The organism is Cytobacillus sp. Hm23, from assembly GCF_051842895.1.
In the GTDB taxonomy this organism is placed as follows: Bacteria; Bacillota; Bacilli; order Bacillales; family SM2101; genus Nanhaiella.
This window is the reverse complement of the sequence record NZ_JBPXRQ010000029.1, coordinates 1-57,671: the sequence shown is the minus strand read 5'-3', so window position 1 is coordinate 57,671 and position 57,671 is coordinate 1. Positions and strand designations below refer to the sequence as shown.

The following is a 57,671-nucleotide window of genomic DNA, read 5'->3' as shown; positions in this document are numbered from 1 at the left end:
ATATGTTACTTTTTTATTTGGCCCTTCAGTTTTCACGGTAATTTTTTCATTTACTGACATTACTAACGTGCCAGGACAAAGTTTTTCGTTTATTGGCCTAGACAATTATAAGGAAATATTTTTCTCTTCGAACACTCCTGAGAGATATGAAGCAATATGGAGAACAATATATTTCGCAGTTGTTGTAACAATTGTTCAAAATTCAGTTGGTTTACTAATGGCTTTAGTATTAAATCAAAAGTTAAAAGGCGATAAGTTCTTTAGATCAGTATTTTTTGTCCCAGTATTGCTTGGAGTAACAGTTGTTGGACTAATTTGGCAACTAATGTTTAACCCGATTAATGGACCAGTTCAAAAATTATACGGCTTATTCGACTATGCAGACACATTCTTCGGAAGTTTCGAACATGCCTTTGAGTATATTATCTTTGTGCAAATTTGGATGTATATGGGTTATTCGATGCTCATTTTCCTTGCTGGATTACAAACTGTTCCAAAGGATCTATACGAAGCAGCCTATATTGATGGTGCTAATAGCTGGCAGTCATTTAAAAACATTACTTTCCCAATGATCGCTCCAGCATTTACAGTTAATATATTACTTTCAATTATTGGAGCACTTCAAACTTATGACATTATTATCGTTTTAACACGAGGAAACTTTAATACGAGTACGATAGGCTTCGATGTTTATAATGAAACCTTCAGAAGTGATTCTGTAGAATTAGGTTTACCAGCAGCTTTATCGATGATTCAATTTTTAATCGTTCTAATTTTTGTTGTTGTATCGCAACATTATTTACGAAAGAGAGAGGTGGGATAAGTTTATGAAAACATCAAAAACAATTAAATTGTTAAGTTATTCCACAGTATTTATTATGTTAGTTCTGTATCTTGTACCACTTCTCTTAGTTGTAAATACAGCTTTTAAGACAAATGCAGAGTTTATTATTAGTCCGAACTCAATTGCAGAAAACTTTAATTTTCAAAACTTTTTAGATGCATGGGAACAAGGATCCTTTTCGACATACGTATGGAACACCTTACTGTATACAGGTGTCTCGACTGTTATCGTTATCATATTTTCCATATTTGCTGCATTTCCAATTGCAAGAGGTTATGTAAAATGGAGCGGATTATTGTATATTTTCTTTACGATGTCAATGTTCTTACCAAACCCGCTCGTTCCTCAGTTTAGATTGATGGTTGAGACAGGGCTATATAATACTCAACTTGGTTATATCTTAATTCGTTCAACAGGATTTGGAGTCGTTTTCATTCTGTTTGTTGGTTATATTAAATCGATTAGTAAGGAATTAGATGAAGCAGCAAGTATTGATGGATGTGGCTACGGTAGATATATGTTTTCGGTCATCATGCCGTTGATGAAGCCGATTATCGCTACAGGAATCGTATTAACTGCCATTGGAACATGGAATGATTTGCTAGGGCCAATCCTCTACTTATCAGATAGTAAACTTTGGTCAATTTCAGCAGGTTTATTAAATTTCCAAGGACAATATGGTAATAACTGGCCGTTGCTATCATGTGGTATTTTAATTGTAGCAGCACCACTATTAATCTTGTATATCTTCCTTCAAAAATATATTATCGAAGGTACGATGTCTGGAGCTGTAAAATCATAACGTGAGGTAGGAGGGCATCCTACCTTTTTGTATATAAAAGGATGTTTTCGCATAGAAAGTTGTTTTTCATAAAAAAAATAATCACTTATACAAGTAGATTTCGTGCTATCTTTTCTAATTGAAAACGATGACCATCTTTCGAATTTGGTAACTATGGCAACAAAGTTTACGGAAAGAGCCTTAATAATAGCAGGTTTTAATATCTTTTATTACCCTACGTAAATGAAAATAATTATTATGTTGTCCACGCTAGTTCTTCGACTTAAGTGAGTAAAGATAATTTAGCCTTCCAAACATGATACAATTCTAAATAAACACATAACCAAAATAGATAAGTTTGTTATGATAAGGGGATAGCTATTGTTACCCATCTATTTTAGGATGGTTCCGAAAAACATTCGGGAATTTAGTTATATTGGAAAAAGCTGATATATCAATATTTTTTTATAAAAAATTGTATAGAATCCCTTTACATTATCATGAAAACCGTCGATAATTATACTGTGAATCGAAAGCGGTTTCGTTGCTCTGGTAAAGGGGTAATAATTGTAACGAATACGGAAATTGTAATAAATTATGAGACTCTTTTTCGAATACTGAAAACTGCATAAGATGGTGAATAGACAACAAGATGACCTTTTGCTAAAAAGACTTATATTTTATGGGAACAATTGGTCGTTTAATGAAAGAGGAGATGAATATAATGTTAGCACAAAAATCATTCCCTAAAGGCTTTGTGTGGGGAACAGCTACTTCTTCTTATCAAATTGAAGGAGCCACTGAAAAAGACGGACGTTCAGAATCGATTTGGGATACCTTTTGTAGGGTACCTGGCAAGGTTGTAAATGGAGAAAATGGTGACATCGCATGTGATCATTACCATAAAATTGAAGAAGATGTAAAATTACTCGCAGATTTAGGCATCAAACATTACCGATTTTCTGTTGCATGGCCTAGAATATTCCCAGAAAAATCAGTTGTAAATCAAGCTGGTTTAGATTTTTATAAACGCTTATTGGCCGAGTTGAAAAAATACGATATTAAACCTGCATTAACTATTTATCATTGGGATTTGCCTCAATGGCTTCAAGATGAAGGTGGTTGGGTTAATAGAAATATAGTTGATTATTATATGGAGTATGCTACTACTCTATTCAAAGAGTTTGGTAATGAAGTACCAATGTGGTTCACGCACAATGAGCCGTGGTGTGCGGCATTTTTAGGATATGGTGAAGGTGTCCATGCACCTGGACATCAAAATTGGAGAGAGGCGATTATTGCGTCGCATCATATCTTTTTATCACACGGCTTAGCTGTAAATAAATATAAAGAGATGAATCTACCTGGTGAAATAGGGATTGTACTTAATCTTCAGCCTGCTTACGCTGCAACTAATTCAGAAGAGGATATAGCAGCAACAAAAAGACAAGATGGTTATAGTAATCGCTGGTTCTTAGATCCAATTTTTTACGGTAAGTACCCTACTGATATGCTTGAATGGTTTAAAAGTGAAGTTGGTGAATATGACTTCATAAAAGAAAATGATTTAGCTACAATAAATAACCCAGGTGACTTTCTTGCGGTCAATTTTTATAGTCGATCAGTTGTTGCAACTGGAGAAGAGAACCAACTATTAAAGGTAAATCACATCCCGCAAGAGGGTGAGCATACAGATATGGGATGGGAAGTACACCCTGAATCATTATATGTATTACTAAAACGTCTGCAGTCTGAATATACTGAGCTACCAATCTACATCGCTGAAAATGGTGCTGCTATGAAAGATGAATTAGTGGCAGGAGTAGTTGATGATAAGGACCGTATTACTTATGTTCAATCACATCTGGAAGCATGCCACCGCTTCATTGAAGAAGGTGGAAATTTAAAGGGATACTATTTATGGTCATTTATGGACAATTTTGAGTGGGCATTTGGTTATGAAAAACGCTTTGGTATGGTATATGTTGATTATAAAACACAACAGCGTATTCCGAAGGAAAGTGCTAAATGGTTTACAGAAGTTATGAAAGAAAATGCCATCGTACAACCGGTATTAAAATAACTTAACATTATATTATTGATAGAAAGCAGGAACGTATTGAATTTAACAATATGTTTCTGCTTTTTTAGTTGGTTGTGTATTTAAGGTTATTTTGAATGGATTAAAATTTACTTCATTGAATTTTAAGATATACCTGTTCACTTACATAGAAGATATTGTGACAAAGACATAAGCGATTGCAACCATAAAAATAGTACCAACCAAACCTGCAATAAATGCTTTTATTCCATACAAACGGAATGACTGTGTATCAATCATAAGACCGAGGGCTGCCATTGCTGTTCCTATAAGAATATACGCAACCACTACTAGAAAATCACTTATTTGAACAGGTATACTAATAAACGTATTTAATATGCTCATAGATAAAAAGCCTATGACAAACCAAGGAAATGGTAGCTTATTTCCTGCCGGATTGTTATTAGTCATACGATACATGTGACCTATGAAAATTGCTATCGGAATCAATAACATTACACGAGTAAGCTTAATAATGACCGCAATATCCGTGGCGGATTTACCACGAACATCTGCGGCAGCAACTACATGTGCTAACTCATGAAGTGATAAACCAGACAGTATTCCATATTGGATATCTGATAAAGGCAACTTATCTGAAATAAGTACAAATATAAGTGTAAATAAAGTTCCTAATAATGCTATTACAGCAATACTAATCGTAATTTGGTCATTTTTTGCCCTCATCTGTGGAGCAATTGCTACAATTGCGGCTGCCCCGCAAATTCCTGTCCCACACGCAGTTAATAATCCAATATTGTTATCTACATTCACTCTTTTACTAATCACCATTATTACAATAATCGTAAGAACAACAATGATTATTAATCCAGTTAGAACGTTTGCTCCAATCTCAATAATTGATTTTATATTAAGACGAATCCCAAGAAGTATAATACCTAAGCGCAGAAGTTTTTTGCTAGAAAATTCAATTCCATATGAGTAATCTTGTTCAACTCCTAAAACTAAGCGCCACATGATCCCTAATATTAGTGCTATGACTAATGCACCTACCATTTCTAAATATGGTAGAGTCGCTAGAAATTTAGCAACGGTTGCAAGTATAAATGTTAAAAAAACTCCAATAAAAAATGGTCGATTATTTTCCTTTATACGTGATTTTCTGTGAATTTGCGGCTGATTTTCTTGCAGTAATGTCAAAAGGACCACCTCATTTCTTAAACCCATCTTACGTTGATAAAAAGAAAAGGGGAAATGAGATATTATTATGATGGTCATAGGAAATTCTAATAACAGCGTAGCCTTCTTCTACAAGTGTGTACATGATTTAACTACATATGATAAAAGCTGATGTTACATAAATTTTTTTAACTGCTTATTTTTACAAAATCTTGTATAGTTGTAATAAGTTAAATGCTGTTACAATCTTCTAGCATTTTATGCTTTCAGTTCAAAGTAAAGTGAGGACAAGAGATGAATATTGATGCGTTAAAAATTTTTGTTACAGTAGCAAAGTACAAAAACTTTTCTCGAGCTGCTGAACATTTAAACTTTTCACAACCGACTATTAGTTTACATATACGCAATTTAGAAGAAGAATTTAACGAACAGCTTCTTTATCGTTCTCCAAAATATGTTGAATTAACAAAGGCTGGTAAAGTGTTGTATAGAAACGCAAATAAAATTTTAACGTTGTATAGCAATACGAAAGATGAGATTAATCATTTAAGTAATATTGTAAGTGGAAGCATAAAGATCGGAGCAAGTTATACAATTGGAGAATATTTATTACCAAAGTATTTAGCGCAGTTTACATCTGCACACCCAGATGTTGATATTGAAGTTATGATTAAAAATACAGAAGAAATAACAGAGTTAATAAGACAAGCTCGTTTAGATATAGGACTGATAGAAGGTAAGATCGTAAACAATGATCTTGTTGTAAAGCCCTTTTTAGAGGATGAAATGGTTCTTGTTACATCTCCTTCATCACCAATCGCTTCAAAAGATGATATTTTACCAGCTCAGCTTAATAATCAAACTTGGATATTTCGAGAGATTGGCTCTGGAACTCGAGCATATAGTGATTATTTAATCAAGGAATGGAATTTATCTATTATGCGCTCTTATATATTTAATTCAAGTCAAGGGATTAAGGAAGCGGTTCTGAATAATCTTGGCATTGCTATTCTGTCACATATTATAGTGGAAAAAGAATTAGAACGTGGTGAACTCGTAGCGATTTCAATAAATAAAGCACATTTCACAAGAACGCTATCATTTATTCATCAAACCAGTCATTCATTTTCTATGGCTGAACGAGTTTTTGTGAACGAGATTTTAGAAAAATAGGATATGATCATTGTTCATATGAAAGATATATCGGATTATCTAGTAGAAATGAAGATATATCTTTATTTTTTTATAGTGTGTCTTTATAATGTTTAACAAATACTAAACATTTAGTATTAAATGTTTAGTTAAATAGAGGAGTGATTAAATGACACGAACAATGGTACTTGGGCTTCTTAAAGCTAATGGACCAATGTCAGGTTACGAAATTCAACGAATGATGGAATCATCGAATACAGAAATGTGGGCAAATGTGAAGCCTGCTTCCATTTACCATGCATTGAAAAAACTAGAAAAAGAAGAAAAGGTTGAATTAGAGACAGTTGAACAAACAGGCTTAAGAACGAAGTCAATTTTTAGAATTACAACGAAAGGAGAAGCTGAATTAAATCGTTTACTCATTGAGTCATTGACAACATCTTCAGTCGTATTTCCGACAGCTTTATATACAGCGTTAACGTTTATAGAAAATATTTCAAATGATGAAATATTATTATCATTGGAAAAACAGAAAAACGAAGTCATTTATGTTTATGAAACGATGAAGTCAGGCTATGCAGAGAAAGAAAAAATGATTGGGTCTATACCACATCAAGTGAAAATAATATTTGAAAATATGTATAGCCAATGTGAATTGCAACTGAAATGTATTAATGACATGATCGAGTTTGCGAGGGGAGGAGAAAAGAGTGGTAAAGAACAAGCAAAAAACATCAAATAAAACTGTGCTATTCATCGTGTCAATTGCGATATTTACCGATATGTTAATGTATGGTTTAGTTGTACCATTTCTACCGATTTATGCTACTGATCTAGGAGCATCTCAATCTTTCGTAGGTATATTGTTTGCTAGTTATGCTATTGCTTTATTCATAGCTACCCCATTTTCTGGAGCCTTGGCAGATCGAATTGGAAGGAAGAAAATGATTACGATAGGGCTGCTAGGCTTAGGGGTAACTACAATAGTATTTGCAATGTCTACGACTTTGTGGCTCCTTGTTGTAGCACGTGCTTTGCAAGGAGTTGCTGCTTCAATTCCTTGGTCTGCAGGGCTTGCGTTTGTTGCGGATGTTTTCCCAAGTGAAGAACGGGGGAAAGCGATGGGTATAGCTATATCAGGCCAATCAGCTGGCGTATTATTTGGCCCTCTATTTGGCGGCTGGCTTTTTGAATTAGGTGGGTATAAGTTGCCTTTTTTTGTGGCAGGCGGGATCAGCTTATTGACTGCACTTCTTAGCTTATTTTGTCTTCGAAGTATAACAGAGACAAAATCTGAGCGGTTCGTTTCATCTTTTGGCATACTTCGTCAAAGACAAATTCTTATCATCGCAGGAATCGCAGCAATAGGTGCAGCAGTTTTTGCGAGTATTGAGCCAACTTTACCGTTACGCATAACAAATAACTTACAGGCCTCACCAGGAATGATTGGATTACTTTTCGTTATCCCACCACTATTTTATGGAATAATAGCACCTATTATTGGGATTGTGTCTACTAAAATAGGACATGTGAAATCGGTCATGTTAGGTATTGTACTAGTTGCAATTGTATTACCGTTAAATGCCCTGCCACAATCCATCGGGTCTCAAGCGTTCACACTTGCCTTGTTAGGAGTTAGCCTTGGAATCGTTCTCACACCAGCTCTTCCTAAATTGGCTGATATATCAGAACAAGCCGGTGTTACTTCACAAGGTATCATATTCGCAGTCTTCAATACTGCATATTCATTTGGTATGATTGTTGGTCCATTAATGGCTAGCTTATTGACTGCATTCTTTGGACTTACGATCGCATATGCAACGATAAGTATTCTCTTCCTTATATACTTAATTCCTTTATACAAACTTTCAAATACTCATTCTAAAGAGGTTAATACACATGAATAAGAGGGTGGAACGAGTGAGTTATTCAAAGGTATTAAGCGAGTTTAATATAATAGAAGGCGTCCACGAGAATGAACATCGTATTATTATTCAGTTAGCCAAAAAGAATCATCCCTCACATTGTCCGTATTGTCTGTTATTGGCTAACTTATATAAATATGGAACTAGAAAACAAATGATTGTCGATATCCCTATTCGTTCAAAACAAGTAATTTTAGAGATTAACAGGAAAAGGTATAAGTGTAAAGAATGCTTTACAAGCTTTTGGGAACCTTTAGAAAGTGTTGATCAAAAAAGACTGATGACGACAAGGCTTGTGAAATTTATAGAAAGGGAGACTATGAAGAATAAATTTATAGACGTTGCTAGAGCAATAGGAGTGAATGAGAAAACGGTAAGAAACGTCCATAAAGATTATGTGAAAGACAAAGAGACTCATTAGCAAAAAAGAATGAAAGGTGATTCTAGGGATTATATAGTATGTGAAAAAGCCTATTCTTTTTAAGAAGGCTCTTTTTTTTGTTGTTATTGAGCGTACTTTAGATATCACAACTAATATTATGAAATTGACCTCATTTTTTTAAATGTGAGAAATGCCACGAAAGCTTTATTTATAAGTATTTATTTCTTAGTACAATAAAAAGATTACCAATACATCATTCCACAGTGAAAAAATCTACGAGGCTACGAATAGAGCCATAAATATTGCTTTATAGCGCTTGAAATGATAAATGGAAAGGTATAACTACTTAATCCATAGATTATACCTTCTTAGTTTAATAACAAGTATTGATATAAGTAACTAACTTAGATGTACTAAGTTAGTTACCTTCTATAACATCTGAAAAATTTCTAGAAGCGATCCAGGTGATCAAGTAGCTTAATAAACTACTGCTGAAAAAAATGATGAACCCTGGAAAGGTACTTGAAATGAAGTATATGCCAATTACTCCAAGTGCCATCATAATAGTTCTAATCGGATGTAGGATGCCTATAGAAAATGCACGTTGAATATATTGGAATATATTTAATTCATAATGAGCATATATTGGAAATAGATTTAGAATTGTTATGATAAATAATGCAGTTAGTAGCAATGTACTTCCAAGTAAGATAATACCTAAAGCACTATTAAGCGATTTCACGTATACATAATCTACGTATAACCCAAACCCTAAGACAATTAGTAAAAAACCTAACATATTTGCCTTCAAGAAATCACTTCGAAAATAACTCCAAAAAGTTTTAAAAATAGGGATGTCTATATCGCCTTGAATCCACTTTCTGGAGATAGAGAACATCGCGGTTGTCGCAGGGAATATGCCCAAAAAAACTAAACCAACTAATGAAAATAAAATCCAATAAAGATTAAGTAGTATGAATCGTGTAATCCACTCGGTTATCGTATAGATCCTCTCCATGTATGTAACCCTCTTTCTTCAAGGCTGTTAAAATACGTATACTACTTTTCTTCTACAAAGCGATGACAAAAAGCAGTAACCAAATATTCGATAAGAGCCTTCTTTAAATATCAGTCAAAAATTCAATAATTTTTGTACATATTATTTAGTATAGAATTTCAGCCTTTAATCAGTCAATAAACAGAAATTTCAGCATAAAAAAAGAGTTCTCTTACGATAGTCAATATTTAATTGAGATTTCTCTTATAGTAATCAAATAAAGAAAATACTTGAAATAGTAACGTAATTGTAATAACAAATAAAAACCCAGAATAGTATAAAAATAGCGATTGTAGTTACCTAGAGTAGGAAGGTGAAACTATTAATGTCAACGTTATTGGAAGTAAATAATTTAAAGACATACTTTTTTCGTAAAAAGAAAGCTATTCCAGCAGTTGATGGAGTTGATATAAAAATCAATAAAGGAGAAACAGTAGCCTTAGTTGGCGAATCTGGTTCAGGTAAGAGTATAACATCGCTTTCGATTATGAGACTAGTTCCGAGTCCTGGCGGAAAAATAGTGGATGGTCAAATTCTTTATGATGGAAAAGATCTGGTGGAAATACCAGAAAAAGAGATGCTGAAAGTGCGAGGAAATGACATTTCGATGATTTTCCAAGAGCCTATGACATCATTAAATCCTGTGTTGAAAATTGGTGAACAAATAACAGAAGTTTTAATCTACCATCAAAAAATGTCAAAGGCTGAAGCAAGAATTAAGACAATCGAATTATTAGATATGGTTGGTTTTTCCAGAGCAGATGAAATCATAGATGAATACCCTCATAGATTATCAGGAGGGATGAGACAAAGAGTAATGATTGCAATGGCTATGAGCTGTAATCCTAAGTTATTAATAGCGGACGAACCTACAACTGCTTTAGATGTTACTATCCAAGCGCAAATATTGGATTTAATGAGAAATTTAAGCAAAAAATTTAACACTTCAATTCTATTAATTACACATGATTTAGGTGTTGTTTCAGATATAGCAGATAGAGTTGTAGTTATGTATTGCGGCCAAGTTGTTGAGGAAGCAAATGTAGAGGAATTATTTGATAATCCACTTCACCCATATACTGAAGGTCTAATGAATTCTGTACCTTCCATAGATGGTGAAATAACACGCTTACAATCAATTGAAGGGACTGTTCCTTCCCCAGAGCACTTACCGAAAGGCTGTCGTTTTGCACCACGTTGTTCAAAGGCATTTGATCAGTGCTTTAACGAAATACCCTTATTAACGAAAAAGGGTTCCAGGTCTGTACGCTGTTTTTTACATGAAGAAGAGGAGGAAGGAGTATGAGTGTAACATCAGTTGAAAAAAGTGAAGCGGTTCAAAACGATCAAACATCACCAATACTTCAGTTACACAACTTAAAAAAACACTTTCCTATAAAAAGTGGCATTTTACAAAGAACAGCAGGTCACTTAAAAGCAGTTGATGGGATAAGTTTTTCCATTAAAAAGGGAGAAACATTAGGTATAGTCGGCGAATCTGGTTGTGGAAAATCTACAATTGGACGTACAGTAATTAGACTGTATGAACCTACAGATGGGAAAATCATATTTAAAGGTCAAGATATTTCACATATGCGTGAAAATGAATTAAGGCAAAGTGTTCGGAAAGATATCCAAATGATCTTCCAGGACCCATATGCTTCATTAAATCCAAGAAAAACACTTCGTTCAATATTAAGAGAACCTTTGAAAATACACAACTTGTATAGTGGAAAAGAGCGTGATGAATATATTGGTCAATTATTAGAAAAGGTGGGTTTAAATTCTTCCTATATAAATCGTTATCCACATGAATTTTCCGGTGGACAGCGTCAACGTATTGGGATTGCCAGAGCCATTGCATTACATCCAGATTTAATTATCGCTGACGAAGCTGTTTCGGCATTAGATGTATCTGTACAAGCCCAAATCATCAATTTATTAGAGGATTTGCAAGAAGAATTTGGCTTAACATATATTTTTATTTCACATGATCTAAGTGTTGTTAGACATATAAGCGATAGAGTTGGAGTAATGTACTTAGGGAACTTAATGGAACTAGCACCAAAAAACAACTTATATTCAAAACCACTTCATCCATATACACAAGCCTTACTTTCTGCTGTACCCGTAACAAAGAATAAGGGAACTGTTCCAAGAGAAAGAATCGTTCTACAAGGGGATTTACCAAGCCCGGCTAATCCACCGACAGGTTGTGTATTTCATACGAGGTGTCCCGCAGCAAAAGATGAATGTAGCAAGATTGTACCTCAAATAAATGAAGTGAAAAAAGATCATTTTGTTGCTTGCCACTTATATAAATAAATTTAGGGACACAAATTCTTAGAAGGGGGGAGATAAGATTTTATAAATAATTCTAGTCATTACTTTTATTAATTCTTAGGGGGGCGTAAAAACGTGAAATTGAGTAAATCAAGTTGGCTTTTATTAAGTCTAATGTTAGTATTTGCACTATTTTTAGCAGCGTGTGGAAATGAAGCAGATGAGCCATCTAATGCGCAAAAAGATCCTGTAACAACAAGTGATGGTGAAAGTGAAGGTGAAGAGGAAGAGGAAGTGGAAGAAACTGATGATTCAGCAACTACTAATGAACCACAATCTGGTGGAACGTTAATTATGGGCTCTATAGGCGGTCCAACTTTATTTAATTCCATCTACTCTCAAGACGCTTCAAGTGGAGATATTCAAAATCTTATTTTCTCTTCACCAGTTATTGCTAACCCTAACCTTGAAGTGGAATATGACTTAGCAACAGATATTCAAAGCTCTGAAGATGGCTTAACAGTTACTGTAACACTTAGAGATGATGTAAGGTTTCATGATGGTGAGCCACTTACCGCAGATGACTTAGTATTCACATACAGTATTCCTATAAGTGATGAATATATTGGTCCACGAGGTGGAGATTTTGAATCAATAGAAAGCATTACAAAAATTGATGAATATACTGTTGAATTTAAACTAAATGAGGTAAATGTAGGGTTTATTCCAACAACATTAAACTACCAGGTTTTACCTGAACATATATTAAAAGATGTACCTATCGCAGAATTAGGCTCACATGAGTTTAATACGAAAAACCCAATTGGATCAGGACCTTTTATTTTTGATGAGTGGAGAGACGGAGAGTACGTGAAAGTTGTGCGGAACGATGATTACTTTTTAGGCACGCCTTATCTTGAAGAGATCATTTACAAAATAGTTCCTGATCAAAATGCGTTACTAGCACAACTTCAAGCGGGAGATGTGGACTATTACCCTTCTGTTCCAGAAAGTGAAATTGACACGGTAAAGGGATGGGCTGATAGTGCTGGCGTTGTCATTGAAGATGGTCTTGGATTACAGTATAACTTTATTGCTTATAACCAACAAAATGAGATGTTTCAAGACAAAAGAGTTCGTCAAGCACTTACGCATGCTGTAGACCGTGAAGGTATTATTGCAGCAGTTTTGAATGGTGGCGGACAAATAGCACACGTACCGGAAAGTCCTTTATCATGGGCGTATAGTGACGATGTTCCAGTATTTGAGTATGACCCTGAAAAAGCGAAGCAATTATTGGCAGAAGCTGGATGGGAGGATACTGATGGTGATGGATTCTTAGATAAAGACGGTAAAAAGTTTGCATTTGAAGTTAAAACGAACCAAGGTAATAAAATTAGAGAAGATATAACAGTTATTTTAAAACAACAATTAGAAGAAATCGGTATTGAAGTAACGCCAAATATTATGGAATTCAGTGCTTTTGTAACAGCCATTACAGCTCCAAACTGGGATTATGATGCGCTAATATTAGGTTGGCTTCTAAACACATTCCCAGATCTAAATGAAATTTATCACTCAAGTCAAAGAGAACAAGGGATGAACTTTGTTTGGTATTCAAACCCTGAACTGGATATTTTATTAGAAGAAGCAAAATCACTAACTGATAGAGATGAATATAAGGATGCATATGCTGATATTTACAAAATTGTTGCGGAAGACCAACCTTACACATTCTTGTATTATCCTACAAGATATCAAGCCATTCCTTCAAACTTACAAGATTATACTTTCCACTCAAGGCTTGATGTATACCATCCATATAAATGGTGGTTAAAACAGGAATAGCAAGTTATTACGTTTTGAAGAGGGGTGGGCTTCCCTCCCCTTCATTGTTATTGAAGGCAAAGTATTATACAAATTGTAAAATTTCATAATACTTTAATGATAGATATAGCGATTATGTATGAAAAGGAGAGGGAGGTGCAACTTGTTAGCATATATCGTCCGAAGGCTCTTCATGACTATTCCCTTATTGTTAGGTATAACAATTATTTCTTTTGTCATTATCCAAATGGCTCCTGGAGACCCAACTGCCTTGTTAATAGACCCAAGTATTAGCCCGGCTGATAAAGAAAAAATGATAGAAAATTACGGTTTAAACGACCCTATTCATGTCCAATATTTAAAGTGGGTTGGAAATATGTTGCAAGGTGACTTCGGAACATCTTTACTAAAAAAAGGAACTCCAGTATCTGAAATGATCATGAACAGGCTACCTAATACTCTATTGTTAATGCTTGTAGCTACAGTGTTAGCGTTTTTAATATCAATCCCATTAGGTGTTTACTCAGCTACGAGGCCTTATTCAAAATTAGATTATGGAATTACAGTAACTTCTTTTTTAGGACTTGCTACTCCAAATTTCTGGTTAGGACTTATTTTGATTATGTTTTTTTCGGTAAAACTTGGCTGGTTTCCTACAGGTGGTGTTGCGAACCTCACAGGCCCGTCAGGTTTATGGGACCGCATTCATCATTTAATATTACCTGCATTTGTGTTAGCTTCAGCAGATATGGCTAGCTTAACGAGGTATACACGTTCAAGTATGATTGATGTAACGAAACAAGATTATATGAGAACTGCACGGGCAAAAGGGTTAAAGAGAGGTACGGTTATATATAAACACGGTTTAAGGAACGGCTTAACACCAGTTATTACTATTTTTGGAGTTATGCTGCCGACATTTATCGGTGGATCAGTTATAGTTGAACAAGTTTTTGCTTGGCCTGGTCTTGGTCGTTTATTTTTTGAATCAGCATTTAAAAGGGACTATCCAGTTATTATGGCATTAACTGTTTTATCTGCAGTATTAGTAATTATTGGTAATATGATAGCAGACATATTATATGCGGTCTTTGATCCACGGATTGAGTATAAATAGGGGGGATTATCGTGTCACAAATGAACAATATGCCTGAACCGACTAGAGAACAGCTATTGAACCCCATTCTTAACGAAAAGCCGGATACGTATACGAAGATTTTCGTGCGAAAATTTTTAAAAAATAAACTTGCAGTATTTGGAGCAGTTGTGCTAACGACCATCATACTTGCAGCAATATTTGCACCACTTTTAACACCATATTCTCCAAATGAACAGAGCTTAATAGATAAGCTTAAACCGCCGAGTAGTGAGAATCTATTAGGGACTGATAAATTTGGCAGAGATATATTTACGAGAGTATTGTATGGAGGTAGAGTTTCATTACTTGTTGGCTTTTCATCAATTGCAGGGGCGATAACAATTGGAACGTTTATAGGGGCGATTGCTGGTTATTTTGGTAGACGTATTGATTCATTTCTTATGAGGTTTGTTGATATACTTCTTTCAATTCCTACGATTTTCTTATTAATTACTTTGGTTACGATTTTTCAACCAGGTGTAGATAAATTAATTCTCATATTTATTTTTACTGGGTGGATGACGACTGCACGTTTAGTCAGAGGTGAGTTTCTTTCACTTAGAACTCGTGAATTTGTACTTTCTGCTAAAACGATTGGTGCAAAATCGTGGTCTATTATCTTTACACATATATTACCTAACGCACTAGGGCCAATTATTGTTGTGGCAACCTTAAACATTGGGCAGGTTATATTAATCGAAGCGGCATTAAGCTACTTGGGCTTGGGGATACAACCTCCGAGGGCGAGCTGGGGTAATATGCTACAAGATGCCCAAAACTATACGATCATGTTAAAAGCATGGTGGTATCCATTATTTCCTGGGTTAATGATACTAATAACGGTATTATGTTTTAATTTTGTAGGAGATGGATTACGAGATGCCTTCGATCCCAAAAACGAATAAATAAAAGCCAAGGTGATTTGCCTGGCTTTTTTTAGTTCTATACAAAGTAATACACTTAAGCTTTGTTGTTTATAAATTATTGACAAAAAGATGAATAACTGACAACTAGTTTACTAGCAAATTAACATATATAAAATAGGTTCAATAAGTTGAACTGTTTTTTTTGAAGGTTGTTATAGCAGTTGTGTTCTAAGAAATAAACAGAGCATGGACTTAGCACACCTTTTCTTATTAAAGCCGATGACAATCGCATAAAAACACCTTTAGCTGCTCACATTAACAACAAAGTTTCTGTAAGCTGTTTTTGTATTTATTATTGCGCATTTACTAACTAACGCCCTTGACAACTTTTCATCTCTCTAAAAAGTAAAAGTTGTATTGTTTTATCTTACGATTCAAACGTATACAAAAGGCTGTGTTCACATTGAATGTTGCTTTGTATTCAAAGATATAAGCACGTAAAGTTCTAATGTTCGTGTTTTCTTCTTTTACAATTGTTGAGTTCTTATAAAACTCATCTAACTGTCCATTTTGAGTGAAAATAGGGACAAAGTATACGAAAAGTCCCAATAAAAAATACTTGAATTGATTAATTTCCTGGAACAGTATTGATATTGTTATAACATTTATACTGCGTAATGAGGTGTGTTAATACCGTGCGAGCTCAAATTATATCAGAACTGGAACATATAGAGAGGGATGAACAAATTAAAATAATTTTTGCTTGTGAAGCAGGTAGCAGGGCGTGGGGGCTTCAATCGAATGATAGTGATTTCGATGTGAGGTTTTTTTATATACATCATACAGATTGGTATTTGTCCATTGAACATAAGAGAGATGTCATTAACAAGCCTATATCCGATTTATTAGATATTAGTGGCTGGGATATTCGGAAGGCATTAAAGCTTTATAAAAAATCAAATCCTTCCATATTTGAGTGGTTACAATCGTCGATTATTTATGCTGAACATGACCAAGTAATGAAAGATTTTCGAAAAATGATTCCATATGCATTTTCTGAAAAAAAATGTATGTATCATTATTTACATATGGCGAAAAGAAATTATCATAACATATTGTCCGAAGAAAGTGTCACTGCAAAACAATACCTTCAAATTATACAACCTCTCTTATGCTGTAAGTGGATTGAAATGTATCACTCGCCACCATCTGGCCAATTTCGAAAGATTATGTATGCGACAATTTCAAAAGAAGGTTTAATTGAAGAAATAGCTAATTTAATTAATATGAAGCGAAAAGGTATCATTGATGTAGGGAATTCCAAAACGCTCGTAAAATTTATTGAACAACAATTAATTACAATCGAAAGAGTTGTTCATACCCAGCCAGCATCGAAATGTGAAAAATATGAACCCTTTAACCAAATTTTTCTCAATGCACTTCAAGAAATTTGGGGATATGATAAAAATAACTCTTTTTACAGTAATTAATTACATACATTGGCTAACAACCTGCTATGGTGGTTATCTAATTGTAAATAAAGTAAAATAATAAATAGTATACAAGATTACTAGGAGGGGAGATTTTTATGTCTCTTCGTTTTGTTATTGGAAGAAGTGGTTCTGGAAAGACACAGACATGTATAAATGAGGTTCATCAACTGTTGATTAACGATCCAATGGGAGATCCGATCATTTATTTAGTACCGGATCAAATGACGTTTCAATCGGAGTATGAATTAATTAATAGACCAGGGATTAAAGGCATGATTCGTGCTCAAGTGTATAGTTTTTCAAGACTTGCATGGCGTGTACTTCAAGAGACGGGAGGGATTAGTAGATACCATTTATCAACTGTAGGTGTATCCATGCTGCTTAGAAAGATCATTGAGCATAGGAAGAACGAACTTAAGGTGTTCTCAAAGGCAGCAGAAAAATCAGGCTTTATTACTCATGTTGAAGGAATGCTCACAGAGTTAAAGCGTTATTGTATAGATGCAAATGAACTTAAACAAACACATGAACAGTTGATTGTAAATGAAGATCAACCTAATAAACAAGTACTAGCTGACAAATTATACGATTTACACATGATTTATCAAGATTTAGAAGCGCATCTATTAATGAAATATATTGATTCAGAAGATTATTTGAGGTTATTAGCTGAAAAAATGAAACTATCATCATACTTACAAAATGCACATATTTATGTGGATGGTTTTCATAGCTATACACCCCAAGAGCTAGATGTCCTAGTACAAATGATGAAAACGAGCAAGCGGGTTTCTATTACATTGACTACAGATGAACAATATGACGACTATCCTCCTCATGATTTACATCTATTTAGAATGACAGGGAGGACATATCAAACTATTACTCGATTAGCAAAAGAGGCTTCCATCGACATTGAGTCACCTGTTCACTTGGTCGAAAATATGAGACATGCATTACAACCTTCATTACGGCATCTAGAGCAATCGCTAGAGTCTCGGCCTTCAATACCATTTCAACAGCGTTCAAATATTACATTATATCAAGCTGTTAATCGTCGAGCAGAGGTGGAAGGGGTCGCTAGAGAAATTACTAGACTCGTAAGAGATGAGGGGTATCGTTATCGTGATATAGCGCTCTTCATTCGTAATTCAAATGATTATTATGATTTAATAGATACGCTATTCACAGATCACCAAATCCCATTTTTTATTGATCAAAAACGTTCAATGCTCCATCATCCGTTGATTGAATTAATTCGCTCGAGCTTAGAGGTAGTGACAGCTAATTGGCGCTATGATGCAGTTTTTCGGTGTGTAAAAACAGATTTATTATTTCCTCAGGATGTCAATATCAATACGTTACGTGAAGAAATGGACTATCTAGAAAACTATGTGTTAGCGTACGGAATTCATGGGGATAAATGGACGAATAAGAAACGTTGGGAGTATCGCCGCTTTCAGGGGCTTGATTTAGATTCATATGTGAAGACAGATGAAGATGTATTAATTGAAAATAGAGTAAATGATTTACGAAATATGATTGTACCATCGTTGAATAGCCTGCAAAAAAGACTTACCAAAGCGAAATGTGGTCGAGAGATGTGTGAAGCAATTTATACCTTTTTAGAAGAGCTTCACATTCCTGCTAAGCTTACAGCGATGAGAGATCAAGCTGAAGCTAATGGTCACTTAGTAGAAGGTAGTGAACATAGTCAGGTTTGGAAAGCTGTAATAGATTTACTTGACCAGTATGTAGAGGTATTAGGGGAAGAAGCATTACCATTACATGTATTTACGAGTATTATCGAGACGGGATTAGAAAGTATGCAGTTTGCTCTAGTGCCACCAGCGATAGACCAGGTCCTCATCGCACATTTTGATCGTTCTCGCTATATTAATATTAAAGCGTCCTTTATCCTTGGGGTAAATGAAGGTGTCATCCCTTTAAAGCCTACAGAAGAGGGTGTTTTATCAGAGATTGAAAGAGGGATGCTTTATGAAATAGGAGTAGAGCTAGCTCCTGGTGGTCGAGAACAGCTCTTAGACGAATCTTTTCAAATATATATGGCATTGTCATCTCCAAATGAATATTTGTATATTTCCTATCCTTTGGCGAATGATGAAGGGAAATCACTCATCTCTTCCAGTTTAATTAATAGAATAAAAGATTTATATCCAGAGTTAGAAGAAAAAGTGCTTGTGGGTGATACGAGTGAGCTAACAACTGCTGAAGAGCAGCTAACTTTTGTAACTAGTCCAACAGTCACGCTATCTCATGTTGCTACTCAATTACAAGCATGGAAGAAAGGATATCCTGTAGAACCACTTTGGTGGGATGTATACAACTTTATTGTTAGTGATGCCTACTGGAAAACAAGAGGAAATAGAGTATTTCAAAGTCTTTTTTATGAGAACAAAGAACAGCCATTAAAGATTGAAACAACGAAAAAGCTCTATGGTGACACAATTAAAGCAAGCGTATCTCGAATGGAACGCTTCAAAAGTTGTCCGTTTTCGCACTTTGCCTCACACGGTTTAAAATTGAAGGAGAGACAGTTATTTCGTTTAGACGCACCTGATATAGGACAATTATTTCATTCAGCGTTAAAAATGATTTCTGATAAGCTTCGAAATCAACACGTAGATTGGTCAGAATTGTCACAAGAACAATGTCAGCTGTTAGCTATTGAAGCTGTCGAAAAACTAGCTCCTCGATTACAAAATGAAATTTTATTGAGTTCGAATCGACATCATTATGTGAAGCGTAAATTGCAGCATGTGCTCATTCGTGCTTCGATCGTATTAAGTGAGCACGCAAGAGCAAGTGGATTTACACCAGTTGGCTTAGAGCTACCATTTGGAGCAGGTGAAGAATTGCCTGCTATTACATTTCAGTTACCGAATGAAACAAAAATGGAATTAGTCGGAAGGATTGACCGTGTTGATAAAGCGGTTGGCTCACAAGGAGTATTACTCCGAATAGTTGATTATAAATCCAGTGCAAAGGAGTTAAATTTAGCTGAAGTTTATTATGGTTTAGCTCTACAAATGCTCACATATTTAGATATTGTTATTACCCATTCAACAAAGTGGATAGGACAGCAGGCGAACCCGGCTGGTGTTCTCTACTTTCATGTGCATAATCCAATGCTTCAAACAAAAGGTAAGCTAGCTGCTAATGATATTGAGAAAGAGTTATTGAAACAATTTAAAATGAAGGGCTTGCTTCTAGGGGATGAAGAGTCCATACGTTTAATGGATCAATCGTTAGAAGTCGGTCGTTCCGATATTGTAAGTGCTGGTATTAAAAGGGGTGGTGGCTTCTATGCTGGTTCATCAATAGCTTCAGCAGAGGAGTTCTCAAACTTACGTAAACATGTGAAAAACATATTTACTGATATAGGAACCCATATTATGGACGGTGACGTATCAATTTCTCCTTATAAGTTAAAGGAGAAAACCCCTTGTACATTTTGTTCTTATAAACCGTTCTGTCAGTTTGATGAGTCATTTAAAGATAATCAATATCGAATATTATCAGATGAAAAAGATCATCGTATTTTAGAAAAAATTAGTAAGGAGGTTGAAGAGAATGACTAATCATCTCCCTCCAAAACCAACTGGAAGTCAATGGACAGATGAGCAATGGCAAGCAATTGTTGCGAAAGGGCAAAGTACATTGGTTGCTGCGGCAGCGGGATCTGGGAAAACAGCAGTATTAGTTGAGAGGATCATAAAAAAAATCACTTCTATTGAAGACTCGATTGATGTTGATCGATTACTCGTTGTTACATTCACCAATGCGTCAGCCGCTGAGATGCGTAGTAGGATTGGTGAAGCTATTGAGCAGGCGATCAAGGAAGATCCTAGTTCACTCCACTTACGAAAACAACTAAGTTTGTTAAATCGTGCATCTATATCAACATTACACTCATTTTGTTTAGAAGTGATTCGTAAATACTATTACTTAATTGATATTGACCCAAGCTTTCGCATTGCTGATGAAGTGGAAGGCGAGCTCATAAGAGAAGAAGTTATTGAGGATATGTTTGAAGAGTATTACGGGATGGAAAACAATGACCAATTTTTTCAATTAGTCGATTGTTATTCAAATGATCGAAATGATGCTGATGTGCAAGTATTAATAAAAAAAATGTATGATTTTTCTCGGTCACATCCGTCACCTAATGATTGGCTAAACTCAGTCATTAAAATGTACGAAATTCCCGAAAATACCTCTATAGAAGATTTGCCATACCATAACTATTTATTAGCAGATATTAATATTCAGCTTGAAGGAGCAAGAGGTTTGCTTGAACAAGCGTTAACAATTACAAAACAACCGTCAGGGCCTGCACCTCGAGCAACAAATATTGAAGATGACTTAGAGCAGCTTAGTCGCATTAATAGTGCTAAGAATCGTTCGTGGAATGAACTATATGAAGAAATGCAAGGTTTATCGTTTTCTCGAGCTAAAGTTTGTCGTGGTGATCAGTTTGATGACATACTCATAGAAAAAGTGACTAAGCTTCGAAAGAAAGCTAGAGATATCATTGAAAAACTTCATGATGAATTGTTTAGGCGTAAGCAAGAATTGTTATTAAATGATATACGTGAAATGGAGCCTACGGTAAAAACGCTCGTTACTTTAGTTAAGGAATTTGCAATAAGATTTGAGAGTGTCAAACAAGGAAAAGGTCTTGTAGATTTTGCAGATTTAGAACATTATTGTTTGCAAATTTTACGCAAAACAAACACCGCTGTGGAAGAATTCATACCATCTGAAGCTGCTCTCGTCTATCGTGAGCAATTTCAAGAAGTTTTAGTGGATGAATACCAAGATACTAACATGGTTCAAGAATCAATTATTCAATTTGTTACAACAAATGAAGAACATGTCGGTAACTTGTTTATGGTAGGTGATGTGAAGCAATCCATTTATCGCTTCCGTCTTGCGGAACCGTTACTATTTTTAAGTAAATACAAACGGTTCAGTACGGTAGGAAAAGAAAGTGGGCTACGAATCGATTTAGCGAAAAATTTCCGAAGTCGTTCCGAAGTATTAAATGCTACAAATTATATATTTAAGCAATTGATGAATGAATCTGTTGGTGAAATTGATTATAACAGTGATGCGGAATTAAAGCTAGGTGCGCTTGATTATCCACCAAATGATAAAATGGAAACAGAATTTACATTAATTGAGAAAGATCTAGACGATGTGGAACAACCAGCACATCTTAGCGCCAAAGAAGAAGGAGTTCATTCTTTTGATCCGGTTGAGCTAGAGACAGCCCAGTTAGAAGCACGTTTTATGGCTAGTAAAATTAAGGAACTTATTAATGAGCCATTTGAAGTATTTGATCGCAAGACAAAAATGAACCGTCGTGTTGCATACAGAGATATCGTTATATTGCTTCGTTCAATGACATGGGCGCCCCAAATCATGGAAGAGTTTAAGCAACAAGGCATTCCAATATACGCGAATTTATCAACAGGTTATTTCGAAGCGACAGAAGTTGCAATTATGCTATCCTTGCTTAAAGTGATAGACAATCCTTTGCAAGATATTCCACTCGCATCTGTGCTTCGTTCACCTATCGTTCAACTGAATGGGGAGGAACTTGCAAATATTCGCTTGAAAAAGAAGAAAGGTACTTATTATGAAGCACTAACAAGCTTTTTGAAGGGTGCACCTGAAGAACATGAAAAAGAGTTATATGAGAAGATAAGTAATTTTTATGAAGGTCTTCAAATATGGCGCATGAAAGCGAGAAATGGGTCCCTCTCTGAGCTTATTTGGAAAATATACAGAGAAACACAGTATTATGATTATGTAGGTGGTTTACCTGGTGGAAAACAACGTCAAGCAAATTTACGGGCATTGTACGATAGGGCAAGGCAATATGAAGCAACGTCTTTTCGAGGCTTGTTCCGATTTTTACGATTTATTGATCGTATGCAAGACCGTGGAGACGACCTCGGTACGGCAAGAGCTATTGGGGAACAAGAGGATGTTGTTCGTTTAATGACCATTCACAGTAGTAAAGGCTTGGAGTTTCCAATTGTTTTTGTAAGTGGCTTGTCACGACAATTTAATAGACAAGATTTAAACAAATCGTATTTGTTAGATAAAAATTTGGGGTTTGCTTCTAAATATATTAATCCATCGCTTAGGATTAGCTATCCGACACTTCCGCAATTAACATTAAAAATGAAAATGAAAATGGAACTAATTGCTGAAGAAATGAGAGTTTTATATGTCGCGTTAACACGAGCCAAGGAAAAGTTATTCTTGGTCGGAACTGTGAAACAAGCCTCAAAGGTGATTAATGAATGGCAAGGTCAACTTTTAAATCAAGAATGGCTACTTTCAGATTATGATAGAGTATATGCAAAATCATATATAGATTGGATAGGACCAACACTGATACGTCACCGATATAATGAAGCTTTGCGAAACGACGAAAACATCGATAAGTTGCCCGAAGAATTAACTAACTATCCTGCAAAGTTTCGGATAGAGATTAAACGATCAACTGAGTTTTTAGAACAAGATTTGAACAATCCTATAGAAGATGAACAAATTTTATCAGCAATTCGCAACGGACTATCAATAGATTTAGGTAGTTCATATCAGGAGCAAATGATTAACCGTTTAACATGGGATTATCCAAACGGTGATGCTACAAAATATCGATCTAAACAGGCAGTATCAGAAATAAAGCGTATGCGTGAATCAATAGATGAGTTTAGTCATACATCTTTGTTGGCACAAAAACAGTTACCTATTGCTGAACGTCCATTGTTTTTACAAGAAAAATCGATTTCTCCTGCTGAGAGAGGAACAGCGATGCATCTGTTCATGCAGCAAATCAAGCTACATGAGCCTATAACGATTAAAGGGTTGTCAGATCAGCTTGCTAAAATGGTTCTTCAAGAGATCATCACAGAAGAACAATCAACAGCCATTTCTATAGAACATATCTATGACTTTTTTCAAACTGAGTTGGGAGGCCGTCTAGTTAATGCTACGATGGTGAAGAGAGAGTTACCATTTAGTCTTGCGTTGCCAGCGAAGGAAGCTTATCCAAAATGGCAAATACAAGATGAAGAGACTGTTCTTGTTCAAGGAATGATTGATTGTGTATTTGAAGATGATCAAGGAGTAGTATTACTAGATTATAAAACAGATACAATTTCCGGTCGTTTTACAAATGGATTTGAAGAAGCTGAACCAATATTAACTAAGCGTTATCGCACTCAAATAGATTTGTACCGACATGCGCTTGAACAGATATGGCAACGAAAAATAGATGAATGCTACTTGTTTTTCTTTGATGGGTCACACTTATTACGCATGTAAAAATACATAGCAACTCTTCGTAGGAATTCCGGAAGAGTTGCTATGCATTTGCTGTTTGCGGCTGATCTACTAAATCTGGATCACCAGTATTTGTAAAGCTAATTCCGTTTGTTACAATGAAGAAGTTACCTGAAACTGAAGAACCTGAACCAGTATAAGATTTTTCCTGTGTTTTCGGCGATATATAAAAGGAATCTCCAAAGTTTATCACTCCGCCAGAGACAGTGTTAATATTAACGGGTCCAACGATTGAAGGCATAGACTACACCCTTTATTAGAGTATCCAAATTAGTTCAACATGTTGAATGAGTAGTATATATTCCTTATCTTATTTATGTGTGAATGTATAACTTGTCATTTCAATATTTATGTTATGCACTTCGTTTATAAATGTTCATTGATTCTCTTCATTACTTTCCAATTGTCGAATGTTCTTCACACGATCAACAGCATCAATTTCATCAATCGAACCTATTTGAACTAAAGATGAAGCGGCTATCCCGATGATTCTAATGTTACGTACATGTATCGTTGGATTTTCGTTGTGAAAAGCAACAGAAACAGGCTCTCTGTCTGGTGGTTTAGGGATAACCTGTGAGTAAATTTCATCTTCGAAATTACCTTCATTTGAAAAAAATAGCGGATATTCTCTCCTAACTGCAAAAACTCTAGCAAGCGGCGTGAAGGATACAGAATCACCAATATGAAATACAGAGCTTAATGACACATCAACAACTCTTATTTTGTTAACAACAGATACTCTCCGTAGCATCTTATTATCCTCAAAGCGCAGTTGAAGGTGGCGCTGTAGGAACAAATGGAACAAATGGTGCAACTGCGCCGACTATTAAAGATTCTGGTGGGGTATCAAATATGGATGATAAAGTTATTGAATGTGTGTCGCCGACTAAAAAGACTGAAGAACTAGATACACCAATCATTCTAATGTCTCCTACACATAAATTCCGGTTTGTTACAGTAAAATTCATTTATCTTCTCCTCCTATGTTTCTTGGAAAATGTTGAATGAAAGCGAGAAATGAGTTTTCTATATCTTTTTTAACGTATGAAACGATCCTTTCCATACTTCTTTTTGCTTGGGCTGGATTTTGTATATCAGCAGGTGTAAGTTTATTGATGTAATAATTTATCCGAGGGTTAATTTGTTTCTTTACATCTTCAATCATGAATTGTCGATATGAGTCGTCAAGAGCAAAATCTTGCTGTTTTTCAATCTTTTTAATTAAGTCAACGCTATTCCGATCTAAAAATGAATGTACATCATTAAATACTTGTTGTGAAAAACCTTCAGGAAGTTGTTCGATTGGTGGAACTTGGAATTGATCTTGAGTTACTGCAAAATCTTCAATTGCATTAGAATCTTGTGGGTTTAAGCCAATATTTAATGTTCCCGAAAGAGTTTCAACCTTTAATTGATCAAATTTGTATTCTATCTTATCAATCGTCGTGTGTTTTTCGTTTTTTAGCTCTTCCACTTCATTTTGCAATTGATCTATGGTTGACTCCATTTGTTTAATCTTTTCATTTTGAGATTCCACAAATGAATGAAGTTGCCGCATATACTGGTAGAATTCATCTTGAATATACATTCAAACCTTCCTTTCTTTAGGGTATTCACATGATATTGTTAAACTTTGTTGCTATTATTGTTCCGTCAAAGCGGTTTATGCAACTGTTCTGTTTCATTGAATAAAGTGTGATGAATACTACGTGTAGATGCTATTTCAAATAACAACTATCATTGCTTAAACAGACTTTTTTTGTTAAGTACTTCCAAATATGCGGATGCACTAAAAACAAGGTGCATGCACTTTTCTAATTTTCTAACTCTAGCACTGATCCCCTTGGGGTCACTTCACCCAAGCAACCGAAGGATAAGGAGAATCTTCAAAAGTAAGGGTTCCAGTGTTTGCGCTTTGTTATTTATCATATGTGAAAAAAAAAAATAGGTGATTAGCCCATTTTGAATTAAAGAGTTTTTTATGGTCCCTGTAATGGTACAAGTTGACCTGTGCCTGGAAAACCTGTAGGTTGTTGAGCTTCGGGGGCGGGTTCTGTATATGCTCCTGTATTATACAAATTTGATAATGCATTAATACTACCAGCACTTCCTATTTGTAACACAGAGGAGTTTGAAACTCCATCAACTCTTAGTTGGTGAATAATAATACTTTGGTTAATATAAAAGTTCAAAATTCCCACACCTCCTCTCTTTCGTAGAACAAATTTAGCAAATGTACTTTTTAAGCTTTACAACAAGCAATCAGGTGAGACTCAACCCCACCTGATTTGTAAACCCCTAAGATCTTAACCATCTTTTCGAAAACTCGACCTTTTTGAGAATTCATTCAGATTCAATTTCTACAGATTTGCAGCTAGTGGTTGATCAATTACATCAGCATCATACGTATTAGTTACACTTTGTGTGTTGTTAATATATAAATAATCACCTGTATTAAATGAACCTGCTCCAGCAAAGGTTTTCGCTGTGCTTATAGGTGAAATTGAATAAACGTCACCTATATGAAAAACTGCACTCGACCCAATGTCAGTTACATTTACAACACCAACTATAGCAGGCATAAAAAACACCCTTTTACAATCTGTTATAGGCATAGTATGAGTGACCCTAATTTATTGTGAAGGAGAATTAATAATCTTGTTTTGGAAATAAAAAAAAACTTAGCATATGCCAAGTTAAAAATCAACTGAATCTAGTATTTCTTGTTCCACGTTCAATAAATCATCTAATTCCTGACTACATTTTACTGTTTCATCTGCTGTATAACCGAATGTTGCTGCAAGATCAATCATTTGTTGTCTTTTTTCTTCAATTATGAGCTGAATCATTTATCCCACACCATCTTATTTTATTGATAGGACTTAAGTATGTGTATATTATACATGATTTTACATGAATTGGAATACGTTCGCTAAAAGAAGATTTGTTTTTACAAAATAATGCAATATTCTACATATGATTAGTAAGGAAATAATGTAAAATCTTACTTTTCATAACACTTCATGTAATTTTCTTCATTCATTATTTTAGAATTTTGGTCGAAAATATGCTATGATGTTGAAGGAGTGAGCTTGTTCAAGTATACTTGAACATTGCTGTGTCAGGTAAGAGACTATACCGCTACCTGATAGAAAGATTCCAGGTCTAAAAACTATTACAAACTAAGGTGAAAAAAGAAAGGAAGGAATTAAAATGATACATGCACATCTTACCTCTTGGATTGTAGCTCTTATTCTATTCTTCGTTGCATTTTCTATGTACAAAAAGGGAAGTAATAAAGGGGCAAAAATCTCTCATATGAGTTTGCGTCTATTCTATTTAATTATCATCGCAACTGGCGGTATGCTTTATTCGAGTGGAGCAGGAATTCCACCGCTTTATCATGTGAAGGCTACGTTAGGAATTCTTGTTATAGCTGGAATGGAAATGGTGTTAGTTCGTACTTCAAAAGAAAAATCAACAAACATTGCTTGGGCATTATTTATTATCAGCTTTATAGTTGTATTATATTTAGGGTTTAAATTACCACAAGGTTCTCAGTTCTTTTAATTAGGTAAGATCTTTTCTTTAAGCTCTTTTCGTAAACTTTATTACGGTTTTTATTAATAAAAGATCGGTGAAATAGGATTTACTAGGCTGTCAACATTTTTATAAGTAATTTATCTTTGGCACAATCTATTACATAATATTTAAACATGTTATGAACAAAAAGCATCTATATTTTAAAATAGATGCTTTTTAATTTAGGCTCTTTTCGTAAACTTTGTTGCTATAGTTCCTAAAATTGAAAATAAAAACATCGTTATACTCAGCAGTCAGCATTTTATAGTTGCAAAGATGAAACATAGTTTTATTTGTTAATGAATAACAACATTCTATACGTAAGCAGTCGTAATTTATTATATATGCTGTGAAAGTATACGTTTCCCACTACTTGTTGTATATTCAAAACGATCAGTTAAATGAGACCCTCTAAAGAAATGATGCTGTACGTTACATATTGTCTCAAAATTATCGAAGATGAGGAAGTTTACACCTTCAGCATTTGTGTTTTTCAAATCCAAAAAACTTAATACATTATGCGAGTAAATACAATCATACATAGAAAAAGACAATTGGTTTAAGCAATGGATAAATCTAATAAAGCTTTCTTCATTGAGCGATTGTAATAGTTCCGAATAGTTAAGCAGCAGCTTCTTGTTTATCCTTACTTTATCTCCGTGTTGTAAAAAATATGTAAATTTGGATAGTTCAACAACCCCAGACTCAATGATGCTTCCTTTGAGCCAACGGTCCATCAACCAAATTTCGAACTCGTCTTGAACAATATCATCAAAATTTGAAGCTACATCATCTTCATCATCAAAAAATATCCATTCATCACCAATACATTCAATTGATCCATTAATATATGCTCTTTGTTGTTCTTTTATTAATTGCAGTCTATGCTGTATATTCATGTGGAAAATCCTCCAACTATGTGTTAACCATACTTTATTCAATTTAACCCCACCAATACAGAGGAGGTTGTATTTTTTAGATGAGTTACTTTATAACAGGCAGTTGTGCATTGAGAAATAAACACGTATACAACTATGCGATTGTGGTATTTTTCGCTATAAAACGATGACAATCATAGAAAATCTATTTGTGAGATTGTCATTTTGAATAATAGCGACAAAGTTTGTAAACATAACCTTGAAAAAAATCGAGTCATGTTTTTCTTTATCTTGTTTAGACAACTTTCCTTCTCTTTAAACTATGAATCATTGGCTGGAATAAAAATATGTATAATGTTGTTATTTATGTAGGACGATTCATCCAATTCACCATAATTGCATACAATGATAGCATGCTTATACGAAGAATGGTTCATGCTAGTAATGAAGAGGAGTTGGTAAGAAATGTGTGGAATTACAGGTTGGATTGACTATAACCGAGACTTAAGAAACGAACATACCACCTTATCAAAAATGACAGAAACGTTAAGGAAAAGAGGTCCTGATGATACGAATGTTTGGACATCGCTTCATGCTGGGTTTGGTCATAAAAGGTTGGTTGTTGTTGATCCTGAAGGTGGTATTCAACCGATGTCTCGTTCCAATCATTCAAACACATATACTATTTGTTATAATGGAGAGCTATATAATACTGAGGATATTAGAAAACAGTTAGCTTCCTACGGCTATACATTTAAAGGGCACTCAGACACTGAGGTGCTGTTAACTGCTTATATAGAATGGGAGGAGCGATGTGTTGATTATCTAAATGGTATCTATGCGTTTGCTGTTTGGGATGCAAAGAAAGAACAAGTATTTCTTGCTCGTGATCGTTTAGGAGTAAAGCCTTTATTTTACAGGATGGATGAATTTAGTATATTATTTGGGTCAGAATTAAAAGCCATTTTAGCACATCCATCTGTAAAAGCAGAGCTAGGAGTTGAAGGGCTAGCAGAGATTTTTGGTCTTGGTCCATCGCGTTCTCCAGGTCATGGTGTGTTTAATAAAATTAATGAGCTACGACCTGGTCATGCACTTATATTCTCGAAACAAGGTATTAAAATGTGGCGTTATTGGAATGTAAAAAGCAAACCACATACGGACTCATTAGATGAAACGACTGAAAAAGTACACTTTCTCCTCAAAGATGCTGTGACAAGGCAGCTTGTGTCAGATGTACCATTATGCACATTTTTATCTGGAGGGGTAGATTCTAGTGCAATTACTGCTTTTGCTTCATTAGCGTATGCACAAGAGGGAAAAGGAAGCTTGCATACGTATTCAATAGACTATGAAGAGAATGATAAATACTTTCAAGCAAATGATTTCCAACCGAATTCAGATGTGCCCTGGATTGAGAAAATGTCGACTGAATTTAAAACACAACATCACCGATGCGTCATTTCTCAACAGGATTTAGTGAAGTATTTAACAGAAGCAGTCTATGTAAGAGATTTACCTGGAATGGCAGACATAGATTCGTCATTATTATGGTTTTGTAAACAAATTAAAGAACAATTTGTTGTAGGGTTGTCTGGGGAATGTGCAGACGAAATCTTTGGCGGTTACCCTTGGTTCCACAACACGAATATATTACAAAATGGTGGATTTCCATGGATGCGTTCCTTAGATGCAAGAATTGAACTATTGCAAGATTCGTGGAATAAAAAGTTAAAATTAAAAGACTACGTTCAAGATAAGTATGAACAAACTGTAAAAGAAACACCAATGCTTGAAGGCGAAAACCCACTTGAAGCAAAGCGAAGACAGATGTTTTATTTAAACATGATATGGTTTATGACAACATTATTAGATCGTAAAGATCGCATGAGTATGGGTGCTAGTCTTGAAGTTCGTGTACCGTTTGCAGATCATAGGCTTGTTGAATACGTTTGGAATATCCCTTGGGAAATGAAAATGTACGGCAATAGGGAGAAAGGCATCTTACGCAGATCATTAGAAGGGATTTTGCCAAGTGAAGTGCTTTATAGAAAGAAGAGTCCTTATCCTAAAACACACCACCCTCTATACAGTTCACTTGTGAAAAATTGGTTAGAAAATATATTAGAAGATAAATCATCTGTGCTTTATGAGTTTTTTAATAAAGAAAAATTAAAAGAGATTGTTAACTCCGAAGGTAAAGCATTTCGAGTTCCATGGTTCGGCCAATTAATGACTGGACCACAGTTACTCGCATATTTAGCTCAAATCCACGTTTGGTTTAACGAATACGGTATACAAGTAAAAGAGTAGATGAAGGGGTAGTCAAATTAAAAAAATACAGGGGTTTGATGCTTGATTAAAACGAGAATTGACCATAAAATGGTGGATTTGACCTAAAAATCATAGGATTAGACCCGTAAAATACTAAATTAGACCCAAAAAAAACAGAATATAACTCGTAAAGAAAGTTTGAGACTGATAAAACTTAGAATTTGACCTGTAAACAAAGAGTTAGACCACTAAAATAAAGAATTGACCGATAAAGTGCCATATTTGACCCGAAAACTACAGTATTAGATCCGTAAAACATTTACCCGATAAAAACCATTATCATATTAATAAATAAATATAAAGCTCCAGCACCTTTCCTTTGATTTTAATGTTCGGATAGGTGCAAGAGCTGTTTGTTATACCGCATCAGATGAAGGTTTATTTTGGCTGTTTTCCCATTAGTTGTTGCTAAACGTTCTAATATACAAGCACCTATCCATCTAGTGTACCGGGCATCTTTTCTACTTTTACAATTATTAAGCTCTAATAAAACTTATCACATTTTCCATTGTTATTAAAAATAGCAACAAAGTTTACGAAAAGAGCCTTTATTTTTTAAAATAAGTCCAACCATCCTCTTGATATACTTTATCTTCTTTCATTAATTTTCCTAATGCTCGTTTAAATGCTCCTTTACTCATGTGAAATCGTTGTTTTATATCTTCAGGTGCACTTTTATCTGAATAAGGCATAGCTCCTCCGCGGTCGTCCATATACTTACAAATAGTTACCGAATCATCATCCATGCTTTCGTGGCTTCTAGATAATAAAGATACATTAATTGTCCCATCATCCTTAACTGCAATGACTCTACCTTCAACACTTTCACCTAACCTTGGTTCTGACTTTCGCTCTGAATGATGAATAAAGCCTCGGTACCCTTCATCTGTAAGTAAAAATGAGCCGACTTTTAAGGAACGATAAATAGTGCCTTTAATATTTCTGTTGGAAAGTTCCTTTGGAGCAGTGTTCATTATTTCCGCAACGATTTCTTCTGTGGCAAGTTTAGCAAGTAATCGTCCACGATTGTCAGTTTTTAATGAACAATACAATTGATCGCCAATTTCTGGCCAAATATTTTCCAACAGAGGTAAATCGTCACCTGAAACGAGAATATCTTTTTTAATCCCAATATCTATAAATGCTCCGAGGTTTTGTTTTACTTCCACAACTTTTACCCAACCGTACGATTCAGATGTAATGCTAGGTAATGTTGTAGTGGCTGCTATTCGTCCCTGATGGTCAGAATACAAAAATACTTCTACTTCTTGTTGTAACTGAATGTCAGAAGTTATTTCGCTATTATGAAGAAGAATGCTTGTCTCACCATCTGATAAAAAAAATCCAAAATCTGATTCTCTCTCTACAACAAGAGTAACAATGTTGCCTGCTTTTACGTTGTTCATCTTTGTTTCCTTCTTTCTACAAAAATTCTCATATAGTTTACATTATAACCTGTTTCTAGCTTTTGTAAGTGGTATATGATTTTTATTTGCACTAATATACATTATGTCATAAGTTGTCCCAATTGCTTAATTTTACTATAATAGAGACAAAACTCAATAGATATTTTGGAGGTGTTATCGTGGCGAAGGAAAGCTCATTTGATATTGTGTCTAAAGTGGATTTTTCAGAAGTAACGAATGCAATAAATATAGCTATGAAAGAAATTCAAAACCGTTATGATTTTAAAGGAAGTAAAAGTAACATCTCACTTGAAAAAGAAGATCTTGTACTACTGTCTGACGATGATTTCAAGCTAGATCAGTTAAAGGATGTTTTAGTGAGCAAAATGGTTAAAAGGGGTATTCCGATAAAAAATTTAGACTACAGTAAAGTTGAAAGTGCTTCAGGTGGGACTGTAAGACAAAGAGCTAAGCTTATTCAGGGAATAGATAAAGAAAATGCTAAAAAAATTAACACGATTATTAAACAACTAGGTTTGAAAATTAAAACCCAAATTCAAGATGATCAAGTAAGGGTTACTGGGAAGAATAAAGATGATTTGCAAAAGGTGATTGCAGCCATTCGAGAGGCTGATTTAACCGTTGATGTACAGTTTATAAATTACCGTTAAATTTAAATAGTCATTTTAATGGCTATTTAAGAATATTTTCAGCACAAAGCGCCTCGTAGAATAGCCCTTATGATACTTTTAATGGGCGTCGAGGCGCTTGTCTAATCACTAATTTTACTTTATGTCTAGGATATCCTCTTATTTGTTATGAACCTTTTTGTTCACAAATAAAAATAGTAAAAACAAGGTTGGAACAGCAAAGACCATTAGCATAAATGGTAAATTTACACCGGTTTTCTCAGCAAGAACATAAATTTCTGCTTCCTCCCGATCTATTGTTACCTTGTATCCTTGTTCCTCACTTCTAATTAAATCTCCAGCCAATAATCCTCTAAGTTCTTTTCCTTCTTCAAGCGTATTTGTATCTAATTGTACTGTCTTTGTTTCAGAGGTATTGTTGATGACAGCAATAGCTGTTTCTTCTTTATATGTCCGCTTAATGACTAGCATGCCATCTTCCTCATATAACATTTCAAAGTCCCCATAGGTTAATGAAGGTAGTGTGCTTCTAAGTTCACTTAATTTAGTTATATAATCAGATAATTCTTTCTCTGTTCGAAAATTCATTAGTAGTTGATTAGGAATTCCATTACCACCATCTAATGCTATTTCAGATCCATATAATACAACAGGCGCCCCAGGTGTTGTATACAAATGAACCAAAGCTTGTTTGATTCTTGTGACGGGATATTGATCGAGTTCTGTGGCTTTCCTTGTAAATCTATCTGTTTGAGGACTATCGATCATTTTCACTGTCGTTTCGGATTGTTCTTGGTTGTTGTTATTTGTTTGGTTAAATACACTATTAATAGTATCAAGTGGTAGATCAATTGTTACAAATTTATTAGAAGCTTCTTCGTAATAGGAACGACTTACAATTGCATCAAAGCCTATACCGTTATACGTGTCTTCAAGTTGAGATTCTATAGTTAGTTCATCTGCGAGCAAGAATAAATTTTGATTGCTTGATTTGATATCGTTAATAAATTCCTTCCAGAAATCACTAGGGTACAAGCCAATATTTAATATATGATAACCATCAATACCTGTTTCTTCTTGCAAAGATATGTAAGCTTCCGCAATATTATTTGGCATTTCCTTTGTGGTTTCAACATCTACAATTATCTTCATATTCCGTTTATGAGCTTCGTCTACTAACGCTATTAAATCCTCTTTCGTTCCATAGTATTCTTTGATAGCAAGATTTTCATTATCGTTACTAAAGTCGCTGTTAAAAATGGATGATAACAATATAGTACTAAAACCCATTTCTTCAATATAATCGAGTTTTTGTATAACGCCTTGTATGTCACCCCCATAACCGTCATTTGGAACCTCTTGATCATTTGATGTATCGCCATTAAAGAATTTCTCCACTATTACATAATAGATTGTTTCATCCTCCAAAGTTGTAGCCTCATTATTTTCAGCTTGAACTAATACGCCATGTATAAGGATAAATGGTATAAATAGGAAAGTAAGTAACCTTTTTTTCATTAATATTAAACTCCTTTTATTCATTTTTAAATGAGCATACATAAAATATATCCTTTACTAGATTATCTCCACTAGTAGTAGGTAGTCAATATTTTAGCGATATGCTTCACAGAAGAATATGCTTTTATTTGATTAAATTAAGTCATGTTATATTTTCTGACATAAAACACAAAAAAGTTGTTGCTTTTTTCTGAAACTTCACTTAGAATAAGATACATAATATAACAAGGTCACGTTAACTTATGTAACATAGAGTTAGAGGGGGAAATGAAATTGAAAAAAGTTGAAGCGATCTTTCGTCCTGAACACTTTCAGGATCTACGCAATAAATTAGAAACTATCGGTGTCAATGGACTTACTGTTTCAGAGGTTGCTGGATGTGGTAAGCAAAAAGGTCAAAAAGGGGTATTTAGGGGAAGTAAATTCGAGATCACATTAGTACCAAAAATTAAAGTAGAAATGGTCGTTGAAAACGAGAAGGTAGACGAAATCATTAACATCATTCAATCGATATGTCGTACGAACAGTGTAGGGGATGGGAAAATTTTTATCATACCTATCGAAGATGCTGTTAGGATTCGTACAGGTGAAACTGGAAAGCAAGCAATACTATAATTCGATAAAACCAATATTGAAAGGGAGAGATTAAGTTGAGAAGAATGAAAAGAACAGCACTTTTAACACTTATTATTAGTTTATTCATGTCGTCTGTTGCTTTTGCTGAAGGTCCAACCACAACTGCATTACAATCATCGATGGATATGATGTGGATCATGGTTGCAGCGTTGCTTGTATTCTTTATGCATGCTGGTTTTGCAATGGTAGAAAGTGGATTTACACGTTCTAAAAATGCATTAAATATATTAATGAAGAACATGTTGACGATTTCAATCGCTTCAGTGCTTTATTTTCTAGTTGGATATGGAATTATGTTCGGATCAAGTGCAGGTGGATTTATCGGTACAAGTGGATTTGCCTTAAATGGTCATGAGGCTGACGTTGGATTCTTCTTATTCCAGGCAGTTTTCTCAGCAACATGTGCAACGATTATTTCAGGAGCTGTAGCAGAAAGAATTAAGTTATCTAGCTATTTATTAATTACGATTTTAATGACAGGTTTTATTTATCCTGTAGTTGGACATTGGATTTGGAATGGCGGATGGTTAGCTGAATTAGGTTTCGTTGATTTTGCAGGATCAACAGTTGTTCATTTAACAGGTGCACTTGGTGCAGTAGTTGCAGTATTCTTTCTTGGTGCAAGAATTGGCAAATACTCTGAGGGTAAAGTAAATGTCATTCCTGGTCATAATATCCCACTAGGGGCACTAGGTGTATTCATTTTATGGTTTGGTTGGTTTGGTTTTAACGGAGGAAGTACTTTAGCAGCTGATCCAGAATTAATCCCTCATGTTGTAACAACTACCTTATTATCAGCATCGTGTGGTGTTTTAGCATCTGCATTTTACACAAACTTACGCTATAAAAGAATTGATGCTTCATTAACTTTAAATGGTGCTTTAGCTGGATTAGTAGGGATTACAGCTGGTACTGCAAACGTTTCTTTAGTTGGTGCAATCATTATCGGCCTAGTGTCAGGTATCATCTTAGTTGAAGCAGTACAATTTATTGATCGTAAGTTAAAGCTTGATGATCCAGTAGGTGCTATCGCAGTTCACGGAGTTGCTGGAATTTGGGGAACATTAGCAGTTGGCTTCTTCGATACTCAAGCAGGATTAGTTTACGGTGGTGGAATTCAATTACTTGGTATTCAAGCCTTAGGAATTACAGCAGTAATCGTATGGACCGTTGCCACATTAGGTGTTGCACTATTCATTATGACTCGTCTTGGATCAATTAGGGTATCTCGTGAAGAAGAGATCGGCGGCTTAGATTTTGCTGAGCACGGTTCAACAGCTTATGAGTTACGAGAAGGTATTTTATCAGATCAACATAATCCTGTTTCTCCAGAATTTGGTTCTGGATTAATTGAAAGATTAAATCAAGCTGGTTCACCAAGTAGTAAAGCAACTGGTTGATTAACGAAATACTAACATACGAAACAGCCATTTACTCATAGAGTGATGGCTGTTTTTATATTGTAAACACGGATGTTATTGTTATTAAATTAGCAAGCAAGATGAGGTATAAGTAATTTGACAAGCAATGGTACCGGAAACCTCTGACTATATAGAAGATTATTACGAATTACTACTAGCCTTTCTAATCTTAGCAATAATTTAGCTTAAGCAGAAAACCCTCAGAGGACAGTCTCCGAAGGTTGGCTAATTACTCTTTAATCGGAATTAGAAAACGTAAAGTAGTGTTTGTAATGCTTATTTATGATCTGTATCCTGTGAATATTGGCGTTCACCACGTTTGCGGTTTTGTTCTTTCTGTAAATTTTGTTTGTGGTGCAGTGCGTTATTATCTTTTGCTTTTTTGTCATTATCACTCGTATGCGGCATAGAGAGACACTCCTTTTAAATCGGCTGATTTCAAATTGGCTGTTGGTATGTGATATAACTGAATAATTTTTTCTAGTTACAGTCAATAGCAACAACAATGTAAGGAAAAGAGCCTGTAGTTATAATCTATAATAGCTTGTCCGCGTTAGTGAGAATGTATGTAGCTTATTGACTATACTTATCATTCAAGAAAAATAACGCTAGCGTGCCTGGTCCAGCATGTGCTCCAATCGCACAGCCTATTGTATTTATTAAAAATTGATCGGAGCCAAATTCTTCTTTAATTTTTTCTTGTAACAATAGTGCTCCTTCTTCGTTATCTCCGTGACTGATACCGATCGTTTGAGTTGATAAATCAACTCCTCGTTCTCTCATAAGGTCAATCATACGTTTGATTACTTTTTTGTTACCTCTAATTTTTTCTAATGGTATTAACTTTCCTTCCTCAACATGCAATAAAGGCTTAATATTTAGTAAACCTCCTACAAAAGCAGAGGTTCTGCTAACTCTTCCTCCGCGAGCCAAATATTCTAAGTTATCAACTGTAAATATGTGTTCCATATGCTTACAGTGGAATTGGATAGCTTCGATAAGTTCTTGATATGCTAGTGTTTTTGAGAGCTCTACAGCCTTTTCTACAATTAATCCGTATCCTAAAGAAGCACATTTTGAATCAATAATTGTAAGTTCAAAGTTTGGGTATTCTTCTAAAACTTGCTCTCTCATTAACATTGCAGTTTGATATGTACCGGACAGTTCAGAAGAAAAAGCGATATAAATTGAAGATTTTTGCTGTTTTGCTAAGTTTAAGAATAGCTTTCTTAGCTCGCTAGGCTTGGCTTGTGATGTTTTTGCTATCTTTCCTTGTCGCATCGCATCATATACTTGCTTAGGTTTGATCGAGAGTAAATCTTCGTACTCTGTTCCATCAACATTAACACATAAAGGAATTAAATCTACTTTTGAATTGCGATAAAAATCAAGCGGTAGGTCACTGCCGCTGTCTGCAATAATATTTGTATTCATCCAAGCACCTCTTTAAATAAATTGCTACTTTAATAAATTAAAGCCTACTCAATAAGTTTATCATGACAAAAGAAATTATAGTATTGCAAGTTTGGGTAGAATATGTTTAATTTAATACATCACAGCAGTGAAAATAGTTGATAAAGGCACTTTATTCAAAATTTGTAGCTAGTTTACTTATATAGTTGATTGTTTATATTTTACTAAGAATAACAACAAATAAAACGTACAGCCACATAAAATGAACAGTTAGAATGTTCAAGTTTTGGGAGTAGAAATTTAGTTGAAAAGGGGAATCATAGTAATTATGCATGAAGTAAAAAAGTTTGTAATAGTCATCTTAGGTGCATTATTAAATGCATTAGCACTTAATTTCTTTTTAATTCCTGCCAATATTTATGCTGGAGGCTTTGCAGGTCTTTCGCAGTTACTATCGAGCATTACTGGACAATTCACACCATTTCAAATATCAACAGGTATTTTTCTGTTCTTACTAAATGTGCCAGTTGCGATCCTAGGTTGGAAAAAAGTAGGGAAAAGATTTACCCTGTATAGTTTTTTAAGTGTCGCATCGATGTCATTCTTTCTTCAAATTTTACCTATCGTTCATGTTTCTGAAGACATTTTATTGAACGCAGTTTTTGGTGGAGTCATTCAAGCAGTAGGGATTGGTTTCACATTGAAATATGGCGCTTCTACAGGTGGACTTGATATAATAACGCTAGTTTTATCTAAAATCAATGATCGCCCTATCGGTGTATATTTCTTCTCATTAAATGCCGTAATCATTATAACAACTGGTTCTTTATATGGTTGGGAATACGCACTATATACGTTGGTGACCTTATATGTAGCAACAAGAGTTATTGATTCAATACATACTAGACATGAAAAACTAACAGCGATGATCATTACAAAAAAAGCAGATGAGCTAAAAGAGGCAATTCACTCAAAGTTAGTGAGGGGAATTACGACAGTCCCTGCAAAGGGTGGTTTTTCAAATGAAAGTCAAGAAATGATGATAATCGTAATCACGAGGTATGAATTGTATGATTTAGAAAGAATCATCAAAAAAGTCGACGAGAATGCATTTACTAATATTGTTCAAACAGCAGGAATCTTTGGCTTCTTTCGAAAAGAATAATCAATTAGAAAGGGTAGGAAATCAAGAGCTATTTTGTAGCTGATTTCCTACCCTTAATAATTATTCAAACAATTTATTAATGTTGTAAATTGTCTAACCTATTTTGAAGCTCTCTTAATTGCTTTTTTTCGGCAATCGTTGAGTTTGCATATGCTGAGGACAGTGCATTTTTTGCCGCTGACAAGGCATCTTCAGATTCAGCAGCCTGTTCAGCTAATTGAACTGCTTCTCGAGCTTGTTGAAACAATTGATTTCCCATCGTTATGCCCCACCAATTGATGATTCTTTAACATTTGAGATTTTTTGTCTTTCCTCTGCCTCTGCATATGTCGTGTGATAAGGGATCCGTTCATCATGTTTTTCAACAGCGTCAACACCTTGTTGAACGAAGCGTTTGGATTTATTACGTTTACCCATCAGTAGCCCCCCTTAAATCATCCTGAAGAAACTAACTCAATAAAATCTTTCTAGGTGTATATTGAAACATGTTACTTGGTTTATCTTAAGCTACACTCGATTTATTGAGTCAGTATCATTTATATTTTGGCTAACAATTGTTTATATATACATGAATGATTAGGTTAAGACACTTGTTATAAACTTTGTTGTTATTTGTAATAAATATTAATTATCTGAGATTTTGCAAAAGCAAAGTGTTCGAGTAAGTGGTGATAGGCAACAAAGAATGCAAAAATTGCCCTTTGTTATATGGTTGTGAGTGTTAGTTGGAACATTAATTAACCATTATCATTTAGTTATCAAGTTTTAATATACTAGCTAAAGCCTTACCGACTCCATCTTGTTCGTTTGTAGTGGTAATATCTTTAGCAAGGGACTTTAATTCATCAATTCCATTTCCCATAGCAATTCCAAATCCAGCATAATCAATCATTTCTAAATCATTGTCTTCATCGCCAAAAGCTATTATGCGGCTGCGAGGAATTTGATAATAGTCAGCAATTTTTTTCAAACCAACGGCTTTATTTAATCCAGCTTTTACAATCTCTATAATGTGCCATGGTGCTCCCCATTTGCGATGATCAATCATTTCTGCATGTACATCTGATAAATAGGAACGAATTTCTTGTACGTGGCTCTCTTCTGCATGAATTAAAATACTCGTAGGGTCGTGAGTTAAAATTTGCTTTAAGTCACCTGTTTCAATTTTTGGATTGCCAAAGTTAAAGATATTTAAATACTTTTCATCATGATAATGAAAATAAACATCATCCATCACTTCAGCTAAAATATTCTTAATATCATATTGCTCACTAGCTTCTACGATATCCTTCGCTGTATTTAAATGAAGTGGGGTATGATATAATCCCCAATTATGATCGATTGGATGATGAACGAAGGCACCATTAAAATTAACAATGGGTGTTTTTAAATTAAGCTCATTATAATAAATTTCACTAGCCCTGTATGGTCTTCCAGTTGCAATAACAACAATATGACCTGCCATTTGAGCCTTCATGATCATTTCTTTCGTATATGAGGAAATCTTTTTATCATCAGTTAATAAAGTACCGTCTAAATCTAATGCGATTAAATGTTGTTGAAAGCTCATAATGTCTCCTTTGTAAAAATAATTTATCTTACATAATAAAACATTTATTATACTATTTACATAGTAGAAAATAACCATCGATTGTTTTAAGTGTACCTTGAATGGAAAAAATTTGTCCACTATTTTGTAATAAAATGAAAAATAATAAGAGTAAGTATGATTACATTGCCCTATGTTAATTCATTCCGATATAGCTAGTATCTGCGACTATAAATGTAACAAATCGTTCATATTTGCAATAAGAAAATGTACTGAAAAGAAGTAATTTTTTTGCTAATTGGTACATATATGATATAATGAAAATGATTCTCAAGTAGGTCGAAAGGGTGAAAAACATGGATAAAGCTTTAGAAGAAAATATAATGGGCGCACTTGAAAATGTGCTTGATCCAGAGTTAGGTATTGATATTGTTAATTTAGGCTTAGTGTATGGTGTTGATATAGATGATAATGGAACTGCGACTGTTACAATGACTCTCACTTCTATGGGATGTCCATTAGCAGGAACTATTTCAGAGGATGTAAAGAGAAATTTAGCGGATATACCAGAAGTGAAAGAGACAGAAGTTAGTATTGTTTGGAGCCCACCTTGGAGTAAAGATCGCATGTCAAGATATGCAAAAATTGCTTTAGGGGTTCATGGATAAGGAAGTAGTAAAATACATTTGATGTATATATACTGGAAATTATTGTAAAAGAGGTGGAGGCTAAAAAAACTCCATCTCTTTCTCTTTATGTTGCAATAAGTTGATCTTTTTTCATTTCTAGCCGAATAAATGTTTTAACTTTGTTACTTTTATTCCTAATCTATAAGATAAAGCTGATGTTTTACTCCTCGTTAATCATCGTTTTATAGAAGGAGAGATGCAACTTGTTTAGTTCTTATGAAAAAAATTCATAAAAAAAGCCCTTGGCTAAGAGCGAATTGTTTCTTGGGTAATTTTCTGTCATTAACTCAAAAGTAATGTTGTTTGGGTAAATGGTTAGCATCACAGTTTCAATATGATGCTATTCTCAACAAATTTGAACTATAAGAAGTAGCTTTTAAATGTTAGTCATTATGTTACAGAAGAAAAGATCCCCCGAACTCTAGTTTTGTGCGTGTTTAATAAAGACTCTTTTCGTAAACTTAGTTGCTATTTTAATTTAAAATGGACTATATTACGATTTTTATGAGACTCAATAATTGTATAAGTAGAAAAGATGCCACGAAGGCTAGATATATACGTGCTAATATCTTTGAACGAAAAGCAACAATCAATGCGAAAACAGCCTTATTAAAAAAACAATTAATCCGAATAGAGCCTGCTATTAAGGTTCAATAACAACCAATCAGGTGGAAGAGAGTTACCACCTGATTCACCGAGTTCGATTTAACTTACATGGAGTCACTATATTCCTTGTAAAGTTTGCAATGCTCCTTCTGACATACGTTGTGGTGTCCATGCTGGCTCCCATACAAGTTGAACGTTAACTGTATGAACCTCTTCCAGTTCCTCTATAACATGCTTAACACCATTTACAATGCTATCGTGTAAAGGGCAACCAGGAGTAGTTAATGTCATGATAATTGAAACATCATTAGATGTGGATATAGTAACATCATAAATTAAACCGAGGTCAACGATATTTATGTTTAACTCTGGATCAATCACTTCATATAAACGACTGTACACTGTATCTGTTAAGTTCATTAAAATCTCCTCCTTATTTCCGAATGACGTTGCCAATTGAAAAACAAAAGGTGGCAGTAGTTAATAACATTACTAATTGACTGATCGTATATAACGGAACACTCTTTACGATAATAGATAAAGCTATTACAACAATGCTTATTAGAAAAGCAAGAAAAGTAGGTATGCTCATTTTCTCATTAATCATATCTTTTAACGTAGGAACAGATTCTTTACCTATCTCTTTACTATATCGATGGGTCCACCATAAAAACGGAACTATTTTGTATAGGTATCCCATAATACTTAACACAATCCAAGCGATAATATAGAGTAATATAAGTGTTGGAAACCAATGATAGAGACTAGGGAAAAAAGAGATAATCATTGCTACTAAATGTATTAAAAAACCATTTAAAATAGCTAATAATGAAAACATAAAAGGTTTATCAAGCTTTTTCTTAATTCTTTTTGTAAGAATGAAATATATATGCACAGTAAATAGACTAAAGCCAATGAATAATCCACTAACACCAATTGGTAATAAAGCTGAAAGGTCTAGCAAAAAAGAAAATCCTGTTAAAAGTAAGCCACATACATAAACACTATATACCCAAGTGGCTAACTTCATTGAAAATCCGTGTGCAAGAGCAAACATCGGCACCATTTTATAGGAAAAACCAAAAATCAATAAAGTAAACCAGCCTGCGATACCAAATAAAATATGTGTTTTTAAAAGTGGAATATGTTGAAATAATACTGTTCCGAACTGCAAATTATATGCTAACAATATACCTAAAGCCAATGTAAGCAATAAGCAAATGAGTGCACTACCAACAAACAATGTGAGTATATTGAACTTCTCTTGCTTTTTCATGGTCATCAACATTTGAAAGATAAATAATAATATTGAAAATAAAGCAATACTTCCACTGTATAGAATTGTTTTAGGTGCAAATACAAATGATAACGCCAGGCTAGAAACCCCTATAGCACTTAAGAAAAATTGAAAAAAGCCTAAGCGTTCACTCCAAATGGGAGTAAGGAAAACAACAGGAACCAGTTGGTACATTGCCCCCATTGCCACCATCACTGCCCATCCGAGAATAAGCAAATGTGCACTACTCCATAATTCAGGGATTCTATACAAACCTTTTACGATATTCTCGCCTTGAAAAACGAGAATAAATTGACTTGCTAGAAAGGCTAATAAACTAAAAAAAATAAATAAGAATGGAAGCTTTATATTTGTTTCTGTCGTAGCTTGCTGTGGAAACATAAAGTATCACCCGTTTTCATCTTCTAATATCAATTTGATAAGTACCATCGTCTAGTTGTTTAGTATGGTGCGTAAACTCGAGTTCATCCAATTGCTCATATAAGAACATAGGTCGTCTATCATTAATAATTGAAAGAACTTCGTTATCTTGAAGTTTTTCCAATGCTGCAAGTGTTCTCATCATTGGCTGGGGAGGCTCTAGACCTCGATTATCAAGAATCATTTTTCTCACCTCGCACAAAGGTTACTTTCCAATGCTTTGCTGCTACCTTCTCAACGGTATAAGTAAAACCTTTTGTTTTCATAATTGTAAGTAGGGGTGTAGGTTTGATAGGTGCGTGTAATATAAAAATGTCATCATCGTTCAATGACGAAACAGTATTTGTTATTTTTTGAAATGGCTGAAGCTTTTTATTTATATCTTCTCTTACATCTAACTCAACGATGTTTTTTGCTCCTGTATCGTTCACCTTTTATTCCTCCTTGTCATATCCTTTGATTTAATGATAATAATTTTCAATTAAGTTTGGTGTGATTCAGTTCACTTGTTGATAATTTTTTCACTAGTTACCATTCACAATTTGTCCACAAGAATATGTGATACATATCACATACATACCCAAATCAAAATAATTACAATATTTACATGAATGTTGAGGAGGTAGTCCTTATGTTTGATCGAGATTTTAATAAAAATCCATTTATAGTCATTTGGGAATTAACACGTGCTTGTCAATTACACTGCTTGCATTGTCGAGCAAAAGCTCAAACTAGACGGGACCCTAGAGAATTATCCTTTGAGGAAGGGAAACAATTAATAGATCAGATTTATGAAATGGATAACCCAATGTTGGTGTTTACAGGTGGAGACCCATTGATGAGGGAAGATGTATATGATATTGCAGATTATGCGATAAAAAAAGGTGTAAGGGTATCCATGACACCTAGTGCCACTCCAAATGTAACAAAACAAGCGATTGAGAAGGCAAAAGAGGTTGGTTTAGCACGGTGGGCTTTTAGTTTAGACGGTCCAACAGCTGAAGTACATGATCATTTTCGTGGAACGAAAGGATCTTTTGATCTAACAATGAATGCCATAAAATATTTACACGAGTTAGAAATTCCAGTGCAAATTAATACAGTGATTTCTCGCTACAATGTTGATGTGCTTGAAGAAATGGCTAAGGTTGTAGAAGAGTTAAAATGTGTCTTATGGAGTGTGTTTTTTCTCGTTCCTACTGGACGGGGGAAAGAGTCAGATATGGTATCTCCAGTACAGCACGAACAGATTTTTCACTGGTTATATGAATTAAGTAAAAAGGTACCGTTTGATATTAAAACAACAGCTGCACAACATTACCGTCGTGTCGTTATTCAACAGAAAATGAAAGAAGCAAAAGATACAGATCGAGCTATCCGTTATGTAGATGCCTTAAACGAAGGAAAAACGGGTCAAATTGATGGTTTAGGTCGAGCACCAAAAGGTGTCAATGACGGCAATGGTTTTGTCTTTATATCTCATATTGGTGATGTATTTCCGAGTGGCTTACTTCCTGTCAAAGCTGGGAATATTAGAGAGAAGACATTAGCAGATATTTATAGAAATTCCCCTATCTTCAAAGATTTGCGAAATCCAGACAAATTTAAAGGGAAATGCGGTGTATGTGAATTCCGCTTTGTTTGTGGTGGCTCACGTGCAAGGTCGTATGCAGTAACTGGAGATTTTTTAGAAAGTGAACCATTCTGTGTGTATATACCGAAAGCATTGCGGTCAAAATCAGTGAATACTTAATATAACAAGCTGAAGTAGGTGTAGCCTTCATCAATATCTTTGAGTGGGATACACCTTTTTTATGTAGCTATGTTGAAACTTGGCCTCTTAGATTGATGTTTTTCATAACTTGCATTTACTGTAGCTTTTCTTCGTTAACAAAATAGCTATTGCGTACAACCTATAGTGTTTGAATCGTGTCTTTTTAACGAACGTTTTATTTGAACATCTAGAAAAGTATTAGCTATACAAATTGAGTTCTTTACCCCAATTCAAAACTTTATCTAGATAATAGGTAAGCAATACACCTTTTGTACCATCAAACTCCTTTTGTAATTGTACAAGTAAGCCTGTTTCAAGGACGTACTGTAAATAGGACATTTTATATAATATCATAGGGTCACTTTGAAAGGTGATTCCTCTTTTGTTCATTTCAGTAGTATATAATTGAACACAATGGTTACGAATGCTATCATCATTGTTTTTCTCGGAATTACGTAATCCAAGGTATCTTTCAATTAGTAAATTGATATCAAACCAACCTGATGCAAATCTAGACGATTCCCAATCAATCATTCGAATATGACTGTTAGTATTTTGATTTAAATGATTGCAGCAGATATTTTGTAAATGAAGGTCACCGTGTACGATACATTGTCCATCTTTTACTAGTTCAGGAAATGAAAATGAGCTTTCACTTAATATTTGTTGTATTATGCTATGCGTAGGTTCTATTATTTTCTTTAAGCGCTTGTGGTGTAATGCATCAATAAGATACAATTTTGTTTTTTGTATTTTAGCTTGTCTTCTTGCTTTCGCTTTCTTCGGATGAAATGTTGGAAACCAGGGGTTAAACAAATCGATATTATCGTAGAAATGTTGCTCATATGAGTGGGCATGTAATTTTGCAACTGTTGGTATGATATAGTCAAAATGATTTGGAGGATGAATTCGTCCACGCAAAGGCTCAATATATTCTATTAACATCCATGTTTCGTTATCAAATATTTTTGATTTAGTTGCGTATATTGTTGGCATAAACTCTTTTAAAAAGGAGCGAGCTTTTTCATATAAATTTATTTCAACAATATTTCTATTTTTTGACCCTATATAACGTTTAAAAATAATTGGTTGAATACCAAATTCTGTTGAGATGTCTAATTTATAAATTATACTTTTCGGTGATGCTCTTAATTGCTGAATGGAATCAGGAACAAATGACTTATATTTGCCAAACTTATGTTTAATTTGATGATGAAAATCGGTGTTTTGAAAAATCATTTTAATGTTGGCAATATCCATCATGTATTCTCTTCCTGTTTTTTAGTTTTCCAAGAATTATAAAGATGAGAAAATGTACTGCGCAAAAATGGCATCGGGTCATCCCATGCGAATAGTGCATATTGTTTGTTTCCTGTTAGTCCCTTCTTGAAGTCGTTAAAAGTCATTTCACCATGTTCCTTTTTATGGAGGTAGGCAAGGTAATACCGTACAAGATAGATCCATTTAATGTCTTCTATTTGATACAATCTCGGTTCAGGGTCTTGACCAGTTAAGTAAAGGTAGTATAAATAAGCAAAATCTATACCACAAGCCTCTGTTAAACTATGAGAAAGCCATAATCTAGAATTGATCTCAATAAACTTAAGTTCACCGTCACGGGGATCTTTTTTAAATTCGGCCATGGCTACTCCCTTACACTCCAATTCTTTTAGAAACGGTAAGCCAACATTAATGATTTCTTCATCCCTTTTACTAATAATGAGGGCGCCTGTACCCATGTTTGGCGGGAATTGATGAAGCTTTTGTAGTGTGAAAAGAGCCTTTACATTCATATCTTCATCAAGAAAAGTAGCCAGTTTGTAAAAAGTGCTATCATCACCAGGAATAAATTCTTGTAGCATTAACTCACCAAATTGTCGATAGTAAGGAAAAACAGCTTTTAATTGTTCTGCACTATGAACCATGATAATTTTTTTATTAATATGTTGACGAAACTTGTGTCCGTAAACAGGTTTTATGATACACGGAAATGTTAATTTGTTAAGAATACCTTCCAATTCTTCTTCCTTATCTAAAAAAAAGGTTGTCGGGCTTGGTATATTATGCTTTGTAGCTAGTTCATACGTTAAACGTTTATCGATTAATGCATGAACGGTTGAGTGCTCAGGTAATAAAAATAAATAATACATAGACAATATTTCTCTATGCTTAGACATAAAATATAGAAAATCATCTGAACCAGCATATAGGACAGCTTTACAGCAAAATGTCTTACCTAAGTTCAATAGGAAAGTAAGCAAGCTTTCTTCATCTTTAATGGGATCTGGACAACCCTTACATGTTGCATAACATGTTTTCCCGATTTTGTATTTTTTCCCTGTATCAAAGGCATATACATCCACTCCTTTTCTACCTAAACTTCTTACAATCCCAATTCCATTTGCACTTAAATCAAGAACGATTGCAGGATGCTTACGCTCAACCATATTCCAACTACCTTTCTATAATAAAGATTGGTACTCCTGTTCAATTTTTCTTGACATCTCGTTAACTGTTAGCTCAGCCTGTGCAAACTTGCGGGCATTTTCCCCTAGTTCGTTTCTTAAAGAGGGATTTTGAATAAGTAGTAGCAGATGCTTTGAGAGTGTTTCAATGTCACCTGGTGTTGAAAGTAAACCTTCCTTCTGATGATGAATTAATTCGGGGATTCCTCCTACATATGATGAAACGATAGGTAACCCCATATGCATCGCTTCAATGATAGAAATTGGTAGACTATCATTTATAGTAGGTAAAACAAAAATGTCCGTTTCTTTTAATAGCTGAGGGATGTCGTCTCTACTTCCTAAGAACACAACATTTGACAAACGTAAATGTCGTGCTTGTTGTTCTAAATCATCTCTCGTCTTACCGTCACCAATAACCCTAATTTCTACATGATCTAAATGCTCTTTAATCATGTTTAGGGCTTCCAACAAAATATGGTGACCCTTACGTTGAGTAAGACGGGCAATACAAGAAATGATCGTTTGATGGCGATTCTCTTTGGTGTGGTCTATTTCTTCAGTTTCTTCTATTCCTGTATGAACTGTAAGCATTTTTGAATCGTGTGCACCTAATTGCTTAAGCGGTTCACGGAAATGATCTGATAGGATGATAATCTTATCCGCATATTGAACAGCCCTTTTATCAATTTCAATAAAGTACCTTGCTGAAAGTGAATCTTTGTCTACTTCTTTAAATTTTATTCTATTGAGGCTTAAAATCCCGTGAGGAGTATAAAGTAGTGGTTTTTCATAATGTTCATTAAGAATACCTAAAATATTCGCAGTTGCTAAATCCTGAGCGTGTAAAATATCATAACCCTCAAGGTTTTGTTGACTTAAATGTGTTAAATATGTGTAAAAGTTAACATCAAGCTGAAAAAACTTCTTCTTATCTTTACCGTAGCGTTGTTGATAAAATTTCCTCAAATAGTCACTTATGTTGTTCTTTGTGTTTACATAACCATCAAACTCGTTTGGACATGTAATTTCAACGACATGGCCACGATTCTCCATGCCGTGTTTTAGATTAGTAATATAGTTAGATAAACCTCCAACATGAGGATAGTTCCAAAAAGTCGTTAGTAATATTCTCAATGTCTACTTCCCCTTTGTGCCCTCTAGTTTAATTTGTCATCATGTTTCATTTACAGACTTTGTTGAAGATTGAATGTTGTCGTTATTTGAATCCTCGAATGGGTCTTTCATGTCTTTCTTAAGTAATTGTTGTTGGAAATGATGATCCATCATTGCAAGTAAATCTGGTGAGGGAACTTGTAGTTTTGCTAACTTGGAAATTGTTATCTGTTTATTTGAAAAATCACCAATTGTCTTCATGTTGGATCCTCCTAATTATTTCAAAAGCCTCAGCATAATGTACGCCGACTGTCATCCCTCTATACCTTGCTAAAAATTTTAGCCCATCAAACGAACGGGGGTGAGGGAAAGGGCGCATTTCAACATCGTAATGTTTAAGGGCATTCAATTTATTATCAATTGTATCAGTTACGTCAACATAGTAATTTGGTTTGAAAGTTTGGTCATTAGTATGGTGAGTCCATTCGGTAGATGAAACTGTTTCAAAGCAAATTATTTCGATTGGGGAACTTCCGGCTATAGGACGTGCAGCAGTCATAACAGCTTGGAATGTAACTTGATGGTCCTTATTTAAGTCACCATAATGGTGAGTGAATATTTTACAAGGTTGATATTTTGCAATTAACTTTTCAATTTTCTTATTAATAAGGTGGAGTGGGAAAGTTTCCATTTCTAAATTAGGATACTCGAGGAAAATAATTTCTTTTACGCCTAACTCTTTATTGGCTTCTAAACAGCAGTTGATGATATATTCATCTTCTTTGTTACGGCCTTGAGCAGTTATTACAGTAATAACTTCATATCCACTATTTATTAATTTTTTTATAGTTGCACCCGAACCAAGCAGTTCGTCATCAGGATGGGATGCAATAATTAAGGCAGTTTTTTTTAGCATCAATCCTTCATCTCCAAAAATGTGTAATCTATTTTAGGTTATGTATATGGGTTTAATGAAAAAGTTGATACAGACATATGCGGATAATGACTACCCATTTTTTACAGAGGAAAACATTTATGGATGAATCTTAATCGACAAATGAAGGAAAAAAAGAGTAGATGGAGTTAGGCTCCACCTACTATACAAGTTTTAACATATTGTTGCTGTTTGAACATATGAAAGAAGTAGCTTTTCAGTATTAATTATTGAAGTTTGATGGGTACGCTCGAATGCGTGAGATGATTCAATACCAGGACCAATAAGTCCGTGAACAATATCAAATCCTGAACGTATAGCTGCGGATGCATCAGAGCCGTAATAAGGATATATGTCAACCTTATAGTCAATATTATTTTCGATAGCCAATTGAACTAGCTTTTTTCTAAGGCCATAATGATACGGACCGCTAGAATCCTTCGCACAAATAGACACAGTATATTCGTCAGAAGATTGGCCATCTCCAATAGCGCCCATGTCAACTGCCAAATATTCAATGGTTTCAGGTGTAATATTCGAGTTACCACCATAGCCAATTTCTTCGTTATTGGAAATAAGAAAATGTGTTGTATGTGGAAGCTGTATGTTATCTTTTTTGATATGTTCAATTAGTTGTAGTAAGATAGCTACACTTGCTTTATCATCTAAATGTCTAGATTTAATAAACCCGCTTGAAGTAACTTCAACTCTAGGATCAAATGACACAAAATCTCCAACTTCGATACCTAGAGAGCGAACGTCTTCTGCATTCACTACCTTTTCATCAATTCTAACTTCAATATTCTCTTCATTACGTTTAGCTTCACCAGCATTTTTATATACATGAACGCTCGTTTGATGCATCAGAATGGTACCTGTATATGTTCGGCCGTCTGAGGTTTCAATTTGACAATATTCTCCTTCAACAGAATTCCACCGAAAACCTCCGATCATCGAAAGTTTTAACCGCCCATTACTCTTGACTTCCTTGACCATAGCTCCAAGTGTATCCACATGTGCAGTTAACATTCGATGTTTCGTGTCGTCAGTTCCAGGAAGGGTTGCAAGCAGTCCACCTTTTCTATTGCGTCTAGTCTCGACCCCGATGTTAGTAAGTTTATCTTCAATAAATTGAATGATGTTGTCTGTATGGCCAGATGGACTTGGAATAGATACTAGTTCTTTAATAAGCTCAATTGTTGCATTTGTGTTTGGATATGTATTCATCTTAAAGCTCCTCTCAAAATAAAAATATATCTCTCATTACTTTATCATATAAATTAGTTTTCTTATAATGTAAAAAAGAGACTTACATAAGGAGAAGTCATATGAAATTACTTATTGCAGACCGTGATCAAGATGAAAGGATAGGCATACGTTGGTTAGTATCGGCAAACTCATTTTCATTTGAACAAATATTGCTAGCTAGTTCATTTGATGAGCTTATTATCTACCTTGAAAATGATGTTCCAGAAGTAACAATTCTAGAGCTTGATATGATCCCAAGAGAGCATTGGAACATACTATTGAGCAGGATAAAACAATATACACAAATCGTCATAGCTGTTTCAGCCGAAGCGACATATGAGCGTGCAAAGCAAGCGATAGAGCTGCAAGCTGTTGATTTATTAGTAAAGCCAAATTCACCAGAATCATTAAAGAAAACTTTGTATCGTTCAGTTAATGTTTTAAGAGCGGAACATAGCTCTAAACAACGTCAAGCTAATATGTATAATACTACAACTTATCGTTCGCTATTTATCCAAGATCATCAAAATGAAACGGCTGATTCTATAATGGTATTACAAACTGAAGATCAAAATAAGTTAGCTGAGCTTCGCTTATTTCTTGAAACCTATTATGTAATGGAGGATGTATTACTATTACCTATCAGTGATTTAATTGTATTAGTTTTTCAAAACAAAAATACAAAACAGTTAGAAGCAGTTGGAAATCGACTCCTTCAAGATTGGGATGAAGAAAAAAATGAACCAATGGCCATCGTTATTCATAGCCAAGGGATGATTAAATCACTTCACGAAGCATACATGCAAGCAAAAGGTGCTTTACAAGTAACATACTTTAAAGGATACCGGCAACTTATACATGTAAAGCAGAATGTTGAATGGAATACCATTGACCCTTTTTTAACTCCTCAAGAGCAAAGAGAATGGATAGATATGCTTAATAATAAGGATAAGGATATGGTTAAGTCATGGATGTACCGTCATTTTCTATCAATTTCAGAGCCTTTTCCTGAACCAGGCTTGGTACGGACTAGATTAACGAGCATACTAGCACAAATACGTCGATATATGAAATCATTTTATTTAGATCAAGGGGTGTACGAAGAGTTATACCATAAAGTTTTTGAAGAGATTTTATATAGTCCAGTCTTATACCGTTCTGTTCAACAAATGATTCTGTTTACGGGTCATTTATTTGATGGTGCTCAAAATCAACTAGAATCCTCACGTCACGATGTCGTCGAACTAGGCGTAGCATATATTGAAAGGAATTATCACCATCAAACTTTATCATTAGAGGACGTTGCAAAATACACAGGTAGAAGCCCCAGCTATTTTAGCCATTTACTTAACAAAAAAATGAACATATCTTTTATTCAGCTTGTGACCAACCTTCGGATTCACGCTGCGAAGAGATTGTTATGGGAAACAGATTTATCAATTAAAGAGGTTGCAAATAAAGCTGGTTTTCGAAATGCAAATTACTTCAGTAGAATTTTTAAGCAGGTGATGGGTGTTACTCCTAGAGAGTATAGAATGGAGAAAGATATAGATTTAAATTAGACCTATGTTTAAAAAGGTGTATTGGTGAGTGAGCTTTGCTGCTATGTTATTGAATGAAAACAGTTGAGTATAGTCATTCTTCATAAAGGCTGTTTTCACCTAGCATGTTGTTTGGTTAGGAAGGTTGGCGGAATCTTTTCTTTTTAAAATGATGACTTACATATAAAGCAACCTCTTATGGTACAAAGATGGAGAGAACTACAAAGGTTACGAATAAAGCCTCATAAGATGCAAATTTTGTATGTGTGTTATCTGTAAAATGGCACAATGATGAATACACCGAAAATCACAAAAAAATACTAATAACAAAATAAATTACTATAATTTCACGTAAATCCTTCTATTTTCATCATGCCAACTTGATATCGTCTTGAATTTCACAAAGTTTTGTTCTATTTTTCTGAAATTTCCCCTAGTATACTTACTCATAAGAAATGAATAATGGGGTGTTTATGATGAGTACAAATAAGCGTAGCATTGAAAATTATACAGGATCAGAATTACATGCAAAAGGTTGGGTTCAAGAAGCAGCATTAAGAATGCTCATGAATAATTTAAATAAGGATGTAGCAGAAAGACCTGAAGATCTCGTTGTATATGGAGGTATTGGCAAAGCTGCTCGTAATTGGGAAAGCTATGATGCTATTATAAAAACTTTACACAATTTAGAAGACGATGAAACGATGCTTGTTCAATCTGGGAAACCAGTTGCGGTGTTTAAAACACACACGGATGCACCGAGAGTGTTAATTGCAAACTCAAATCTTGTGCCAGCTTGGGCAAATTGGGACCACTTCCATGAGCTTGATAAAAAAGGCTTAATGATGTATGGACAAATGACAGCTGGAAGCTGGATATATATCGGCAGCCAAGGGATCGTTCAAGGCACATATGAAACGTTTGCTGAACTTGGACGCCAGCATTTCAATAGTACACTAAAAGGAACGATATCTCTAACAGCCGGATTAGGTGGTATGGGTGGAGCACAGCCTTTAGCTGTCACTTTAAATGAAGGTGTTTGTATTGCTATTGAGGTAGATCGAACTAGAATTCAACGACGCATTGAAACACGCTATCTAGATATAATGACAGAAAGTATTGATGAAGCTATACAATTGGCACGTGAAGCGAAGGAACAGGGGAAACCACTATCGATTGGCTTATTAGGAAACGCTGCAGAAGTATTACCAGAAATGATTAGCAAAGGATTTACTCCAGATGTACTAACAGATCAAACGTCCGCACATGATCCAATTAATGGATATATACCTTTAGGCTATTCTCTAGAGAAGGCAGATGAGTTACGTAAAGCTGATCCAAAAGCATATGAGAGTGAATCTAAGAAGAGTATTGCTGAACATGTAAAAGCGATGTTAACAATGCAGGAACTAGGTGCGATTACTTTCGACTATGGTAATAACATTAGGCAGGTAGCAAAGGATGAAGGAGTGGACAAAGCTTTTAATTTCCCTGGCTTTGTACCAGCTTATATTCGACCACAGTTTTGTGAAGGAAAAGGGCCTTTCAGATGGGTTGCTTTATCAGGAGACCCAGAAGATATTTATAAGACGGATGAAGTCATTTTACGTGAGTTTAGCTACAATAAACATTTATGCAATTGGATTAAAATGGCTCGTGAAAAAATCCAATTTCAAGGGTTACCATCTCGCATTTGTTGGTTAGGTTATGGAGAGCGCGCTAAATTTGGGAAAATTATTAATGACATGGTTGCTAGCGGTGAGTTGAAAGCACCAATTGTTATTGGACGTGATCATCTAGACTCTGGTTCAGTAGCTTCACCAAATCGTGAAACTGAAGGCATGATGGACGGAAGTGATGCAGTAGCTGATTGGCCAATTTTGAATGCCTTAATAAATAGCATCGGTGGTGCAAGCTGGGTGTCTGTACATCATGGTGGTGGTGTAGGAATGGGATATTCATTGCATGCAGGTATGGTCATCGTTGCTGATGGAACACCAGAAGCTGCAAAAAGGCTTGAACGTGTGTTAACGACAGATCCTGGTATGGGAGTTGTTCGTCATGCAGATGCGGGGTATGATTTAGCGAAAAAGACAGCAAAAGAAAAAGGTATACACATTCCAATGATGGATTAAGGGGAGGAGGGTAATTATGAAACCACTTTTTATTAGAAATGCAAATGAAGTGATAACGCTGAAAGGTAGTTCAGAACATCCACGTAAGTTAGAGCAAATGGAAAACCTTGAAGTAATTAAAGGCGGCAGTGTCTGGTTGGAGAACGACAAAATCATAGCTGTTGGTACGGATGAACAACTACATGAACAATTTAAGAATCGAATTGATGAAGCAGAAGTGATTGATGCGCGAGGCAAAGTGATCTTACCTGGCTTAGTAGATCCGCATACACATTTAGTGCATGCAGGAAGCCGGGAAAATGAATTTAATATGCGCCTAAAAGGTGCGAGCTATATGGATATTATGAATGCTGGTGGTGGCATCCATGCATCGACAAAAGCAACAAAGGAAGCAAGTCATGATCAATTGTACGCGGAAAGTAAACGTAGATTAGATCAGTTTTTACTTCATGGTGTTACGACTGTGGAAGCGAAAAGTGGCTATGGCTTAGCATTAGAGCATGAAATAAAGCAGCTTGAAGTAGCAAAACAGCTCAATGAAGATCACGTCATTGACATTGTTTCTACTTTTATGGGTGCACATGCGGTACCTGCCGAGTATAAAGACCGACCTGATGAGTTTGTAGATATCGTTGTAAATGAAATGATCCCTACGGTTGCTCAGACAAAACTTGCTGAATTTAATGACGTATTTTGTGAACACGGTGTGTTTACACCGGAGCAATCAAAGCGTATTTTACAAGCTGGATTGGAACATGGCTTACTTCCTAAAATCCATGCAGATGAGATTGAGCCATATGGCGGAGCAGAAACTGCAGCAGAAGTTGGAGCAGTATCGGCTGACCATTTGCTTAAAGCTTCGGAAAAAGGTATGGAAATGATGGCAGAAAATGATGTTATAGGCGTGTTGCTCCCAGGAACAGCATTTTTCCTCATGGCTGAATTTGCAAATGGGCGCAAAATGATTGATAAAGGTGTCCCAGTAGCTTTATCTACTGATTGTAACCCTGGGTCTTCACCTACTGTTTCATTGCCATTTATTATGAATCTAGGCTGTTTAAAAATGGCCATGACTCCTGCTGAAGTCATTTGTGCTGCAACAATCAATGCTGCTCATGCGATCAAACGAGGACAAGAAATAGGTAGTATTGAGGTCGGAAAAAAAGCAGATATATTAATTGTCGATGTACCGAATTATATGCAATTACCATACCATTACGGCATGAACCATACTGATACAGTTATTAAAAACGGAAAAATTGTCGTTGATGGAGGGAAGCTTTGTGTCTAATTATCCGTACCCTTTGCTTAAGCGACCACCATTTAGCTGGGATAGAAACGAGAATATAACAGAACCTAAAGTACATGAATGGATTGAAACATTACCCGTAAATCATGATGTTAAGTGGGAGAACTTTGATATTTCTATTTTAGGAATACCTCTTTCACGATCATCAATTAGTGCATCAGCCGCGAGTGAGAATCCTGAGGCGATGCGCAGAGAATGGAAGTCTTTTACGACATATAATATTGATTATGACATTGATTTAACGGATCTTTCTGTAGTAGATTTAGGTGATGTCAAACAGCATGTTACAGACATTGCATTGTGTCATCAAAATATTACCGATGCAATGGTAGCAATGCGTCAACATCATCCACATGTGTTCCCAATCATGCTCGGTGGAGATCATTCTATTACTGCAATGCTAGTGAAAGGGTGGAAGCAGTCACATCCTAATGAGAAAATAGGTATTTTACAGTTTGATACTCATTTTGATTTACGAGATGTAGATGAATTTGGTCCAGCGAACGGTACTCCAATTAGAAATCTTATTGAAAACGAGATAGTACAAGGTAAGCATGTATATAATATAGGCCTTCACGGTTTCTTTAATGCGAAATCATTAAAGAACTATGCGGACGAGTGTGGGCTGAATTATACGACACTACGTGAGGCTCGTAAGCAAGGGGTTGAACACGTAGTAAAGCGAGCAATAGATGAACTGAGTAAACAGGTAGATACAATATATTTGACTGTTGATATGGATGTACTAGATATTACTGCTGGACCTGGGGCACCGGCTGCAACACCAGGTGGGATGAGAGCAGATGAGTTGTTTGATGCAGTTTATATTGCTGGTCAAAGTGACAAAGTGAAGGCAATGGATATTGTTTGTCTTGATCCACATAAGGATCAAGCAAATTCAACTGTCAAAGCAGGCGTACATGTCATGCTATCGTTTTTATCTGGATATGTTAATAGATCAAGTGAAAAGAGCTCTGTTCGTTAATTCTCTCATTTCACACAATGATGCTTTTATGAACGTGTCAATTTATAAATTTCAATTCTGAAAGCTTTTAAGATAGTGCTATAATAATAATCCTGCTCATATGTAAAGTGTACCCTTTGTAAAGGACAGTTTTAAAAAAGCCTAGGCTACATTAAGAAGGTGATCTCTGTATTGAACAGGGGTCATCCTCTTTAAATTCCATTGATATCTGTATTTATTGTA

54 protein-coding genes (1 of these 54 running past the window's edge) are annotated in these 57,671 nt (G+C 34.9%); 27 read left to right on the top strand and 27 right to left on the bottom strand.

Annotation, left to right across the window (positions count from 1 at the left end; genetic code table 11):
- The 3 genes from ACSVDA_RS17145 to ACSVDA_RS17135 form a co-directional block, all read left to right on the top strand.
- On the top strand, positions 1–823 hold the 3' portion of the coding sequence (locus ACSVDA_RS17145) for a carbohydrate ABC transporter permease (protein ID WP_485884636.1). The gene continues 68 nt to the left of window position 1, outside the view; the window shows 823 of its 891 coding nt (coding positions 69–891); its start codon lies beyond the left edge, outside the window; it ends in the stop codon at positions 821–823.
- A gap of 4 nt (positions 824–827) precedes the next feature.
- Positions 828–1,646, top strand: a complete 819-nt coding sequence (locus ACSVDA_RS17140) for a carbohydrate ABC transporter permease (RefSeq protein WP_485884634.1) — start codon at positions 828–830, stop codon at positions 1,644–1,646.
- Between the two features lie 703 nt (positions 1,647–2,349).
- On the top strand, positions 2,350–3,708 hold the full coding sequence (locus tag ACSVDA_RS17135) for a GH1 family beta-glucosidase (protein WP_485884632.1): 1,359 nt from the start codon (positions 2,350–2,352) through the stop codon (positions 3,706–3,708).
- Positions 3,709–3,849: 141 nt separating this feature from the next.
- Here ACSVDA_RS17135 and ACSVDA_RS17130 read toward each other — a convergent pair whose 3' ends face one another.
- Positions 3,850–4,887: a YeiH family protein gene (locus ACSVDA_RS17130; protein ID WP_485884630.1), complete on the bottom strand. Its 1,038-nt coding sequence runs from the start codon at positions 4,885–4,887 to the stop codon at positions 3,850–3,852.
- A gap of 273 nt (positions 4,888–5,160) precedes the next feature.
- Between ACSVDA_RS17130 and ACSVDA_RS17125 the strand changes: the two genes are divergently transcribed.
- From ACSVDA_RS17125 to ACSVDA_RS17110, 4 genes are all read left to right on the top strand, one after another.
- Positions 5,161–6,039 carry a LysR family transcriptional regulator gene (locus ACSVDA_RS17125; RefSeq protein WP_485884628.1) on the top strand — a complete coding sequence of 293 codons (879 nt, stop codon included), beginning with the start codon at positions 5,161–5,163 and terminating at the stop codon, positions 6,037–6,039.
- A gap of 148 nt (positions 6,040–6,187) precedes the next feature.
- The gene (locus tag ACSVDA_RS17120) at positions 6,188–6,760 is read left to right on the top strand and encodes a PadR family transcriptional regulator (protein ID WP_485884626.1); all 573 of its coding nucleotides are present in this window, start codon (positions 6,188–6,190) and stop codon (positions 6,758–6,760) included.
- Positions 6,729–7,925 (top strand): MFS transporter, encoded by a 1,197-nt coding sequence (locus ACSVDA_RS17115; RefSeq protein WP_485884624.1) that lies wholly within the window; start codon positions 6,729–6,731, stop codon positions 7,923–7,925. The genes ACSVDA_RS17120 and ACSVDA_RS17115 overlap by 32 nt, the downstream gene beginning before the upstream one ends.
- Positions 7,918–8,364: a transposase family protein gene (locus ACSVDA_RS17110; RefSeq protein WP_485884622.1), complete on the top strand. Its 447-nt coding sequence runs from the start codon at positions 7,918–7,920 to the stop codon at positions 8,362–8,364. Before ACSVDA_RS17115 ends, ACSVDA_RS17110 begins: the two co-directional genes overlap by 8 nt.
- Positions 8,365–8,743: 379 nt before the next feature.
- Here the strand turns inward: ACSVDA_RS17110 and ACSVDA_RS17105 are convergent, their stop codons facing one another.
- Positions 8,744–9,343: a YesL family protein gene (locus tag ACSVDA_RS17105; RefSeq protein WP_485884620.1), complete on the bottom strand. Its 600-nt coding sequence runs from the start codon at positions 9,341–9,343 to the stop codon at positions 8,744–8,746.
- A gap of 364 nt (positions 9,344–9,707) precedes the next feature.
- On the opposite strand from ACSVDA_RS17105, the gene ACSVDA_RS17100 reads away from it, so the two are divergent.
- From ACSVDA_RS17100 to addA, 8 genes are all read left to right on the top strand, one after another.
- Positions 9,708–10,688 carry an ABC transporter ATP-binding protein gene (locus tag ACSVDA_RS17100; protein ID WP_485884618.1) on the top strand — a complete coding sequence of 327 codons (981 nt, stop codon included), beginning with the start codon at positions 9,708–9,710 and terminating at the stop codon, positions 10,686–10,688.
- On the top strand, positions 10,685–11,707 hold the full coding sequence (locus tag ACSVDA_RS17095; RefSeq protein ID WP_485884616.1) for an ABC transporter ATP-binding protein: 1,023 nt from the start codon (positions 10,685–10,687) through the stop codon (positions 11,705–11,707). The genes ACSVDA_RS17100 and ACSVDA_RS17095 overlap by 4 nt, the downstream gene beginning before the upstream one ends.
- Positions 11,708–11,800: 93 nt before the next feature.
- Positions 11,801–13,513 carry a peptide-binding protein gene (locus ACSVDA_RS17090; RefSeq protein ID WP_485884614.1) on the top strand — a complete coding sequence of 571 codons (1,713 nt, stop codon included), beginning with the start codon at positions 11,801–11,803 and terminating at the stop codon, positions 13,511–13,513.
- A gap of 142 nt (positions 13,514–13,655) precedes the next feature.
- Positions 13,656–14,609: an ABC transporter permease gene (locus ACSVDA_RS17085; protein WP_320208204.1), complete on the top strand. Its 954-nt coding sequence runs from the start codon at positions 13,656–13,658 to the stop codon at positions 14,607–14,609.
- Positions 14,610–14,629: 20 nt separating this feature from the next.
- Positions 14,630–15,535 carry an oligopeptide ABC transporter permease gene (gene opp4C / locus ACSVDA_RS17080; protein WP_485884656.1) on the top strand — a complete coding sequence of 302 codons (906 nt, stop codon included), beginning with the start codon at positions 14,630–14,632 and terminating at the stop codon, positions 15,533–15,535.
- Positions 15,536–16,191: 656 nt separating this feature from the next.
- On the top strand, positions 16,192–16,986 hold the full coding sequence (locus ACSVDA_RS17075; protein ID WP_485884612.1) for a nucleotidyltransferase domain-containing protein: 795 nt from the start codon (positions 16,192–16,194) through the stop codon (positions 16,984–16,986).
- A 98-nt stretch (positions 16,987–17,084) separates the two neighbouring features.
- Complete coding sequence (gene addB, locus ACSVDA_RS17070; RefSeq protein WP_485884610.1) at positions 17,085–20,591, top strand: helicase-exonuclease AddAB subunit AddB; 3,507 nt, start codon at positions 17,085–17,087, stop codon at positions 20,589–20,591.
- The gene (addA, locus tag ACSVDA_RS17065; RefSeq protein ID WP_485884608.1) at positions 20,584–24,357 is read left to right on the top strand and encodes a helicase-exonuclease AddAB subunit AddA; all 3,774 of its coding nucleotides are present in this window, start codon (positions 20,584–20,586) and stop codon (positions 24,355–24,357) included. The genes addB and addA overlap by 8 nt, the downstream gene beginning before the upstream one ends.
- A gap of 40 nt (positions 24,358–24,397) precedes the next feature.
- On the opposite strand, the gene ACSVDA_RS17060 is transcribed toward addA, so the two are convergent.
- From ACSVDA_RS17060 to ACSVDA_RS17030, 7 genes are all read right to left on the bottom strand, one after another.
- Entirely contained in the window at positions 24,398–24,616 is a 219-nt protein-coding gene (locus ACSVDA_RS17060) for a spore germination protein (protein ID WP_214482484.1), read from the bottom strand.
- Positions 24,617–24,751: 135 nt separating this feature from the next.
- On the bottom strand, positions 24,752–25,129 hold the full coding sequence (locus tag ACSVDA_RS17055; RefSeq protein WP_485884606.1) for a spore germination protein GerPE: 378 nt from the start codon (positions 25,127–25,129) through the stop codon (positions 24,752–24,754).
- Positions 25,130–25,139: 10 nt separating this feature from the next.
- Positions 25,140–25,346, bottom strand: a complete 207-nt coding sequence (locus ACSVDA_RS17050; protein WP_214482486.1) for a spore gernimation protein GerPD — start codon at positions 25,344–25,346, stop codon at positions 25,140–25,142.
- A complete protein-coding gene (gerPC, locus tag ACSVDA_RS17045) occupies positions 25,343–25,966 on the bottom strand; it encodes a spore germination protein GerPC (RefSeq protein ID WP_485884604.1) in 624 nt (207 codons plus the stop codon). The genes ACSVDA_RS17050 and gerPC overlap by 4 nt, the downstream gene beginning before the upstream one ends.
- A gap of 391 nt (positions 25,967–26,357) precedes the next feature.
- Entirely contained in the window at positions 26,358–26,570 is a 213-nt protein-coding gene (locus ACSVDA_RS17040) for a spore germination protein GerPB (protein WP_214482488.1), read from the bottom strand.
- Between the two features lie 168 nt (positions 26,571–26,738).
- A complete protein-coding gene (locus ACSVDA_RS17035; RefSeq protein ID WP_214482489.1) occupies positions 26,739–26,960 on the bottom strand; it encodes a spore germination protein in 222 nt (73 codons plus the stop codon).
- A gap of 114 nt (positions 26,961–27,074) precedes the next feature.
- Positions 27,075–27,227, bottom strand: a complete 153-nt coding sequence (locus ACSVDA_RS17030) for an aspartyl-phosphate phosphatase Spo0E family protein (RefSeq protein WP_485884601.1) — start codon at positions 27,225–27,227, stop codon at positions 27,075–27,077.
- Between the two features lie 364 nt (positions 27,228–27,591).
- Between ACSVDA_RS17030 and ACSVDA_RS17025 the strand changes: the two genes are divergently transcribed.
- On the top strand, positions 27,592–27,948 hold the full coding sequence (locus ACSVDA_RS17025) for a YisL family protein (protein WP_485884600.1): 357 nt from the start codon (positions 27,592–27,594) through the stop codon (positions 27,946–27,948).
- Positions 27,949–28,298: 350 nt separating this feature from the next.
- Here the strand turns inward: ACSVDA_RS17025 and ACSVDA_RS17020 are convergent, their stop codons facing one another.
- Positions 28,299–28,859 (bottom strand): DUF2777 family protein, encoded by a 561-nt coding sequence (locus ACSVDA_RS17020; RefSeq protein ID WP_485884599.1) that lies wholly within the window; start codon positions 28,857–28,859, stop codon positions 28,299–28,301.
- Positions 28,860–29,303: 444 nt separating this feature from the next.
- Here ACSVDA_RS17020 and asnB point away from each other — a divergent pair, with 444 nt between their 5' ends.
- Complete coding sequence (gene asnB, locus ACSVDA_RS17015; protein WP_485884598.1) at positions 29,304–31,151, top strand: asparagine synthase (glutamine-hydrolyzing); 1,848 nt, start codon at positions 29,304–29,306, stop codon at positions 31,149–31,151.
- A gap of 569 nt (positions 31,152–31,720) precedes the next feature.
- Here the strand turns inward: asnB and ACSVDA_RS17010 are convergent.
- A complete protein-coding gene (locus ACSVDA_RS17010) occupies positions 31,721–32,578 on the bottom strand; it encodes a CvfB family protein (protein ID WP_485884597.1) in 858 nt (285 codons plus the stop codon).
- A gap of 179 nt (positions 32,579–32,757) precedes the next feature.
- On the opposite strand from ACSVDA_RS17010, the gene ACSVDA_RS17005 reads away from it, so the two are divergent.
- Positions 32,758–33,249 (top strand): YajQ family cyclic di-GMP-binding protein, encoded by a 492-nt coding sequence (locus ACSVDA_RS17005; protein ID WP_320208192.1) that lies wholly within the window; start codon positions 32,758–32,760, stop codon positions 33,247–33,249.
- 138 nt (positions 33,250–33,387) lie between these two features.
- Here the strand turns inward: ACSVDA_RS17005 and ACSVDA_RS17000 are convergent, their stop codons facing one another.
- Complete coding sequence (locus ACSVDA_RS17000; protein WP_485884596.1) at positions 33,388–34,746, bottom strand: alpha-amylase family glycosyl hydrolase; 1,359 nt, start codon at positions 34,744–34,746, stop codon at positions 33,388–33,390.
- Positions 34,747–35,019: 273 nt separating this feature from the next.
- Here ACSVDA_RS17000 and ACSVDA_RS16995 point away from each other — a divergent pair, with 273 nt between their 5' ends.
- Both ACSVDA_RS16995 and ACSVDA_RS16990 read left to right on the top strand, forming a co-directional pair.
- The gene (locus tag ACSVDA_RS16995; protein ID WP_214482501.1) at positions 35,020–35,361 is read left to right on the top strand and encodes a P-II family nitrogen regulator; all 342 of its coding nucleotides are present in this window, start codon (positions 35,020–35,022) and stop codon (positions 35,359–35,361) included.
- 44 nt (positions 35,362–35,405) lie between these two features.
- Positions 35,406–36,782, top strand: a complete 1,377-nt coding sequence (locus tag ACSVDA_RS16990; protein ID WP_485884654.1) for an ammonium transporter — start codon at positions 35,406–35,408, stop codon at positions 36,780–36,782.
- A 297-nt stretch (positions 36,783–37,079) separates the two neighbouring features.
- Here ACSVDA_RS16990 and ACSVDA_RS16985 read toward each other — a convergent pair whose 3' ends face one another.
- A complete protein-coding gene (locus ACSVDA_RS16985; protein ID WP_214482502.1) occupies positions 37,080–37,211 on the bottom strand; it encodes a DUF3941 domain-containing protein in 132 nt (43 codons plus the stop codon).
- A gap of 165 nt (positions 37,212–37,376) precedes the next feature.
- Entirely contained in the window at positions 37,377–38,237 is an 861-nt protein-coding gene (locus tag ACSVDA_RS16980; RefSeq protein ID WP_485884595.1) for a DegV family protein, read from the bottom strand.
- A gap of 307 nt (positions 38,238–38,544) precedes the next feature.
- Here ACSVDA_RS16980 and ACSVDA_RS16975 point away from each other — a divergent pair, with 307 nt between their 5' ends.
- Complete coding sequence (locus ACSVDA_RS16975; RefSeq protein ID WP_485884594.1) at positions 38,545–39,381, top strand: YitT family protein; 837 nt, start codon at positions 38,545–38,547, stop codon at positions 39,379–39,381.
- Between the two features lie 76 nt (positions 39,382–39,457).
- Here the strand turns inward: ACSVDA_RS16975 and ACSVDA_RS16970 are convergent, their stop codons facing one another.
- From ACSVDA_RS16970 to ACSVDA_RS16960, 3 genes are all read right to left on the bottom strand, one after another.
- Complete coding sequence (locus ACSVDA_RS16970) at positions 39,458–39,640, bottom strand: DUF3813 domain-containing protein (protein ID WP_485884593.1); 183 nt, start codon at positions 39,638–39,640, stop codon at positions 39,458–39,460.
- A 2-nt stretch (positions 39,641–39,642) separates the two neighbouring features.
- The gene (locus ACSVDA_RS16965; protein ID WP_214482509.1) at positions 39,643–39,798 is read right to left on the bottom strand and encodes a hypothetical protein; all 156 of its coding nucleotides are present in this window, start codon (positions 39,796–39,798) and stop codon (positions 39,643–39,645) included.
- 334 nt (positions 39,799–40,132) lie between these two features.
- Positions 40,133–40,951 carry a Cof-type HAD-IIB family hydrolase gene (locus tag ACSVDA_RS16960; protein WP_485884592.1) on the bottom strand — a complete coding sequence of 273 codons (819 nt, stop codon included), beginning with the start codon at positions 40,949–40,951 and terminating at the stop codon, positions 40,133–40,135.
- 335 nt (positions 40,952–41,286) lie between these two features.
- Between ACSVDA_RS16960 and ACSVDA_RS16955 the strand changes: the two genes are divergently transcribed.
- Positions 41,287–41,598 (top strand): metal-sulfur cluster assembly factor, encoded by a 312-nt coding sequence (locus ACSVDA_RS16955; protein WP_320208185.1) that lies wholly within the window; start codon positions 41,287–41,289, stop codon positions 41,596–41,598.
- Between the two features lie 744 nt (positions 41,599–42,342).
- On the opposite strand, the gene ACSVDA_RS16950 is transcribed toward ACSVDA_RS16955, so the two are convergent.
- Genes ACSVDA_RS16950 through ACSVDA_RS16935 form a run of 4 tightly spaced genes read right to left on the bottom strand, consistent with a single transcriptional unit; the run spans position 42,343 to position 44,373 of the window.
- The gene (locus tag ACSVDA_RS16950) at positions 42,343–42,645 is read right to left on the bottom strand and encodes a metal-sulfur cluster assembly factor (protein ID WP_485884591.1); all 303 of its coding nucleotides are present in this window, start codon (positions 42,643–42,645) and stop codon (positions 42,343–42,345) included.
- Positions 42,646–42,658: 13 nt separating this feature from the next.
- Positions 42,659–43,903, bottom strand: a complete 1,245-nt coding sequence (locus tag ACSVDA_RS16945) for a hypothetical protein (RefSeq protein WP_485884590.1) — start codon at positions 43,901–43,903, stop codon at positions 42,659–42,661.
- Positions 43,904–43,919: 16 nt separating this feature from the next.
- Positions 43,920–44,126, bottom strand: coding sequence for a DUF2249 domain-containing protein (locus ACSVDA_RS16940; protein ID WP_485884589.1), 207 nt, complete (start codon positions 44,124–44,126; stop codon positions 43,920–43,922).
- Positions 44,116–44,373, bottom strand: coding sequence for a DUF2249 domain-containing protein (locus ACSVDA_RS16935; protein ID WP_320208181.1), 258 nt, complete (start codon positions 44,371–44,373; stop codon positions 44,116–44,118). Before ACSVDA_RS16935 ends, ACSVDA_RS16940 begins: the two co-directional genes overlap by 11 nt.
- Before the next feature lie 200 nt (positions 44,374–44,573).
- On the opposite strand from ACSVDA_RS16935, the gene ACSVDA_RS16930 reads away from it, so the two are divergent.
- Positions 44,574–45,695, top strand: coding sequence for a TIGR04053 family radical SAM/SPASM domain-containing protein (locus ACSVDA_RS16930; protein ID WP_485884588.1), 1,122 nt, complete (start codon positions 44,574–44,576; stop codon positions 45,693–45,695).
- Positions 45,696–45,914: 219 nt separating this feature from the next.
- On the opposite strand, the gene ACSVDA_RS16925 is transcribed toward ACSVDA_RS16930, so the two are convergent.
- From ACSVDA_RS16925 to ACSVDA_RS16900, 6 genes are all read right to left on the bottom strand, one after another.
- Positions 45,915–46,976: an aminoglycoside phosphotransferase family protein gene (locus ACSVDA_RS16925; RefSeq protein ID WP_485884587.1), complete on the bottom strand. Its 1,062-nt coding sequence runs from the start codon at positions 46,974–46,976 to the stop codon at positions 45,915–45,917.
- Positions 46,976–48,163, bottom strand: coding sequence for a carboxylate--amine ligase (locus ACSVDA_RS16920; RefSeq protein WP_485884586.1), 1,188 nt, complete (start codon positions 48,161–48,163; stop codon positions 46,976–46,978). Before ACSVDA_RS16920 ends, ACSVDA_RS16925 begins: the two co-directional genes overlap by 1 nt.
- A 15-nt stretch (positions 48,164–48,178) precedes the next feature.
- Entirely contained in the window at positions 48,179–49,318 is a 1,140-nt protein-coding gene (locus ACSVDA_RS16915; RefSeq protein ID WP_485884585.1) for a glycosyltransferase family 4 protein, read from the bottom strand.
- A 39-nt stretch (positions 49,319–49,357) separates the two neighbouring features.
- Positions 49,358–49,558, bottom strand: coding sequence for a hypothetical protein (locus ACSVDA_RS16910; protein WP_485884584.1), 201 nt, complete (start codon positions 49,556–49,558; stop codon positions 49,358–49,360).
- Positions 49,542–50,213, bottom strand: coding sequence for a PIG-L deacetylase family protein (locus tag ACSVDA_RS16905; RefSeq protein ID WP_485884583.1), 672 nt, complete (start codon positions 50,211–50,213; stop codon positions 49,542–49,544). The genes ACSVDA_RS16910 and ACSVDA_RS16905 overlap by 17 nt, the downstream gene beginning before the upstream one ends.
- A 192-nt stretch (positions 50,214–50,405) precedes the next feature.
- Complete coding sequence (locus tag ACSVDA_RS16900; protein WP_485884582.1) at positions 50,406–51,458, bottom strand: M42 family metallopeptidase; 1,053 nt, start codon at positions 51,456–51,458, stop codon at positions 50,406–50,408.
- Positions 51,459–51,559: 101 nt separating this feature from the next.
- Here ACSVDA_RS16900 and ACSVDA_RS16895 point away from each other — a divergent pair, with 101 nt between their 5' ends.
- The 4 genes from ACSVDA_RS16895 (at position 51,560) to ACSVDA_RS16880 (ending at position 57,449) form a co-directional block, all read left to right on the top strand.
- Entirely contained in the window at positions 51,560–53,041 is a 1,482-nt protein-coding gene (locus ACSVDA_RS16895) for a helix-turn-helix domain-containing protein (RefSeq protein WP_485884581.1), read from the top strand.
- 455 nt (positions 53,042–53,496) lie between these two features.
- Complete coding sequence (hutU, locus tag ACSVDA_RS16890; protein WP_485884580.1) at positions 53,497–55,155, top strand: urocanate hydratase; 1,659 nt, start codon at positions 53,497–53,499, stop codon at positions 55,153–55,155.
- A gap of 16 nt (positions 55,156–55,171) precedes the next feature.
- Positions 55,172–56,446, top strand: coding sequence for an imidazolonepropionase (hutI, locus tag ACSVDA_RS16885; protein ID WP_485884579.1), 1,275 nt, complete (start codon positions 55,172–55,174; stop codon positions 56,444–56,446).
- Positions 56,424–57,449, top strand: coding sequence for an agmatinase family protein (locus ACSVDA_RS16880; protein WP_485884578.1), 1,026 nt, complete (start codon positions 56,424–56,426; stop codon positions 57,447–57,449). The genes hutI and ACSVDA_RS16880 overlap by 23 nt, the downstream gene beginning before the upstream one ends.
- Positions 57,450–57,671 lie beyond the last annotated feature (222 nt).

What these genes read in the sequence shown, in the direction of transcription:
- ACSVDA_RS17140 (WP_485884634.1), top strand. Translation starts at nt 828, where the DNA reads ATGAAAACATCAAAAACAATTAAATTGTTAAGTTATTCCACAGTATTT.
- ACSVDA_RS17135 (WP_485884632.1), top strand. Translation starts at nt 2,350, where the DNA reads ATGTTAGCACAAAAATCATTCCCTAAAGGCTTTGTGTGGGGAACAGCT.
- ACSVDA_RS17125 (WP_485884628.1), top strand. Translation starts at nt 5,161, where the DNA reads ATGAATATTGATGCGTTAAAAATTTTTGTTACAGTAGCAAAGTACAAA.
- ACSVDA_RS17120 (WP_485884626.1), top strand. Translation starts at nt 6,188, where the DNA reads ATGACACGAACAATGGTACTTGGGCTTCTTAAAGCTAATGGACCAATG.
- ACSVDA_RS17110 (WP_485884622.1), top strand. Translation starts at nt 7,918, where the DNA reads ATGAATAAGAGGGTGGAACGAGTGAGTTATTCAAAGGTATTAAGCGAG.
- ACSVDA_RS17105 (WP_485884620.1), bottom strand. Translation starts at nt 9,343, where the DNA reads ATGGAGAGGATCTATACGATAACCGAGTGGATTACACGATTCATACTA.
- ACSVDA_RS17100 (WP_485884618.1), top strand. Translation starts at nt 9,708, where the DNA reads ATGTCAACGTTATTGGAAGTAAATAATTTAAAGACATACTTTTTTCGT.
- ACSVDA_RS17095 (WP_485884616.1), top strand. Translation starts at nt 10,685, where the DNA reads ATGAGTGTAACATCAGTTGAAAAAAGTGAAGCGGTTCAAAACGATCAA.
- opp4C (WP_485884656.1), top strand. Translation starts at nt 14,630, where the DNA reads ATGAACAATATGCCTGAACCGACTAGAGAACAGCTATTGAACCCCATT.
- addB (WP_485884610.1), top strand. Translation starts at nt 17,085, where the DNA reads ATGTCTCTTCGTTTTGTTATTGGAAGAAGTGGTTCTGGAAAGACACAG.
- addA (WP_485884608.1), top strand. Translation starts at nt 20,584, where the DNA reads ATGACTAATCATCTCCCTCCAAAACCAACTGGAAGTCAATGGACAGAT.
- ACSVDA_RS17060 (WP_214482484.1), bottom strand. Translation starts at nt 24,616, where the DNA reads ATGCCTTCAATCGTTGGACCCGTTAATATTAACACTGTCTCTGGCGGA.
- ACSVDA_RS17055 (WP_485884606.1), bottom strand. Translation starts at nt 25,129, where the DNA reads ATGCTACGGAGAGTATCTGTTGTTAACAAAATAAGAGTTGTTGATGTG.
- ACSVDA_RS17050 (WP_214482486.1), bottom strand. Translation starts at nt 25,346, where the DNA reads ATGAATTTTACTGTAACAAACCGGAATTTATGTGTAGGAGACATTAGA.
- gerPC (WP_485884604.1), bottom strand. Translation starts at nt 25,966, where the DNA reads ATGTATATTCAAGATGAATTCTACCAGTATATGCGGCAACTTCATTCA.
- ACSVDA_RS17035 (WP_214482489.1), bottom strand. Translation starts at nt 26,960, where the DNA reads ATGCCTGCTATAGTTGGTGTTGTAAATGTAACTGACATTGGGTCGAGT.
- ACSVDA_RS17030 (WP_485884601.1), bottom strand. Translation starts at nt 27,227, where the DNA reads ATGATTCAGCTCATAATTGAAGAAAAAAGACAACAAATGATTGATCTT.
- ACSVDA_RS17025 (WP_485884600.1), top strand. Translation starts at nt 27,592, where the DNA reads ATGATACATGCACATCTTACCTCTTGGATTGTAGCTCTTATTCTATTC.
- ACSVDA_RS17020 (WP_485884599.1), bottom strand. Translation starts at nt 28,859, where the DNA reads ATGAATATACAGCATAGACTGCAATTAATAAAAGAACAACAAAGAGCA.
- asnB (WP_485884598.1), top strand. Translation starts at nt 29,304, where the DNA reads ATGTGTGGAATTACAGGTTGGATTGACTATAACCGAGACTTAAGAAAC.
- ACSVDA_RS17010 (WP_485884597.1), bottom strand. Translation starts at nt 32,578, where the DNA reads ATGAACAACGTAAAAGCAGGCAACATTGTTACTCTTGTTGTAGAGAGA.
- ACSVDA_RS17000 (WP_485884596.1), bottom strand. Translation starts at nt 34,746, where the DNA reads ATGAAAAAAAGGTTACTTACTTTCCTATTTATACCATTTATCCTTATA.
- ACSVDA_RS16990 (WP_485884654.1), top strand. Translation starts at nt 35,406, where the DNA reads ATGAAAAGAACAGCACTTTTAACACTTATTATTAGTTTATTCATGTCG.
- ACSVDA_RS16985 (WP_214482502.1), bottom strand. Translation starts at nt 37,211, where the DNA reads ATGCCGCATACGAGTGATAATGACAAAAAAGCAAAAGATAATAACGCA.
- ACSVDA_RS16980 (WP_485884595.1), bottom strand. Translation starts at nt 38,237, where the DNA reads ATGAATACAAATATTATTGCAGACAGCGGCAGTGACCTACCGCTTGAT.
- ACSVDA_RS16975 (WP_485884594.1), top strand. Translation starts at nt 38,545, where the DNA reads ATGCATGAAGTAAAAAAGTTTGTAATAGTCATCTTAGGTGCATTATTA.
- ACSVDA_RS16970 (WP_485884593.1), bottom strand. Translation starts at nt 39,640, where the DNA reads ATGGGAAATCAATTGTTTCAACAAGCTCGAGAAGCAGTTCAATTAGCT.
- ACSVDA_RS16965 (WP_214482509.1), bottom strand. Translation starts at nt 39,798, where the DNA reads ATGGGTAAACGTAATAAATCCAAACGCTTCGTTCAACAAGGTGTTGAC.
- ACSVDA_RS16960 (WP_485884592.1), bottom strand. Translation starts at nt 40,951, where the DNA reads ATGAGCTTTCAACAACATTTAATCGCATTAGATTTAGACGGTACTTTA.
- ACSVDA_RS16955 (WP_320208185.1), top strand. Translation starts at nt 41,287, where the DNA reads ATGGATAAAGCTTTAGAAGAAAATATAATGGGCGCACTTGAAAATGTG.
- ACSVDA_RS16950 (WP_485884591.1), bottom strand. Translation starts at nt 42,645, where the DNA reads ATGAACTTAACAGATACAGTGTACAGTCGTTTATATGAAGTGATTGAT.
- ACSVDA_RS16945 (WP_485884590.1), bottom strand. Translation starts at nt 43,903, where the DNA reads ATGTTTCCACAGCAAGCTACGACAGAAACAAATATAAAGCTTCCATTC.
- ACSVDA_RS16940 (WP_485884589.1), bottom strand. Translation starts at nt 44,126, where the DNA reads ATGATTCTTGATAATCGAGGTCTAGAGCCTCCCCAGCCAATGATGAGA.
- ACSVDA_RS16930 (WP_485884588.1), top strand. Translation starts at nt 44,574, where the DNA reads ATGTTTGATCGAGATTTTAATAAAAATCCATTTATAGTCATTTGGGAA.
- ACSVDA_RS16925 (WP_485884587.1), bottom strand. Translation starts at nt 46,976, where the DNA reads ATGGATATTGCCAACATTAAAATGATTTTTCAAAACACCGATTTTCAT.
- ACSVDA_RS16920 (WP_485884586.1), bottom strand. Translation starts at nt 48,163, where the DNA reads ATGGTTGAGCGTAAGCATCCTGCAATCGTTCTTGATTTAAGTGCAAAT.
- ACSVDA_RS16910 (WP_485884584.1), bottom strand. Translation starts at nt 49,558, where the DNA reads ATGAAGACAATTGGTGATTTTTCAAATAAACAGATAACAATTTCCAAG.
- ACSVDA_RS16905 (WP_485884583.1), bottom strand. Translation starts at nt 50,213, where the DNA reads ATGCTAAAAAAAACTGCCTTAATTATTGCATCCCATCCTGATGACGAA.
- ACSVDA_RS16900 (WP_485884582.1), bottom strand. Translation starts at nt 51,458, where the DNA reads ATGAATACATATCCAAACACAAATGCAACAATTGAGCTTATTAAAGAA.
- ACSVDA_RS16895 (WP_485884581.1), top strand. Translation starts at nt 51,560, where the DNA reads ATGAAATTACTTATTGCAGACCGTGATCAAGATGAAAGGATAGGCATA.
- hutU (WP_485884580.1), top strand. Translation starts at nt 53,497, where the DNA reads ATGAGTACAAATAAGCGTAGCATTGAAAATTATACAGGATCAGAATTA.
- hutI (WP_485884579.1), top strand. Translation starts at nt 55,172, where the DNA reads ATGAAACCACTTTTTATTAGAAATGCAAATGAAGTGATAACGCTGAAA.
- ACSVDA_RS16880 (WP_485884578.1), top strand. Translation starts at nt 56,424, where the DNA reads ATGGAGGGAAGCTTTGTGTCTAATTATCCGTACCCTTTGCTTAAGCGA.